Source organism: Spirosoma validum (genome assembly GCF_014699035.1).
GTDB classification, from domain to species: Bacteria; Bacteroidota; Bacteroidia; order Cytophagales; family Spirosomataceae; genus Spirosoma; species Spirosoma validum.
Genome location: NZ_JACXAA010000001.1, coordinates 749,381 through 807,051 on the forward strand (window position 1 = coordinate 749,381; position 57,671 = coordinate 807,051).

Genomic DNA, 57,671 nt, shown 5'->3' on the forward strand with positions numbered 1-57,671 from the left:
CGTATCCAGAATCGCTTTTTCCCGTTCACGTTCCGGATCGACAGGGGCAGCAACCGCCATTTGAGTCGAATCTCTGGCGATTGTGCTATCGGTCCGAACGGCCACCGTTCGAAGAGCTACCTCTTTCAGCGCAACATCGTTACGGGTCAGGTTTGTTGAGTCGTCGTGTGTAGCGAAAGCCAGTCGGGTGATTAAAACCGTCCACTTCGCGCCAACCCGGATAGCCTGCATTTCAGCGACACGCCGGACTGGTTGGTAAGGCTTGTCGATTTTCGTGTGTTTACCACCGAACAGAGCTGTATAGAACACCTTCACATACAAGGTATTACTCTGCTTAAGGTTTGATACAGTAAAATCCGAGAACGCAATCGTGCTCTGCGATGATTTGGCGTAGAGCAAATCAAAATTGGCTAAATATTTCTCGACGGGCATATCCAGCACCGTCGCCGTAGCGGTTCGATCGGGGCTAACGTCGTCCTCAACAATCGTTTCCTTGCTGGCAAATAACTGGTTCACCCCCGGCACATAGCTATCACTGATCAGCGCATTACGTTCGAACTCACCGAGATCGGATAAACTCAGTACGTTCAGCAGATCATTAAGCCCGAGTTCGACTTTTCGACGAGCCAGTAGTTTCACTTCTTCGTTATCACGGGTGGTCAATTCCTGAGCATATAGTCCAGATAACCATCCAGATACTCCGATCAGCAGGCTCATCAACCAGTAACGTATTCGGTATACCATTGCAGGAAAATTTACTTATTGGGTTGCCACAACGCCTATATCACCCAACAGAATAGCCCATTTGATTTTATCTTTCCCGTCGCCACGCTTGTTATACGGCTGCAGCAATACGTCCACGTCTTTCTGAGTTATATCGCCGTATTGCACCTCTCCGTTGGCATTCAGTCCAGAAAACTTCTGTTCCCCCCGAATCTTACCGTAATAATTCCCATCCTCTTTTTGGGTCAGTTCGTCAACGTACTGAATGTTGGCCCATTCGAGCGAAACGTTGGCATACGGCAGTAACTTAAGGCGCCGAAGGTAGTCCTGAATGGAATACGTATTGGCTTGCCCGTCGCGCACCATCGAGCTAACCTGAATCGTAGCGCCAGGCTTAAATAAGGTTAGAATCCGTTTAATGGCTTTATTTTTTGATTCAGCATCGGTACTTTTATCCGCAACGACGCCAATGAGCACTGAGAAATCCTTCACCCGCTCAAGACCCTGAGTGCGATAATCGTCGTATTCTTCAGCGGTCAGTTCAAGCGATTTTTTAGCACCTTCACCTGGAGCAGGCTTCTGGGTAGTCCAATTATCGTCGGTCTTCGCAGTTGGAGCCGGTTCTACTGTTGTCGGCGTTGTGGATGCTGTCGCGACTGGAACTGGGTTGGGTTCATTGCGAAGAAGGGTAGGATTGTCGCACAGGGTTGGGGCGTCGGCAAAAAGTTCGTGCTTACCTGTACTGTAAAATATAGCTACTACGTCGCTTTTGGGTAAACTGGCAGCCGTTCCATCGGCGGTTGTGTAGTTCACTACGTCCCCCTGATCGTAGGAAACTTTTCCGTAAATAGCCTCTGACGGATTACGTCGGATAATGGCATCACTGGCAGGTTGACTTGTGTTCGTCAAAAACTGCTGAATCAGCCGATCGCGTTCGTCACCAGGCAGCGCCAGTACGTATTGCATGCACAAAAACCGACCGCGCTGATTCACAACCGCAACCACTCGGTCGACGCCATACGAGAACTTGATCGTTGCTTCTCCTTTGGGCACACGCAGCGTAACTTTTTCAGACGTGATGTCGGCCAACGTACCAGCCACCTTCGTCTGATCACTGAGATAGACTACATCCTGAGCCCAGCCAAGGCAGGCTGTTAGTCCATAAATAGCGAGCAAAAAACACAGTCGTTTCATAGCAGATAATTCTTTGTAACGCCTATTTAACCTTAATCCAGAATGGTACGTCGAGCGGATCGCCATTGGGGAGGGCTACTTTCATCGTGCTGGTGACGATCTCACCAGTGCGCCAGGTGCCGCTACTCCGAACAATGGTCCATTCTGTCCGGTATACCTGTGCTTTTCCCCGTAGCAGATTACCCAGGGTTCCGAACGACGTAACTAACTGTTCGGCATCTTTCGCATAGAAGAAAGCCCCGCAGGTTTCGGTAGCCATCCGCGAGAGTACAGCTACGTCCACGCCATTCGTCAAACCAATCGTGTATAATGGAATTCCTTTTTGCTGCGCGTTGGCAATGCAGCCATCTAAATCGCCGGAAGCCTGTCCATCCGTAAAAACAATGACGGCTTTGTTAGACGTTGGGCCATTTTGTGCCGCATAGTTAGTTGCCAGTGTAGTTGCTTCGTATAAAGGTGTACCTCCGCCTTCGTTATCAGAAAGGCTATCGAGTGACCGCTTCATCCGGCTTGTTTCGTGAGCGAAACGACTATGCAGCGTGAAATTGTACGTAAAATTTGGTCCAAGCCGACTGCCTGAAAAACTGGATAAAGCAACGACATCATCGCTTCCCATATAATCCATAAATATTTTACTGGCGTCGATACGCAGGTCTTTAGGATCATTATCAATAATACTACCTGACTGATCCAGCAGAATCATAGCCGAATAACCACCGGCTTTATCCGTGAGGGCTGTAGACGTAAGCCGCTGCAGTTGATACGTTCGGCCAGAAGCGGTTGGAATCGTGAAATCGGTTTGCTTTAACCCATTTACCTGACGTCCGTTTTTGTCGACGACGTAAATATCCAGGCGCATGGTCAGGGTAGACGAACCGGGAGCGCCAACAAACATACAGCCTACGGTAGCTGCTGACGGCTTTCCCACAATTTTGGGCAACGCTGGCAAGGGAACTTCTACTTCACGGCGGCAACTCCAGGTCAGTACAAATGTACCGAGCAGTAGGACGGTCAGACGTTGGAAATGGGTTAGCGTTTTCATGGTACAGATAGCGTTATTTTTTGATGGCATTGAAACCAATTCCGAGCCGGATGCTGGCAATATTGACCTGCTCACTCAGGCTTTGATTGAAGGCAGCATAATTGAGATTATTCACATTAAGAAGCTGGTACCGAAGGCTTAGGTCGAACAGCAACGCTTTGGACCGGATTTCATAACCGAGGCTGGCCCCATACGTAATCGGCGTTGACTTTGCCGATTCATCGGCAGGAATAGGATGCATGTCTGACGTCTTTACGGAAGCAAACAGGAAAGTAGCTCCTGCTTCAGGCATGATGTAAAAACCGCCTGCCGGATAAATTTTGACGCCCAATTGCACCGGAATCTGAGTCAGGCGTTTGGTCTCCGTGTATTCATCAACGCCCTCACGGGTATAGCGCCGAACCAACTCCCAACCGAAATACCCGGCGGTGATCGAAATAGCGAGTGGTTTCAGGAGTCGATAATCCACTCGTAAACTGGCCCCAATATTCTGTTTCATTCCGAAACCGGTAGAATCATTGAGCCAGGCCCGATCCTTATTGACCGGGTCGGGATAGTAGGCAAACTCAGGGCCTATTGTTGCCTGTAAACGGCCAAATGCGTTGCTATATCGCGCTGACGCACTCGGTGCCGAATACTCCGTCAGTTGGCTCTTTGGTTCTTTCTCCGTACTGCGATCGGGTTGAGAGGCTGGTGCAGAAGGAGCCGATGAAATGCCTACCGATGGAGTACTACCAACTGCTTTCCGAAAGGTTTCTTCTTTTCCATCAGCATAACGAATATGGTCGAGCCGACTCAGCAGCAATTCATACTGAGGGCCGTCAGGCGTTTCCGGTTTTGTATAATACAGCTTCCGGTCATCACGTCGGCTTACTTTCCCCTGTACTACGGTTTGATCGATCAAGGTAATCTGGTCAACCTTGCTGGTTGTGCTGACTCCATCGGGTAGTGGTGTTAGGACTTCGGTACTACCGTCGCTGAAAACGATTTTCCAGACCTGACTGCGCGCTATTTTTTTTTTCGCTTTCGGCGCCGTTGGCTCGAAATAAATAACCTCCGTATCAGTCAGCTCGTCAATTTTGACATTAACTGTCTGACGATCGAGTTTATGCAGCACGTCGGAGCGTGTAGTCTGTCCTAGGGCCAGCTGGACAGTCAGGAAGAGGATAAAAAAAAGCAGACGTATCTTCATGATTTCTAGTGGTTTGGATAAGATATTATCTTAAGAAGTAACGAATGCGGATAGCGCTGCCGCCGAGAGAGAAGGTTCGGCCGATTGCATAATTGAAGGCTGAATTTTCTACGTCACTCCCGTTTTTCCCACTTGTGTAGTTAACTGAAAGCGCCTGATAGGAACCCAAGTCCACCTGCAATAACCAACGTGGGTTGACCTGATAAAACAATCCAGGTGAGCCGCTTAAGCCAAGTGCAAGGTTGTTTGACGTAGTTTCGGTTGTTGTCGTACTACTCGTTGTTTTCGACGACGTATGCGTATACGATAGCCCGGAACGCCCTGTCAGAACAAAACCGAAATTGGGAACCACAGGCAGGAAGCGCTGAATAAATGGCCCAATTCCCACTGTAAAGGAATTGTTCGTGCGAGTGCTGCTTGCTTTTTGGTTTTCAAAACCAAGTGTCAGATTAAAACCGGAAGCAACATTCTCGCTCCGGAAACGACCAAATTCAGGTTGTAACGTAACGTTAAGATCCGATCCAAATTCAGGCGCTATGGGTGTAGTCACGCCAAAACCTCCACCGATAAACCGGCTTCCAGGTACAAATTGAGCGGACGCCACGGTGACTGACAGCCACAGCAGTGCAGCGTATAAACCTATTGTCAAACGTATCATGGGGTGGATAATTAAAAATAACGGGTGAGGAAAAGCGAGAACGAAGGAATTACACCAGCACCAGTCAACGACAGATCAACAGCCGCCTTGCTTCCCGGTTCTTCGTCTTTGACGCGGTTAAGGGTCAGTCCAAGCAGCGACGCATTAAAATCGATCGACCAGCGCTCATTCAGTAAATAGGCCAGCCCGGCACCCAGTTCAAGCGATAGTTGCTGTTGCGTGGCTTTATCTTCTATGGAGCCGCTTTTATATTTATACCATCGCAAGGCCAGTTCAGCCGAACTGAAGCCATAGAATGCTACGTGGCTGGCAACGGGCAAGTATCGCCGGGTTTGGCCCATAATCGCTATAGACGGGGCGCTTTCTACAGTCTCAGCTGTTGTTGCAGCCGTTGTCGACTTGTTTTTTTCACCCGTAAATCCCAGGGTTAATCCCCCTCCTATCGAAACATTATCGCGGGTAAATTTTTGGTACAGAGCAGATAAACCAATATTGTTTGTTGTGTTCGTCGTCGTTGTTCTACTATTTTTATTCGTCGTTGACGTACCCGATAAAGTCAAACCATATGACAATGCTCTACGGCCAGCGGCAAACGTACCCAAGTCGACCGACTGACTACCGCCAACGCCAATGGGTTGTGATACTCTATTGGCAGGCGGTGGTGCCGGAGTTGAATTGGGTCGAGCACTGGTCGACGTAACGGTTGGCTTAGGAAAGGGCGTTTCCGTCACTGGTTTGGCCACTTTCGGTTCGTTGTATACATCGGACGTACCATCGCCAAATACAACTTTCCAGAGTTCAGCTTTACGAATTTTACGGATGGCAGCTGGTGCGTTGAGATCCGTGTAGAATACCTCTACCTCCGTAATTTCCTTTACCCGAACGTTCTGCGTGGTACGATCGAGTCGGTGCAGCACATCAGGTCCGGTTGTCTGAGCGAACAGCGCCTGGGCACTGATGAGCAGGCAACCAATCAGAATGAATTGGTAAAAAACTTGTTTCATGAGATGGGGTGTGATAGAAGCGGAAAGCGTTGAAATCCCGCAAATTGACTGTTAATTACCTATCTATTCCAGCAAGGCAGCGGGAGGTAACAGATAATCGGGTTCCTATTTTCAATTCATTTTTATACTGGCTTTTCCTTCCTCCACGGCCGCTACGTCAAACTTGGCCGTTGGATTCCTGCTCAGGGCATCGATCAGCTCGTCCGTAGAGCCGAGGTGTTCGATGTGCAACGTACCGTCGGTCCCTTTCAGATTTTTTTGTACTGCCTTAACTTTCGCGTTTTTCTTCAAAAGATCGGCTAAAGCCGTGAGCTTGGCGTAGTTAATATTACCAATGGCAATGTCGGTAATGTTGGCAGCCGGAACCGACGCAACAGGAGCAGCCGCACGTATGGCAGCCGGTTTAGAACCACCAGCAACACTCGCAAACTGCATATTCATAGCACAGAGCCGTTCGAGCAGATACTGCGTCATGTTTTCGGATGCATTCCGAATCGCAATTTTATTGGCAATGGCTTCAGACACATCAATCCCACCTCCTGCCACAGCATTTGTAGCCAGAATTGACCCATCTTCAGTGGCGATAGCCCGAATTTCGAGCCGGGCCCGACACGAAACCATGCCTCCCTGTGAATTCGTACGTTCTGAGATCGTCTGCCCTGTTACAATGATGTTAGCCCCCATTTTTAGCCCCAGAGAGGCCATAGCCGCCAGGTCGGCCGATGAGTCAGCGATTTGACGCATTTTCCCGTAAATTTTGGGGTCAACTACGCGGAAGCCTGCTTCGACAAATTGCCGGATAAGCTCTGTCTCCGTAGCCGATTGCTCAATAACCACCGGTTTAAACACTGCCGATGACGCCGTTTGTCGACTGGCCGACTCTTCTTTTTTCGTTTCTCTATTCCGACCACCGAATATACCTTTCACTACTTCACTAGCCAGTCCTACGTTGGCTTCACGCTCCCGAAGCGCTATCTCGCGTTCTCGACGGTTCAAATCAGTCGTTGTGTTGTCACGAGCTGTTCCCGCCGTAGTCGCTTCTGTTACGAGGATAATGACTTTGGGCGATCCGTTACGTAGCATCTGGCAGTTTTGTGCCGTATAGCGCTTGATCTCCTTTGGCTTCATCGGTTCGGGCATCTCGATCTGATCCTTTGCGTCGGCCATGATTTCAACGGATTTAATGATCGCTTTCTGAACAGCATCCTGTACGGCACGGTTTTCGGTAGAACCACCGATGGCCAAGCCGTTAGCTCCGCCCAGTTTCATCCCCCGAAACCCCGACGAATTTCCTTTCATGTTGATGTCGCGGCTGAAAAGCAATTCGCCGGTTTGCGGATTGAGAAGCTTAAGGGTAAAACCCAACGTAGCAGTATTGCCGCCAAAATTAAATCCTCCTACCTGTGTCGACTTGTTCCCTTCCGAGAAGTCAGTTACCTCACCGGTCACAACCAGTTGTGCGCCGACCATCTTACCCGCTGAAGGACCAGACCCGTCCGTGAAACCATCCTGCGCAAACGCCATTTCGCCGGTGGCATCGCCTACATTGCGGTTCATTTCCATGACCCGGAAACAGTTCGTCTGCTGAATGGCCGAGGTCAGCATGGTGGCCAGCTCATCGCCGAAGGTCGAATTGGCCTGCGCTGATTTGGTCGATACATTAAACCGGGCGACTTTCACCACTACGCGCTTATCACGCGCAAGTCCTTTACATTTTTCAGCAACTTTTTCGAGCGTGACTTCGGGTGTCTTCTGAGCAATCAGCTGTTCAGGCATCGCCAGCAAACTTAGACCAAGCAGAAAATTAGGTAGTAGATAGAGGTAGCGTTTCATAAATAGACAGAAGAAGTAAGAGTACGTATTGCCTTTGCGAATGCCGTTTACCACGGACTCGTATGGCAAAATTGCCAGGTTTGCCTACCCAAAAAAATGGCACCTACCATGATTTTAGTAGCAATTTCACCGATCGAAACCTGGTAAATTTGCTAGTACGCGCTGGCCGATTTATGGGTATAAATCACACCGCCTACTATTTTTCAATAACCGTCCCTACCCGATACTTGCAATGCCTTCAATAAGCTACACCAACCCATACTGTCATGTATCGTCTCATCCGTAAAATTCTGATCATAGGCCACCTTTGGCTTATCGTTAGCATTAGTCATGCGCTGGCTCAGGTTATTTTGACTGACTCATCGACACGCTATACTATTGGAAGACGTATCGACATTCTGGAAGACCCTAACCATCAGTTTCGTACACTCAATCAAGTCATTCGGGAGCCTTATCGCTCTCAATTCATACGGAGTATTCAGGAGACACCGAACCGCGGGTATTCAACATCTGATTATTGGGTTCGCTTCGATCTGGCGGATCAAGCCACGACTGATCGTTCCTGGTTGCTCGAAATTGGGTTCGGCAATTTTTCGGAGATCGACCTGTATTTTGTATCGAAGCAGACGGGTCGCATTATTCATAAGCGAGGGGGAGAATTACTGGGAAGACAGGGGCGGGAAATTTCGTATAATACGTATGTCTTCCATATGCCCATCAAACCGGGTGATCAGCAAACGGTCTTTATTCGGCTGTCATCAACGTTCGGTCAGGCTACTTTTCCGATTTATCTCTGGCGAGCCGATACGTTCGTTCAGTCAGCGCAGGTTTCGGGACTTCTTTGGGGGGTTTATTACGGTATTTTATTATCCGTTTTTCTGTATCATCTGACGTTGCTGCTGTTTATCCGCGAACGAGGTCATATACAGTTGCTGACTCTTTATTTAGGTGCTTACATACTCTGGGAACTATCGCGCGGCTTCTGCCTGGGCGTTCGGTTTTTATGGGTGGGTAATGAATGGCTTACTACGTATTCGCTGCCTACCTTTTTCACCCTGATGATCAGTACGTTTCTGCTGTTTTACAGCTCTGTTCTTGATCTTAAGCGGGTCGCTCCCCGGCTGAATACGATCCTTTACGGGCTGATTGGTTTTAGTGTTGTCGGCTGGGTATTGACTTTGTTGAATATTCAGGGTTTATCAAAAAATCTTATTATTACGTCGGTTGGCCTTGTTGATGGCCTATTCATCATCTTTCTGGGCGCTTATTCCTGGCAACTTGGCTATCGGCCTGCCCGCTATTATTGGGCAGCTGCGGTTTTACTCTTTCTGGGAGGTCTCATCCATTCACTCAACCGGGCGGGTGTAATTCCAGGGGCTGACTTTTTTGTCCATTACACCCTCAATCTTGGTTCGGTACTCGAGTTTATCTTCCTGACGATCGGTTTGGCCGATACACTGCGGTTAGAGAAGAAACAGAAGGCTCAATTACAGCAAGAGATGGACCATAAAGTCGAAGCCGCTGAACTACGGGGTCTTACGGAGGAACGGGAGCGCGTTTCATCGGAGATTCACGACAATGTCGGCAATTCACTACTCACGCTACGTCAGTCGCTTCGGGGATTACAGAGTGAAACGGGAACGGCGCTGAGTTACGAAAAGCTGGAACGAATGGTGCAGGAAACGTATGATGAAGTACGTAAAATTGTAAATAACCTCCTGCCCGATGAATTTCAGCAGAAAGGTATTTCATTAGCCCTACAGGAACTGGTTGATACGCTCAATCGGTCTGGGCAAACCCAATTTTATCTGCTTCTGTCAGGAACAGAAACTAACTTAAAGCCCAGTACTCAGTTTCAACTTTACTTGATTATCGTTGAATTGATTAACAACACCATCAAGCACGCCGATGCCACCGAAGTCAGCATTCGGTTCGTAACAATCAATCGCATTCTGACGGTCAGTATCCGGGATAATGGCGTTGGTCTACCGCTTCTGTCTAAACTGGAGAATGGTCGAGGCTGGACTAATATCCGCAACCGGCTCGAACGTATCGGCGGCAGCATTCATCTTGATGCACTCGTCGAGAAAGGAACGAGTGTTGTGGTGCATGTTCCGCTTATAGAAGGTTACGATCAATCAGGCCGTATTTGAAGGCAAAATGAGTAATGCCCACACTGGAGCGAACGCCTAATTTTTGCATCAGATTTGTCCGATGCGAGTTGATGGTCGATTCACTCAGCGATAGTTGCTCCGCAATCTTCCCAATCGGTATATCATAAGCAATAAGCTTCATTACTTCTAATTCTCGTGGTGTTAAGCTTTTCAAGGCTTCGGGTTGCTCATCCTTTTGCGTAGTTGACGTGGGCATACGTACTAAAATCTGGACCAGTTCAGGGCTATAATAGGTTTTATTGGCTTGAACAGTCCGTATCGCCCGGTAAACCTCGTCTGCATCGTATTTTTTGAGTACGTATCCTTCGGCTCCGGCCAGCACAGCCTCCCGAACTTCGTTACTCTTTTCAATCATCGTATAGAAAATAAGCTTAGTCGCGGGATAATTTTTTTTTATATGTACCAATAAATCGATTCCACTACGTTCACCATCAAGATGCATATCGCTGACGAGCACATCCACCTGTTGCTTTTGCAGTAAGCGTGTTGTTTCAGCCAGGCTGTACGCTTTTCCCACAACATTGATAGTATCTTTATCCTGAAGGTACTGCGCAATACCACTCACAATGAGCGGATGATCATCAAGAAGTAGAACTGTTGTCATAAAGCGGATAGATGGAGTCCAGATCTATTATACTATCTGGACCCTGAAAGTAACATGTTGGTAGAAGCTCACCCTTAAATATGCGTCGCTATGTTACTATTTTTTCAATTACGGACTCATTATCAATTATTCGGTATCGAATCGGGCGTTGTTGGACGCGGTTTTGAGCCAGCCGTAGCTGGTTGTGCTTTTTGATTCAGCACCAGTCGAACGACACGCCCCAGCGCGTTCCATAGCGCGCCGAACCAGGAAGCGTAATAGAGCCAGCCGTATTTCGACTTGCCAAAGAAGTCCAGCTCGCCTTCGTAAAACAGATGATCCAAGACTTCCATTTGCGCGCCAGCCAGCTTTTCTTCCACTGTTCCACCAAGTATGTACTGCCGGCCTGTTCGCAAAGCATCCCATAAACTCATGCTGTAATAAAACTCGCGTTCTCCCGGAGTCCAGTTCATACGTCGGTCGCGGCTTAGCAGTGTGATTTCGGCGAGATTCGCTTCGGCAATACCATGCTGACGTAGTAAATCCGTACGTTTAGCGACGGTCAGTACGCTCAGGTAGCGAAAAGGCGCTTCTGTGTTAACGACATAACTGGCTACCCAATGTTCCGGATCATTTGCGTGAAAGAAAACCCGAATCAGGGCATTGGTCAAATAAGCCCGGTCAACATAGGCTCCACTGTTATCGCGGTTGAATTTGATGAAACGATCGTACGCATCGGGTTGGAGGAGTTTACTTTTCAGCATGGCCGTAAACGGTTTGGTTTACCCGTCCATGCCGCCTTTTGAAAAAACACCCCCAGCCAGTCAAAAAAAGAGCCAGCCCAACCGGACTGGCTTTGTATCGGAACGATACGTCTTAACTCGCTTAAGGCCGGTACGTCCAGAACTGACCAGTACTGGTACCGACGTAAGCACGATTGTTCACGACAAAACTGAATGCGAGCTTACCTTCTCCCAGGAAATTCTGCATTTTTTTCCAACCTCGTTCGGGTTTATACTGCCATACTCCTTTGGGCAAATTGGGCTCTCCACTAATCCCATAGCCTGCATCACGCACAGCAAAACCAGTTTTTGTTGTCGATGTACCGTTGAACGTAGCAATCTCCGTCCAGGGATTAAGTTGGTTCGGGTCAAATAGCCAGCTTTTAATAGTAGCATTAGGCGATATCAGGTAAGCCTGTTGATTTAATACAAACGGAAACGTTTCTCTCAGGCTGTAAAAACCATCCGATTTTCGACCGAGTACTGATGGTTTACTCCACGCATTCTGTATAGGATTGTATTCGCAGACGGCAATCCGCTCTACCCCGCTGCTGTTAAGGTTCATCGATACGAGATATCCCTTGCCGTTTACGGAAAAGCTTCTGCCCGTACTATACCCTAGCTGAGGCTGGTTAGCGATGGCAATCCACTGATCGACAGATTGCCCTATGGATGGTTTATATTGCCAGAAAGCACCGCTTTTTTCTTCTTTCCACTCGTCATTGTATCCATTACCGACAAAAACCAAGCTATCAATGACAAAGGCTAGTCGACCCGGCGAAAACCCGTACTGATCCGCCTGCGTTACAGGGTAAGGCGTTCTTGCCCGCCAGCTATTACTTGCTGGTATAAACTCCCAAAATGCGTTTTTTCCATTACCCGCATTCATCAGAACAAATCCACGGCTTGACGTTGCGACAGACGTTTCCACATCACGTCCATCAAACGGTAAATCAGGCAATCGCGTCCATTGGTCGCAGGGTTGATCGTAAAGTTGCTGCACAGCTCTCACATCGGTCGAATCCAGCGTTATAGCTGTCGTTGTCATCCGGTTCGACATAGCTGATGCGGGGTTCGTTGATGTGGCAAGGCCAAGGGCAGATCCAATCTGAAAAAGTAGCACTCGCTGCAAGGTGCTAATATCCCAGCGGTACGTATCAAGTAAGTAGATTGTATACGTACCATCGGCCTGTTTCGCCAGTTGTGATAAACTAGCAACAGACTGTCGTACCAAACCAGAATCTGTATACGTATTGCCTGCCGTTAAGCTATCTGAAAAGACAAAGTTGATATCGGCCGCAGCATTAGCGCCTACCTGTACAAATTCGATATAGCCGTTGGCCTGTTGCCATTGATCAAAGGGCACTTCAAGCGATTTTTGGCTAGTACGAATGTTGATTGTTTTGGCGTCATTTCGAAAGGCATATCGCAGAACACACTGGTCGAAATTTCGATGAGCCGTCGCATTCTGGTAGCTGCTGATCTGATAACTTAATGAAGCAAAGGGGGTAAGTTCATTTTGACATCCCAAGACAATGAACAGCCCAAAAAGTACACACTTACGCAATGGATACATGGTTACCAGAAACGGAAGGAGAAATCAAGGCTGAATGTATGTAGCCAAGCACTGACATTTTCAGATGGCTCAGTCGCTAAACGCAGCGGTTGCGGCTGGTAGAGCAACCATAAACGAAAATGCCCGTTGCTGTTGCGCCAGTTTGATAGACCATAACCAAGGCCTACAACGCCTGTTATACCTGTATTTTGAGGGACTGCCTTATAATTAGCCGCTACATAGTTGGTGTATTCATAGCGCAACGGAAGGCTAACGGAGGCACCCAAGGTAGCCATTAAGCCACCGGCCCGATAGGCGTATTTAGCCAGTCGATTGATTCGGCTGTACACATAACGGGGCTGGATATACAAATAAGTGGTTCGAAACTGTTCGGTTGTTCGTAATCCATCCGCCAATACGGCCTGAGTGGTAAACGTGCTCCCGGCAACCTTCAGGTCCGTCTCGAACCGGAAAGGCTTATACCAGGGTCCGACACCCAGACGCAAGCCGCCAGTCAGGGTCCGGTTATTCGTGGCGGCTATTACGTTACCATCTCGACTCAGTACTGGAATCTGCGTCATTCCGCCTACAAGAATATCGACAAAAAAGCGTGATCGGCGAGTGAGCGAATCCCGAATAATACGTTCTGCATCATTGAGCTGGGCTTGTTGTTCCGCATTGGCATTGATCAGTTGAAAGGCATAAAACTCTTCCGTATCGCCTTCTAGTGCTTTATAGTTCTCGCCGTCATCAATAGCGGCATACCGTTTAACGAAATCCGGATTTTCGTATTTACTCCAATAGCGTTCAATGAGTTTCCGTCGAATAAATAAGCTCGGATGCGAATTGGTTGTCGTGTGCTCATCAGCGTTACTATACACCGATAAAAGTTGCGGTAAAGCCCTGAAAATTTCCTGTATATCGCTTTGAGTCGCTTTCCGTTTATTCTGCGGGTTAACGATCATCCAGAGCCCGAGCGCATCTGCTTCCAATTCATGCAGATGGCGTTGCGGTATCGTAATGACATAGTCTTTTTTTGTGCCGCTTCTATCTATAGTCCGATATTTTGTCTGGTCAATGGTCGTATTAAGCTGTTTCTGAATAGGGCCTAAACGATAAGCTCGTTCCGTGTGGCCCAGCAAATGGTGGGCTATTTCATGGGCCAGTACAAACCGATCTCCCCATTTAGATTGGTTCAGTAATCGATTGAGAAATGGTTCATCGTAGAAAATGTATTTTTCTTTAGTGGCATCACAAATTGCAGCAAAAATCGCCCGATTGCAGGCGTAAGGCTTGGGGTAAACTTTAGCGGGATGTATGAATAAGCGACAGAACGTATCAACAATCGCCTGGGCTCTTGTTTCCGAATATAGATGCCTTTCCCGGCTTTCTTTTGCGATTCGATCACAACCACAGTCCTGCGCTGACACGTTTATTGTTAAGAAAAAAAGCCCATATAACCAGGCAATCTTACCGATTCTCATTTTGTTGGAGTGGAGTTAAAGTCTGTTGTCCTTTTAGCAATTGATACGTCTGTTTTTCGGTCATGAGTACATAGACGTTTCGCTGGCTGGTTGGTATAATTTGCCAGTTTTTAGTAAGCGACTGCGCCAGTGACGGACTATATATTGCCAATGTATCAGCTTTCCAGATGTACTTATTGCCGAAATCCCAGACGTCTGGAAGTCGATCATACCGTATTACTACTACAGAATGTTCATCACTCGAAAATCCATAGTCTTCAGGATCATCAGTGAGTACAGGAACAGTGCTTACCTGTCGATGTAGCGGTTGATTGTATCTATACACTAAAAAGCCTAAGCCTAAACTAAGTAGTAAGACAGCCGCAATTCCAATCAGCTGGGGCAGATACCGAATCCCTTTATGGCTATCATACCGAGGTTTCCGCTTCCCCGCGTTTATGATAACCGGATCAATCTCCTGGTAGAAATCACGTATCTGTTGTTGATCAGTAAAGTAATTCAGCACCAGCCACTGCGCCATAACCCGTTGTTTAAATTCAGGTTCGGTACTCAGTCGCTCTTCGATCTGCTTGTGAATCGAGGTTGGGAGATTACCTAACAGAAACTGCTCTATAAACCAGGTTTGTTTAAGCTTGTCGGGAACTGGCATAGCGTTGTTTTTCGAGCTGTTTCTTCTGCTTACGAACCTGCGCTTCGTCCAGACGAGTCTGCATCTCCCGGCGTACCGCTTCGACAAACGAATCATCTGGTTCACTAAGAAGAGTCGGTATCACGTTCTGAACCAGCTTACCCAAACAATCAAGGTGTTTTTCGCTAATTTTTTTAGGGTTGATTCCAAGGTCAAGCGCAATATCTTTAAGCTTTCGGGAGTCGCTATCTGGTCCCAGAGCCACGTCAAATAATGCTGCAAACTCGGTTTCTGTCATGGATTCGTTCGACTCAAGAACCTCATCAACAGCATCAATGCGGCTTGAATCAATGCCGTAATGTTGTAAAATAATAGTCAGACATTTATCATCTAATCGACTAAGTTGCTGGGCAACCAAGCGATGTGATTTACGATAAAAGCGAAGCTTCTCATGCAAGACTACGTCCTGGGGATCAGGGTTGGTCTTTGCCGTATCGAACAGCGTATTAGCCGGGATGCGATGCTGTCTTCTGGCAAACGATTTAATTTGGTTGATGGTAATTCCGATCAGATACGTATCGAGACTCGAGGTCAGTACAAATCCGGGGCTTTTTACCTTACGAAAGAAAATGTCAAACGTTTCGCCACAGACCCTTTCCTGACTAAGATTAAGTTCTCCGCCAATACGTTGCCCCAGGTGATTTCGAACGTAGCGCTCTATAGTATTCTGAACTTTATGAAGATCCTCCTCGGTAAATCTATTTTGTTGCCACCGCAAAATCATCGCCTGACTCTGCACCATCCAGCGAATCAAATTAGGTTGCCACCGGTCGAGTCGGACCGTACGAATAGCGGCATTTAACGCCCGCTTAGCCAGAGTTTCTGATTGGTTTTCGGGGATATGGTATTTGTTTAACGCGATATCCTGTGCTTCGCTGAGGTAGGCTTTGATAAACTTTCGTTCGGCGGTAAAACCATTTCGAATTAGATCGACAAGAACAGAGGTATCGGATAGTTTAGGCGGCATATACTTCGTTCAGTAACGTATAAGATGATACAGAAACCTGCTTATCGGTTTCCTTCCAGATATAAATCCCTTATTTGTATTGAACTTTCACATCATAAGCCCCAGTATTATCGGTTAAGTTGTTATCATTTACACCAAACGTCAGATTGACAGACTGAGTGGGTCCCGTCGAAAAACTGCACTCCTTACCGCAGTACCGCCAGTTTGCTTCGTCATTCAGTTTATACATTAATGCGGCATGAAACATCGTTGGTACAATGCTATAATCTGCCAGCGACAAGCCAAGTACACCACCCTCGGTTTTACCTTCGGGGGGGCTAACTCCAACAAAATTACCTACGTTAATCTGGCCCGATGCAGTAACCAAAACCGTTCCCTGCTTATCAAATTTGATGGTTTTGGTTACTGGACCACTTACCTGCAAGGCAATAGGCAGGTAGCCCGCGCAAGGTGATACGTATAATCGGTTAACCGCTATCGAATCGGCTTTTGATGCTCTGGCTATCTGGTTCTGTAATACGGGGGACATCAGCGAATTCATGTCATCTGATGTAGAGACACCCAGTAATAACCCCGCATGATAGGCTACTGCCCTCGTCAATGTGTTTGTGTTCCAGTTAAAACCATTGCTAAGCAGAATTGTATAAGTGCCATTACCACTTGATCTGAGGGCTGACGTTACAGCAGCCTCGCCCGGCAGCAGACCAGTAGTCACCATAACCGGCTTAGTTTGTATTTCTTCTGGGTTAACAAATCGTACGAAGAGTATAGCTCGGTCAGGCGCTGAAAATTCCAGAAAACTGAGGTTTTTGCTAGTCTTTTCCCATACGGCAAAACCTGCCCGAATTGCCTCTAACTGGCTGCTGTTGTCGAGTTGCGTAAACGTGTTCGCAATTTTGTACCGAATCGCACATTCGCTCGACAATCGCTGACTCCCCGTGTTCTGATCAGTGCTCAAATAGGTCTGCTGAGTTGCCAGAGGAGCTACATCCTGGCATTGCCAGAAAAGGCTGATAAGCGAAATAATGACAGGAATTGAAACTTGTGTAGATAGTTTTCGCATAGGCGTTCACCCTTAATAACCATCGAGACTCTATTAGGCAATTTACTAACCGCATTAGTTAATTGGTTGTCGAACAAACCTTAATTTATTAAGCGTAGCTATAACCTGCACAAACATCAGAGATAAGGGCATTTTTTTTGTATCATTGCTTTCGTTCAAACTGACTCCTCCATGCAATCATCTACTGTCTCTGCTCAGGAACCTGCTGTTGCCCAGCCAGCGCCCATTCGTCGTCTACTGTCGCTCGATACGTTACGTGGTTTTGATATGTTCTGGATTATGGGTGGGGAGGAAATTTTTCATGTACTAGCCAAAACGACTGGATGGGCTTGGGCCATTTTCCTGGCAGATCAATTTACCCACGTCGACTGGAATGGCTTTCGGCCCTATGATTGTATTTTCCCTTTATTTCTCTTCCTGGCGGGTGTTTCTACTCCGTATTCACTTGGTAGCCGCTTAGCAAAAGGAGACAGTCGTTCTATGCTGGCTCGCAAAGTCATTACGCGCGGGTTGTTGCTGGTCCTGCTTGGGATTATTTATAACAATGGGCTGTTCAATAAACCAATTGCCGAGATGCGTTTCGGAAGTGTGCTGGGACGTATTGGCCTGGCCGGTATGTTTGCCCAGCTTATTTATCTATATGTGCAGCGTGAGCGGGCGCGTTACGGTATTTTCGCTGGAATTCTATTGCTTTACTGGGCGCTGTTGATGCTTGTACCAGTACCGGGCTATGGGGCGGGCAATTTAACGATGGAAGGCAGTTTAGTAGGCTATGTCGATCGGTTGTTCATGCCCGGTCGATTGTACAAAGTTGTTCATGACCCTGAAGGTTTACTCTCAACATTACCTGCCATTGGAACCGGCTTATTAGGTGTCTTTGCCGGAACAATATTACGTCAGCATGGCGTTCGCGACGCCCAAAAGCTCCGGCAGCTCGTGCTGATGGGGGTAGCTTGTGTTGTGTTAGGCTGGGTTTGGAATGTTGTCTTTCCTGTAAACAAAAATTTGTGGACCAGTTCATTTGTACTGGTGGCAGGAGGCTGGAGTCTGTTAATGTTAAGCTTATTTTACTGGATTATCGACATGCAGAACATCCGCCGATGGACGTTTTTCTTCATCGTTATTGGTATGAACTCCATATTAATCTATCTCGCAGAACGAATAATTGATTTTGAACACACGGCTCATTTTCTATTCAACGGAATACTCCATTTCTTCAGCGAACCTGTTCAGGCCGTGGGGGCCATTGTCGCTTTTTTAGCCGTCAAGTGGGGATTTTTATACTTCCTGTATAAGAAGAACACATTCCTCCGCGTATAATATTACTTTGCACTGATCAGAGACATCAACCAGGCTTTGCACGCTTCTGGCCACGTATTGAGTGAGCCAAACTTTGCGGTACGGAGGCCATATCCATGCCCCCCCATTGGATATAGATGCATTTCTGCCGGAACGCCGTTTTTCAGACAGGCCAGATAGTAGTTAATGCTATTTTCGACGGGAACACCTTTATCATCTTCCGAATGAACTAAAAATGTTGGCGGTGTTTGCTTTGTTACCTGTAGCTCATTGGAGTAATAAGCAACCATCTCCGAAGACCTATTTAATTTCCCCAAAAGTTTATCGCGAGAGCCCGTGTGCGCTTTTTCGCCGAATGTTATTACTGGATAGAGTAGCACAGCAAAATTTGGTTTAGCCATCTCACTGGCTTTCTCCCCCCGATAGTAATGTGTAGAGAGCGTTGCTGCCAGATGTCCTCCCGCCGAAAAGCCCATTACACCAATTTTCTCGGGATTGATCCCATAACGAGTTGCGTTCTGACGAATTAGCGTCATGCCCTGCATAGCATCAATTAGGGGCACCTCCTGCTGATTCGTCATTAACTCTGGATTAGGTAGGCGATATTTGAGTACAAATGCCGCTACGCCTATGCTGTTGAACCAACGTGCTACGTCTGATCCTTCATGGCTTGCTGCCAGAATCGAATAGCCGCCACCAGGACAAATCATGATAGCCGCTCCTGTGGCTTTGTCTTTGGCAGGGAGATAGGCTGTAAGAGTTGGAACCGATACGTTACTGATACGTAAGATACCGTTAGCATCTGTCTCAGATTTTTCCGCTATTTGGCTCCCCGAGATAGAATTGGGAATAGCGCTATCGGGCCAGAGGTTTATAACTTCCTGCGATAAAGCAACTTGGGGAATACTGGCTGCAAACAGCATACTAAATACTAAAAAGCGCATAAAATAGGAGATGAAAATTGCAAAAGTCGATCTAGTATCCGACTTTACTCATATTTCTACTTCGCTATCTCCAGCAGCCATTTTATTGTCTGAACTACCGTGTAGCACCTCAATTAGCTCTTTAATTTGATAAACAGTTGTATTATATCGGTTACTAAGAATAATAATGACGTACTCATCTTTAGGGCTAAACCAAAACATCGTGTTATAGCCTTTCCACCAGCCAGAATGATAAATATATTCAGGCTGATTAAGATCATTAAGCATCATACGGAACCCATACCCGTAATTCTTTGCACCTTTCCGTTCAAAACTACGTGGTACAAACGCTTCGGCCAGACTCTTCTTCTGCAATAGACAGTCGCCATTTAAGGCGCGGTACCACCGAAAAAGATCACCAGTTGTAGAATAAATCCCTTTATCGCCAACAACATCATCGTAATAATCCTTCGGAATACGTCGGTTCCATTGGTAACCCGCCGTTCGATGATAATTTATGGAATCATTCTTGGTCGTAGCAACGAATGTATGATGCATTCCCAGCGGCTCAAAAATATTTTTACGGATATATGTCTCATAGCTCTCTCCAGTCACTTTTTCAATGATCGAGGCCAAGACCATGTAATTCGTATTACTATAGCTGAAGCCGCGCCCCGGGATATTGTATCGCTGAGGAGTAGGTTTTACGGTTGCAAACCAATGCATGATAGTCGCATTGGATGGGTATGGCTTCTCTTTTTTATAGAAATTCACCTTCATACTATCGTCGAAGGCATATTGGTAATTAGGTAAGCCACTTCTGTGGCTTAATAATTCACGAACGGTAATACCGTGATAGGGGAAATCGGGATAGAACTTTTGGATAGTATCTTCAAATTGTAGCTTACCAGCTTCGATCAACTTTAGCGTACCAACTGCCGTAAATGTTTTTGACAATGAGGCCAACTGGAATTTAGAGTCTTCTACCAGCGTATCGCGTTCGCTTCGTTCAAAATGCCCTAAACCGAAACATTTTTTATAGAGAATCAATCCTTTCTGCGCTACCAGCACATTACCATTCAGGCCGCCACGAACTTTTTGGCGAAAGATTTCCTCAATTTTCCGGGATTTCTCTTCAGCATGAATCTGCTGCTGGATGTGTGTTTGTTGTTTGGGAGAGAGTTTTTGCTCGTCGGCACAATTACGCAGGTTTTGCGCCAGTTTTGTTTCGGAGTCTTTACCACACGAAACTCCTACTCCAACTATTATTAAAATACTAAGCCAAACTTTATATACTCGCACCATCCTAACGCACTTATTTCGCATTATTCCACAAACCAATTCTCACAAAAATAGGAATCGTTTTATATCAATAACAGGGTTATTGATATAAATAATACGAAATTTCAAGAATGCTTTTCGTGTTACTGCACGGGGCCAACCACGTACCAGAAAGATTTTCGACAGAAATCACTTGCCACGCCCTTGAGCCATAACCCGGAGTGTCTGCGCAATAATCCACATATCGAATATAAAAGATCGACGTTGTGGGTATAACAAATCATATCGTAAACGCTTTACCATCTCATCAACATTAGCTGCGTATCCGAATTTGACTTGTCCTATAGAAGTAATACCCGGTTTCACTTTTAATAAAGAACGATACTCGGGGGCAATCTCAACAATCTGATCGATAAAGAACTGTCTTTCCGGACGCGGACCAACGACCGACATGTCCCCTCTTAAAACGTTATAAAATTGAGGAAGCTCATCAAGGCGAGTTTGGCGCATAAACCGTCCCCATGGGGTAATACGATTATCAAGTAAGCCGCCAGATAAGGCTGGACCTGCCTTTTCTGCGTCTACGTACATACTACGGAATTTGTATATTTTAAATGGCTTTCCTCCTTGCCCAATACGTTCCTGAGCATAAAACGTTGGCCCCGCTGAAGTAAGTCGCGTTATAGCGGCCACAGCAAGAAATATAGGCATTCCTAGGCCGAGCGCTACTACTGAAAAAAGAATATCAAACGATCGTTTGAATACATTGACCCTAAAGTCGGCTAAAACTTCTGAAGAAAGGTTCAGTACTGGTAAAAAATCATGGTATTCAACAGAGGTACCACGGGCTAAGAACCCTCTGAAGTCTACTAATAATTTTACCTGATAATTGGCAACTTCAGCATGGTCGACAATAGCTTTCAGTTGCTCATTATCCATATACGTCAAACAGCAGTAGACACAGTCGATTCCTTCTCTACCGATATAATTTGATAACTCAGTATATGTACCGGTAAGTATTCCTTTGTTTTCAGCTGTAGACTTATCAAAATAACCATAGAAACGGAATCCCATTTCTGGATGTGTCTCATAAAAACTATGGATTGAAGCCGCAAGTTTGCCGTATCCAACAATTACATAGCGTCGACTATTATATCCACGAGCCCGATATTCCCGAAGAAAAACTAACCCACCAATTCTAAATAGTGCTCCTAAACTTAAGAATAGAGTATATGTGATCAGCAAATGCTCACGAGAATAATAATAGCCTCTAATAGCCACCCAATACATGGAGATGACGGCAATATGAATACCTGTTAGAAAAAGCAGTTTTTTAAGCAAATGGCCCGCTTTGAATAACTGCCGGGGGAACGTATATGGCTTTAGCAGTAAGATCTCTACTAACCAAATTAAGTTAAACAGCAGCCAAAATGACGCATAAGGATGATCTGTAACACCAACAGTCGTTTGAAATTTAAGCAGATACCCTCCGACAAACGCTGCATTAAGACTTAGAAAGTCAATAATTATATGAAGCGGGAAGAAAAGTATAGAGTATCGATGCCTCATATCTATCTAATTTACTGTTTGGAGCATGATCAGCCATTCAGACTGTCCATGAATTCTAAAATAGCGTATCAAGATAAAGATATACACCAATAATATCCAATAATTCGCCAAAATAGGCTGCTAATTTATAACAAAACCGATAAAAATCCCATTAGCCAGAGAGGCAAAAATTATTAAATGGTCTTAAAGCCTCTTTAATCAATTTGCGTTAAATACTTTACGAAGGCTCAAAAAAGTCCCAACGCTATTCTGATAAAGCGTACCGGAGTCGATAGCAATACTTCCTGTAAACTGCAAACCTCCTAGCACAGCTAGAGGTGCCATAATACTAGCATAACCTGAGAATTGCGTACGTGCAGGTAAATAAGGGAAATTATAAGTCCCTAAATTATGACTATAAGATAGCTTTACTTGGTAAGAAACTGCGTTAGTCAATGCTCGTCCATGCAGTGGCAAGTTACCGGATATTCCCGTGTGAAATACATAAACTCGGTTGTTAATGGTAAAGATGCCATAAGGATATTGATCTCTTGGACCAAGAGCCGGGGGGATAAACGGAGTACCGATTGTATGTTGTCGATAGGCCCAACCATCGCGAAATTGTTGATGATTAAAATAATCGTCCTTACCTCGTTTCAGTGGATCATCTATAATAAACTCAGGTCCACCCTGACTAGTCGTATTAAGAAATTCGAACAAAATATCTTTGACAATCGCATTGTCATCATTTTTGCGAATTCGTATGCCGTTTAGCCCATCCGCAATGTTGATTAGATAATACAGTGACCCATCCTCAAAAAGATTTTGTCGATAAATATATAAGGTGTACCTAGCCAGATCAATTTCAGTACCTATATCCACCGAGCCAAGGTGATTACCTATTCGATTCGTCAGGTCGAAATAATTGTATTCTGACGCGTCATCACTCTTCGGATACAATGTTGATACCACATAAAAATAGTTTCGCAGCCCTGTCGGTAGTTCTCCACTACTTTGAACTGTACTAGGAATGTTAGATGGATCAGCAACCCTCCCCCCCCACACGGCTTGATGATTTATTCCAGCGTAAACACGCATAAAGTCCCGTTGACGCCCAAACCGTAAATACAATGATTTCTGATGCAGCATTGTGTTTAGGATATACCCGTTTGCATCGAGATAACCATGCGAAAACGTCCCTTGAACCGCTAGCCAACCTTTAGTGAAGCCAATTGGGGCAAAATTCGGAATCGCAATTTGAATCTTAGGGACTGGCATTGCATTTCCCGACCATGCGTATGAACCGGAAGACAGAGTCGAATCAGCCAGACCAAACTTCTCCCGTCGTCGTCCGACATAGACCTCCCATATTCCTCTCCGGACTTTTACATAGGCTTCGGGCAGTAATACGTTTCGTTCATAGGACAAGCCGTTTTGGGTACCGTTTATTACCATATTAAATCCATAAGCTAGATCAAATTTAGAGTCTCGCCACCGTCCGTTACCGTAACGATTTGTATCATAAGCACTATATAGGCCTGCTCGGAAGGTTGCGACAGGAGACCGATTTGGAACAATACCATATTGATTAGCTCGTAACCAGAAGGGCGTTTCTATTGATGAAGAGAGGTAGGTACCAACCTCTGCGGTATATAGAGTTGGCTTACGAAGAGGCTGTGCTTGCAGATAACAGGAAGTCGCTGTCAGGAGGATTATTATGCGTATAAAACCTGGCTTTGGGTAAATAAGCATTGATTATTGGCTAAAATGAAACGAACTGATTCACAATAATAATGCCTTCACTTGATCTTTAATGCTATAGGAGTCACTTTTCAATATACACACATTGTAAATCGTTATAACTGTTCAGGACAAAACGAATAAAAATAGAGTTGAATAGGTAATAACATCAGAATCAGAATGAATTCATCAGATTTTAAAAGCCGAATAGTTATCAGTAAACTAACAATACAGTTACTACCGAATTCTGAAAACAGGTGCTGCCATTTAATTTAAACCACAGTTCTAAAATAAATTTTTCTGAAACTTTTGTCACATAATGTTTACGTATTACTTATAGATGAAGATAAACAGTTAAAACAAGAAATTATTTTAGTTATATTTTCCACTAATTTAATTAACTATTATACAAAATCCTAAATTTAGAAAATTTTTTAGTATACAAACTTTTCATTTTATTACAAAATCTGATGGCGATCAATGTAAAAGATCCCCAATTTGGGGCTAAAGGTGATGGTACGGTAGATGACTCAGCAGCAATACAGTCAGCGATTACTTACGCTAAGTCCTTGCCTACTCGGGCTACTATCTATTTCCCTCCTGGATATTATTTCATTGGAAGCTCCATTAATTTGACTAACTCGAATGGAATCTGGCTAGTTGGAGATGGAGGCTCTTATTTAAACACAGTCATTGTTGGAAATACAGGCAGTCGCCCCATGTTTGATTTTAGTGGCTCTTCCTACTCAGGTTGTGAGAACTTTACGTTTTTATACTCTAGTGGTAGTTCCGTCTTGACTCCATCTGTAATTGGTGTACAATTTGCCCTTACAAACAATGGTGGTTTAAATTGTGGTATCAAAAAGTGCTATTTTCAGCTTGATGATAATGCATCTGCTAACGGGGGGCTAGGTACTATCGGCCTGATTAATATTCGTAGTGAAGAATTTTTTATCCATGAATGCTTGATAAGAGCAAATACTCCTATTATTCTAAGTTATGCCGCCAATATTGCTGTAACGGGTGTCAATTTTACAGCCTCAAGTGCTTACCAAACGCTCGCTAGCGGAACAGGATCAATGGGAGTGGTTAGCATTAACGGTACATCGTTACAGTGTTTACAGAATCGTCAGCCTGCCATGATTCTAGCAGGTACAAATAGCATAAACTTCCAAGGTTATCTGGCTAGAGTCACAGCCGGTATTGGTACCAACGAAACTGCCGTTTTATGCACTATATCTACTACTAACTTAAAAATTCATGCTACTATAGAATCGTTTTCTCGAATGGTACAAATTGGCGAGAATAGTGGCTTCGAAAACTGTGAATTAGATATTATAGCCTCTAACGCAACAGCTCCAACTACAGAATTAATCAATGTAACTAACAGTATTGTTGTAGGCTTAAGAGCTCGTATAGCTCAACCTATCCCGTCGGAACGTAATCGTTTTGTGATTTATCATTCTCCTTCAGCCGGAGGAACTCAACAAGCATCAGGTTACGTCATGAATAGCGAGATAACTTGTTTTACTACCCCTAATAATCAGTTTATTATATCTCAAAATTTACTCCGTCGCTCAACCAATGTAATATTTAATACGCCAACGCCATTCGAAAAACGTAATGGAAGGATAAAGTTATTAACTAACAATACCATTTTTGCTGGCGTTGTTGGATCTTTATCATCCATTAATATTTTTCGTTTTAAAGAGGCTTTACAGCCAGCTTCGGCAATCAGTAGTGGATTTTATCGTATATTATTCAATGGCATTATTAGAGCAGGAGGATACGGTTCGGGAAAGGCTGCGACGCTGTCTTTTGAGGCCCAAATCGTTACAAATCAATACTATAGCGGCAGTTCGGACCCTATTTCTACTACTGTAGTTGTTTTAGATCAAAACGTTGGTGATCCATCTTATTTAAATATAAATGGCATTCTACTTGGCCTTACGTTTAACAGTGGCGTTGGCAGCGTAACCCTCACTCCTCGCGTTACTGGAAGTGGCATAGGCGAACCTGTATACTATGAAGGCTTCGTAGAACTTCAGAGCGATTTTTTCATAAATGATCCTATTCCATTAGAATAAACCAAATTATTTCCAGAAGGAACGATGCATACTTAATAGTTTGTTAAATCGTTTTGGAAAAATATGGTAAAACCAACCAGTACGATAACCGACGTATTTTGCAATAGTACGCACATACTGAACAGGTAATAGCCAACTAACGCCTAACTTTATCAAATATTTGCTTTCATCTAGTACGTAGCGTAAACCTTCAGACTCAGCTTTTGTAAAGGGATGTAATACCTTTTGCTGTTGACGATGAAACACACCAATATCAAAATATCGCCGAAATTCTTCACCAAGCGAATAATTATGCGAATGATAAACTTGCGCTTCTGCGCAATAAGCCAAGGAATAACCTCTCAAAATAAAGTGAGCAGCTACAGTAACATCTTCGCCTAAAATTGTGTCTTCAGGAAAACCACCTATTTCTTTGAGTAATGGCTTGTGATATGCTGCAAATGAATTAGAGCATGAACACGTTTTAATGCCCATTTTAGAAATCATCGTTTGATCTTTGATCAAACTTTGCGAAGGGTAATTAGCATATCGAGCAAACTGTCCAAATATATCAGTATCAGGATAAGGTAATTGACGTCCATAAGCCATTGCTATTTGATTGCTAGAAGAAAGGCGATCGACTAATCTCTCAAGCGTGTCATCAGTTGCAGGCAATGCATCTTGGGTCATGAATATGACAATATCATATTTTGACATTTCAAGACCTATATTACGTGTTCCACCGTGATTGAAATTTCCTTTATTTATCGAAACAAATGAAATACCAGCTTTATTTAATAACAATCTTGTGTCATCTTTTGATTCCGAATCTAGCACAATTAGCTCATGTGAAAGAGTTTGTCTACTTAATGCTAAAATTAATTTTGGCAAATAACCAGATGCATTGTAAGTAGGAATAACAACTGATACCATTCAATATTAATTAAGATTTGCAGATGATAATAAACTTCTTAAAATAAGTTTTAATGATACATACTTCCAAATTTTCAATAACAACATGATTTAATAAGTTTCAGTTTGACCAAGCGGGTACGCCAGATACCATTTTCAGGAATTGCCCATCGTTACCTTTTGGAATACGTATAATTTTCCCATCGTCATAATACAATAAATCACCTCTTCTAAGATCTGTTACATCTGGTATAACTTGTCCATTAGCTGGACGATTATACAAATTGTCTTTTAAATGGAAATTTGTAAATATGTTTTTATCAATTATATTGTTAGTTGTTCGGTGATCTGGCATATCAATTCCTAAATTTGTCACAGTATCTGAATAGAATGTGTTTCCCATTATTATCGAACTTTGTAAACCACAACCAGGGCCAAATATAGGTGCATTTTTCCAAGCTCCTTTTGACATGGCGACGTTACCAGTTATAGATAATCCATATATAATTCCTCCTCCTGTCAGATACAAAAAAGCCCCCCCAGTATCTTTACCAACATTTCCTGATAATACAACTCCTGATGATGTGGTTTCAAGTAAGGCAAAATTTGGAATGTTATAATACTCATTTCCTATAATAGTTAATCCATAAATTTTTGTTGCACCTACTCCATTAATAATTGTCGCTGTCTTGATTGTTGTACCTACATTATAGAACCTGTTATTGGCGATTACAATCCCTAATGTATTTTCTAACTTAATATGATTAAGACTGACATTAAAAAAAGTATTATTACTGATTGTACAATTTTGTACCTGTCCACTATCGACTGATCCTAATCGAACTGCATGCATAGGACATACGTCAAAAGTACACCCTGAAATCTGGATATCATCGCCTTGAGTAAGCCAGATAGCATAAGTTTCTGGAGTCTGAAACCAGCAATTTCGTATATATATGCTGTTACTTTGAATACGTGCACCAGCCACTGTTTTGATCTGTGCAACATCCTTAGCCGAGGTGGGTGAACCAGACCTGAAGCAAATATTCTCAATAACAGTACTATTACTTTGACCATCAACATCGGGACCCAATAATAGCATTGCGCTTCCAGGGCTTTTCTGTAAAAAGAAACTTCCTGCGTAAGTCCCCCCTCCTTGACCAACGATTCGAATTGAGCCATTGACTTTTACAGTAGAAATTCTGAAAGTCCCCACTGGTACTAACAATGTGCCAGCAGCCCCTGTTTTAGCATAAACAGGTAACATGTTAACTGCAGGAGCAGCGGAAAGTGCGTCATCGATTGCGTTCTGGACCGCTCGTGTGTCGTCCGTATTACCGTCACCCTTAGCCCCGTACCAAGCAAGTTCAATCAGCCCTCCATGGATAATCCTTTTATATCTAAGCCCCGACGCAGTAACTATTACTCTACCAGTATTATCGAGAGAAACCTTATCTTTAATGTCCAAAAGAAACGTACCAGCTAAATTCTTATCGGTAATATTGATCACTCCAGGGGCATTAACTAAACTATTCTTGGAAGCCCTGAGAGAAGCCAAGTTCTGAAATGCTGTGCGAGTATTTATTTTACTTGCAAGTTGGCTCATACCTATGACCTGTGACGAATCTATTTTAATTTTAACTTCAGGACCTGTTACCTGTGTTTCATACAAAAAGCCGTCTGGTTTTCGCAAAACATTAACTGTTTTTTGTTCTTTTTGAGTGCGCAGGTTACCTGTGGACTGTGCGCTAACTTTTGCACTAGCTAAAAAGATAAAAGTATATAGTATTAAATATTTCATATTTCAACGTTTTTGTTCAAATTATACGTAATCAAAAAATTTGTTTAATACAATTATGATCCACGAACTGATACGTCTTTTGATTTTCTGAAAATAGTTTCTGTATCAATAATAATCGTTAGTTTCCTTATCGGGTAGATGAACAAGTAGTATATAAATAAACAGGCGCATAGAATTAACACAAAAAATTCGATATCTAAGGGAATTTGAAATGTCAAAAGTCCCAGAACAAAAGATAAAGGTTGACTCTTTATGTACTTCCTAGAAAATTTATTTCCCCTCAAAAAGGCAGTAAAAAAAGTTATTAATAGTGTATATGGTATGACAAAAATCCTCCCAAACATAATTACTTGAAGTGGTAATATGAAATTAGGTCCAACGGAAATAGGGGATATTCTACCCTTTTCTAGTTCATAAAGTTGCCAACCCATAGACTGAGTTTCAACGTCAATAAAACGCTTTATAAATATTCCGAAAGTAGCCTTGCTATATTCACTGGGACCAAGTTTTATATGTTCAGAAGCATTATTACTTAAATACATTTCTAATCCATCTCCAGCGGCTAATAATCTGTTAGCCATTCGAGAAACACTATCTTCAATTCGCTCTTCTGTGTTGTAAAAAGACGTAACTAACACGCTATTCAATATGGCGAGAGCGAGAAAAACGCCACCATAGACATTTATATATCTGATTGATTTTTTCTGAAAAATAGGATAAAAATAAAAGATATAGTACCCATACGCGGCTGCTAGGCCTAACAGTGAGGATCTTCCACCTGCAATTATATCCAGTATACTATTGAAAATTAGTATGAGTATTAAAGGATAACGCCAGTTCTTTTTAGCCTTTAATAATACAAATAGGTAATATATAAAGAAGGGCCTAGCACCTAACTCAAGAATGTACTGAAATAAGCTACGCCCTTCCCACTGCTTAAACCTGTACAGAAACCAACTTTCTATCGATGGATTCGTCAATGCATAAGTTATAAACTCATATCGACTTGCTAAGTTTAAAATACAACATATTGCAAATAATAAAACATTTTTTTTATTATAAATTCCATCATTCAATGATTTAATATCGCGACTAGAATTATCTAAAAAATAGCGAAGACCAGCAATATATATCACATATGCTAAAACAAAAACAAAACCATCTGTCGTTACTCCCTTTTCAAAAAAGTAACCTATTAACAAAGATAAACCACTTGCGCACCAAAGCACATTAGATAATAGCGGATCTATAACTGACGTAATCTTACTTCTTAGACAAAAATATATCAGAGTTACGAATACCATTAAAGCTATTAACATTATTGTAACGTCATATTTTTCATAATAAAATGTTGTTGATTGCATAAATAGATATGTTAAAAACTATAGTTTATTCTCAAAATCTAGCAAGTCAATTAACTAGCTATATCTGTGCGAATTCTTTTTAATAAATCTATAAAGAGTCATAACGATAAATTTAGTGCCTAGTAGCAAACGAGATGATAACTCCAAGTATCCTTTTAAATATTTCTGTCTAATAATATTAGTTTCTTTGTAAGATAATTTAGGATTACGGCTACGACCGTCTTTTGAACATGTGGCCACTGTTACATTAATTCTTTGATACTTAGATTTATTAAGATATATGATTAAATTAAGTTCGTAGTCAGAAATAATCCTCATTTTAATATCGTAAGCAAAATTGTCAAATAATGAACGATTATAGAAAGCTGCTTGGTGATGTATAGTATTCTGAATATAAGTGATAAAACTATAGTGAGATTTAAAAAAACCTCCATTGGTATACTTTATATCTCCATAAACTAAAGCGCATTTACTATCGATTAGAATAGGTTGAATCCTATTTATTACGTCTGGATTCAGTACATCATCTGCTCCTAAAAAATATATCCATTTACCATTCGAATTTTTCACCCCTTTATTCATCGCATCATAAATTCCATTATCAGGTTCGCTTACCCAGAAATCTATCTCATTTTCATAATCTTTAATTACATCGACTGTACCATCAGTTGAGCCGCCGTCAATAATTACTAACTCGAAACTGCCTACTTGATCTATAACGCTTTGTATTGCCTGCGTAATAGTTGACTTAGCATTATAAACAACGATTATTATGCTAACTGTTATATTATTTTTAGAATTATTGCTAAATGCTTGCATCAAAATTTCTAGGTATCTTATACTCGCTATAAATTCTCATTTAATTCTCATTATCAGGTAAATAAAGTCAGCATATTTTTTAAAAAGCCAACTATTTGTTTAATTGCACAAAAGAGTATTTTGTTTTTACAGAATTTATAAATAATTTTCAAATCTAATAAGTATACACTCATAAGAAGCAATTGATAAAACGAGCATTAAAATACAATATACATGCAAAGTATCTCGCCAAAGGTTTCAATAATAACTGCGGTATATAACGCCGAAAAATATATAAATGGATGTATAACAAGTGTGTTAGGACAAAATTACGAAAATTTTGAATACATAATCATTGATGGTGGCTCAACTGATAATACAATTTCAATAATTGAACAATACAAAGATAAACTTTCCTATTGGATCAGTGAGCCTGATCGAGGCATTTATGATGCATGGAACAAAGGCTTAGCTGCTTCAAAGGGCGAGTGGATTGCTTTCCTCGGTTCTGATGACCTTCTATACCCAGACGCTATCCAGACATACGTAAACCATATTATACAACATCCTAAACAACATGAATTAGAGTTCGTTTCTTCTCGCATTGAATTAGTGAAACAAGACTTAACTTCAATTCGAATTGTAGGAGAAGCTTGGGATTGGGAACGATTTAAGTATAAAATGATTACTTGGCATGTTGGATGTTTTCATGCCAAGCATCTTTTTACAAAGTATGGGTATTTTGATCCGGCTTATAAAGTATCTGGCGACTATGAGTTACTTTTACGTCCTACAGACAAATTGGTTGCTTCCTTTGTAGATCGAACAACCGTTAAAATGCGAATGGGGGGTGTCAGTGATATTAAACTTATTGAAGCTCATGACGAAACTTTCCGAGCTAAAATAAAGAATGGCGCTATACCAGCTTGGAGAGGAGAACTTCTAAAAATATTGTATCACGTATATCTGACTGTTAAGTTTACTATAAAGCGCTGACTGACAGTTTAGTGAAGCTTATTGTACAAATCTAATGTACTATTAACAGTTTTTTGCCAGGAAAATAGGGAGAGTTGCTCGCGGCCAAGTTGTATTAATTTTGCTCGTAATGCGCTATCTAACAGAATCTTTTCAACCGAAGCTTCCATCGAATCCTTGTTATCAGGATCAAAGTAAAGTGCTGCATCACCAGCCACTTCAGGTAACGAACTAATATTACTTAGGACACAAGGACAATTACACGAAAATGCTTCTAATACTGGGATGCCAAAACCTTCATATAGTGATGGAAATACAAAAGCTATTGCTCCCTTATAGAGACCTTGTAAAATTTTATCATTGACATCCTTGTATTCTATTAAATTGTTTAAATTCCAAGATTTGATGACTTCTATTTCTTTAGGTGAAAATTCACCACCTCCGGCACAAACTAACTTCACCCTATACTTAATCAATATTTGCGCAACTGCGCGCAAAAAGGGTATAAAATTTTTATAACTAGATCGATTACCTACATATAACAAATAAGGAGATGCATTTGGAGCACTATTTTCATTCTTATTCGTAGCATCATGCTGCACAAATGGACTACCTAAATGAATGACTGTTATTTTTTCAGGTAGCACATCAAGCATTTCGATCATATCTAGTTTTGTACTTTCTGATATTGCAATTAAATGCGATGCTTTCTGTACTACTTTTTGTTTTTGAGCGAATATCGTTTTATCAGCTGATAGTTCAGCAAATCTATTTGATAGACGCTCGTAGGTCATATCATAAAAAGTTGTGACAAAAGGTTTTTGGCCAATTGAAGAAACTAAAAAATCGTCAAAATAGGTAGCATGATATATATCATAGCTTTTGATCTTATTATCAATACAATTAAATAAAGTATTAGATTTATAATATAGCCTGCGTTTTTTAGAAAAAGGATATGGTATCACAGGAATATTATATTCTTTTAAATGAACATTATTAGACCATAGCAAAGAAAGATGAGCGTTATTATCATCAGTGTTGTTAATCCCTTTAATTAATTCACAAAAGTACCTGGATATTCCGCCATAGTTTTGAAGTGTAAATGTCTGGTGATCAAAAAAGATATTCATTGAACAAAATTAATGCTTTTATAAAGGCAAATGCCCTAAACTTTCTCTTAGACATTTCTGAACATAAACAAAATCCTTTTTTAATAATGACTCTCGTTTACCTATGAATTTATTGTACCAACGACTCCAGCGTGGATCTGTAATTGTTTTAAATAAATTATTACTAATTGATTTTTTGCTAAATAAATGAATGTCGTAGTTATTCCAATTATAATTTAAATTAAATCGATCAGCTAGCGCTTGTAGAGACTTACGGTGATACAAACCAATATGCTGGCCAGTTTCTGGCGTGAAGTACCACCATGACTCTGGAGTAACTTTATCGAAAGGTTGTACTTCTGTGGAAAACAATATAGTGTCACTGAGGGTTAGCATTTTTTCAAGTTCTGTAACAGGATTAATAAGGTGTTCAAATACCTCAAAAGCTGTCAGCAATTCGCCTTTAAAGAAATTTGTATCTGTAATATCAAATAAATCAGCATATAAATTAGGACAGTAAATATCTTGGCGATAATAATCAAACCCTCGGTCACGCAGCATGCGTACTAACATACCATACCCTCCCCCGTAATCTATAAATTGCGCATCTGGATTACACCATTTATTAATGACACTTTGAACTATAGGTAATACAAATTCATTACGATTAATCAGACCAATATCTAATTTAGTAATTGCCGAGTTATATGCTTCGTCTAACCAAAAAGGATTTTCCGTAAAAATAAAATTACAATGGTTACAACGAAAATACTGTATATTATACTTCCCAAGTACTTTCGCAGTGCAATACGCAGAAACTGAAGATTCACAAATTGGGCAGTCCATAGTAATGAGAAGTTTTACGATACTACTGATTCCAAATTCCATTGGCTGTGCCAGATAGCAGCTTTTTAGACTGCAAACCTCCAAACAAGGAACAAACCAGCAATGATATCGAAGTGGCTAAAATCACCCCTGTACTACCCATATGTAGGTTTTTACCCAGTAATATAGCTAATGGAATATTAATGAGAGCTGAAAATAAGGAGAAATACAGCTGTAGGCGAATTTTGCTAAGTCCATTAATAACAACCGCTATTATACTATTCCAACAACTCACAATAGTAAACACTCCCATACAAATATTTAGTTCCAATGGTACTGATACTCGGCTACCTATCCAAAACTTATATACTACGCTAGAGAGCAAAATCATTAAAAATATTATTATAACTAATCCAATCCATAACTTTTGCAAGTATTGATATGAACTTCGCATCCATTTTATGTCTGCTTTTACAGCTGCCTCTGTAAAAGCAGACCAATATGGCGTTATTGCAATAGCAAATAGAGTATTAATCGAATTGAAATATCGGAAACAAATATTATATGTTGTTACTTCTGCAGGCCCAAATAATTGATTAATAATTATGTTATCTGTATAGAAAAGTATAATTACTGATATTTGAATAAAGAAAAATTTATACCCTAAAGACAATAAACTTCGTGCTTGTTTAAAATCAGTGAGATCAAATGATGGTCGATAGTCCTTCAATTGATTTCTATAAAGTACAAATCCACTAATTAGCAAAACAAATACGGGACAAAACACAGTCAAAGCTGCTAGATAAATCAGATTCCCTTTACTAAAGAGCGATAACATGTAAGTTCCAACTAACACCAGTAAATTGGCGAGTAAATTTATCAAACTTACTCGACTAGACTCTTGAAGGGCTAATAAAACATAAGTAAGAATATCAAGTACCAATTTAATTGTTATTGCGACAACTGTAATTAAAAGAATAGTTTGAAGTTGCCGTAAATCAATATTTGTATTAAAAATTCTTTGCCAAGGAAGATGAGGAAGAAGTAGTAGAAACAGTAAGATTATAACCAATTGAATAAGCCCAAAAATTAAGTAAGCTGTACTGACATATGCTCTGGCTAATAATGTATCATGCTTAGCAACAGCTTCTGAAAATTTATTACGTAAACCATTACCAATTCCAATGTCTAGAAATGCTAGCATTGTAACAATTGAACTTATAGTTAACCAAGTACCATAAGTATCTTTAGCTAAGTAATCAATTGTTAAAGGAACTAATAATAGCGATATCAGCATCCCACCTCCCTTAATAGCCAATCCTAAAATAGTATTAAGTTGAGCTTTTCGGGTGCGTGGGTGGGCATTTTGAACACGCTTGAGCACATATTCGAGCGATTTAATTTTTATCATAAATTTTTTCGCATTTGTACGCAAGCCTCCACCATCCTTGCCCCTACACTTTCCATTGAAGTACTTGCCCGCCAACCTAATTGTTTTAAAGCTTTACTCGGATTAGCGTAACCTTCAGCAATATCGGTTGGTCGAAAAAACAACGAATCAATGCGGATATAATCTTGCCAATTAAGTTCGACAGTTTCAAATACTATACGAATAAAATCGCTTAACTTACAAGTTCTTCCTGTTGCAATTACATAATCATCAGCCTTCGTCTGTTGAAGCATAAGCCACATTGCTTCAACATAATCGGGCGCCCAGCCCCAATCGCGGGCAATGTCAATATTACCTAATGTCAGAATTTCTTTACTTCCGTTAGCAATTCGGCAAGCGGCAGCCACAATTTTTTGCGTAACAAATCGTTCGGGACGTAATGGAGACTCATGATTGAAAAGTATACCCGTACTAGTATGAAGTTGATACGCTTCTCGATAGTTAGCTACTTGCCAAAATGCTGCTGCTTTAGCAACGCCATAAGGGCTACGCGGTCTAAAAGGTGTGTTTTCATCCGCGGCTAACTTTCCAGTATCACCGAAACATTCACTTGAGCCAGCATTGTAAAACTTAATTGGCAAATTAGTGAATCGAATTGCTTCCAGAAGGTTTAACGTACCAATACTAATGCTTTCCAACGTCTCCACTGGTTGTTCAAATGATAACCCTACAGAACTCTGGCCAGCTAAGTTATATACTTCATCAGGTTTAATCTTCAATAATGTTTGTAATACACTTCTAAAATCGCTAATACTAATCGATACAGTTTGAACAAAGTTTTGTATACCTAGTCTTGCCAAATTGCTAAAAGAAGCCATCTGCGCATCACGAGATCCCCCATATACTTGATAGCCTTTATCAAGTAAAAGTTTAGCTAAATAAGCTCCGTCTTGACCCGAAACACCACAAATTAGAGCTTTTTTCATACCAATCGACGTCCTGAAATCATACGCCGGGCGAAGATTATTATTATTGAAACAATAATGCCAATAACAGCGAAGCCAATCATTATAAAAGTACGCTTTGGGCCACTCTTGTGTAAAGGCACTATCGGTGGGTCGAGCATTTTGAATGTCGGCGTTTCTTCTTCAACTTTTATTTTAGCTTGCTCCAATTGTTTTGCTAAATCATTATATACTGATTGTTCAAGTAAATAATCAGCCTGAAGTCTCTGTTCATCAAGTTTAGCTGTATTCAGATATAAACTTCTATTACGATCTCTGTAATTGGAAAGCGCATATTCTGCATTCTGGTAGCGTAGTTTTACTTCCTGAACTTGTTTTTTTAAAAAATCAACTCGGCTACGAGCCTTATCTGTTCTATAAGCTGTTATATAGTTTGTAAGATAATTTAATGAGAGTTGTGCTACAGTAGCAGCTACTATTGGTTCTAGCTCAGTGGCTTTTATAGATAAAATACCTGTTTTCTTATCATATATGGACGTTACACTGCCTAATACGGCTTTTATTAAACCATCCTGTTCCTTGGTTATTTCAATGGCTAAATTCGCTCTTTTCAACCCAAGTTTATCCTCGATATTATCATCGTTTTGTCTCCTAAAGGGAGCCAATAGATTGTCTAATAAGCCTGGTTCACCTATTTTGTTTATATAATCTTGTAGACTAACTTTCGCATTTAGTTTTTTAGAATATACCGCTTGCTTTAATATGTTTAATGCAAATGGTACACTTTGTAGAACATTAGGATATAAATCGGGACGGATAGATGGCTCATTAGAACTTGACATATCTGATCCTAAACCTAACAAATCAGATGTCAAGCTATTTAGCCCTCCTCCTCCTTTACCTCTAAATTCAGGCATGACATTTACTTGTACTGTATACACATTAGGCAAAGACCAAGCGTATAGTATGCCTATGACAAGTCCGGCAACGCCACCAAGCAGTATTTTCCAGCGATTTATTTTAAAGAAATATACAACTTCGCTCAGTCGAATTTCGATTCCGTCCTGATCAATGTGTTTTACTTTATCTTCATTTATAACTTCCATCTTATCAATACAAAGGGTATTTAATTACGCAATACGTTGGTCAACGCAAACGCTAGCGTGGCAAGTAAAGAAAGTATAGAAATTCTCTCGCCTGTACTCAATTTATTATTATTAAATGGTTTAAATGGAACAATAACTGTTGAGCCCGGCTCCATAATTGGGCGGGTTTTAATAAACAAAAAGCGATGTGTACGGGCTTTACGCCCATTTGGATAAATCACATAGGCTTTACGATCGCGGGCGTCTTCGAGAAATCCACCTGCTTCACTAACGTAATCATCGAAACTATAATTAGATCTATAGCTAACTAATGCCGGGTTTAACACAGCTCCTTGTATAGAAACTATTTCAGGCCGTCGTGGAACAAATATTGTATCATTTGGGCTAAGCAAAAGATTATCCTCAGTATTCGGATTATCCAATATTCGTCTAAGATCTGTACCGATGAGTTGTCCCTGACGCTGAAATTGAGCTGCCGGTAGATAGGCTTCTGGCCTTAAGCCTCCAGCACGCTTAATAACATCGGCAATACGTTCCTGCCGATTGAAGATTGCGTATGAACCCGGTTGCATAACTTCGCCACCTATGTATACTTGACGCTGTGGCTCATAAGTAGGAGACGTTCGGACATAAACTATATCAAAAGGTTGTAGGCGAAAAGGAGAATTTGAACCTACTGTACTTGATTCTACAGGGCTAATTTGTAAATCCCGATCAATAGAAAATCTAAATATTTTTAAAACTGGATCTCCAGTCTTAGCCGAATCCTCCCGAATACGTCTTGCTACTTCAATTAGATTCGGTTTTGCATTTTCACGAAATCCCCCTGCATTAACAATCAAGTCAGCGATACTCATGTTACTAACAAAGGGTATCGCTGCAGGTTTATTAACCGCTCCTTCAACTGTAATAAAATACTCCTCACGCAGATCCCGTATGGAAAGAACTGTCAGTATGTCTTGTTGTATGAGCGGAATATCAGCTATCTCGCCCCGCATTAGTTTTCCTAAATCAAAAGTCAAGTTCTCTTTGTCAAGGTTGGGTAATTCACGAATGATAGTAGCTCGGTTCAGAAAGGCGTCTTTTCGTAATCCTTCAGCCCTGTTTATAAGATGACGAACGGTCTCTGTGCCAGGTTCGAGAGCAAAATCGCCTGGTCGCATAACAGCGCCAGCAATCTGAACTCGATTTTCGTAACGTTCAAGTATTTTACCGACAAAATAAGTATCTCCTGACTGTGGCACGAAATCATCGATCTGTTTTTCTGTGATTGTCCTAATTTGCCGTTCTCGGTCCGTGTTCCGACGCAGTGTAATACTAGCTCGATAAGCATCATCAGCAAAACCGCCAGCAAAACTCAGTAATGTCTTAAGTGTCTCGCCGGGTAATACCTCAAAGATAGCTGGCCTGCGTACCTGACCTGTCATTTCGATATGCGATTGATAATCAGCAACTCGGATCACATCTTGATCCATCAAACGGATATTATCTCGTTGATCAGCCCGCAAGATATAATCATATAAATCGATGGTACGAACAACCCGATTGCCTCGAATGACGTTAATCTTCCGGAATGATCCTGTTGCAGGGTTTGGACCACCTGCTAAATACAAAGCGTTAAAAGCAGAACCAAGTGATGAAATCGTATACGTACCTGGCCTAACAACTTCCCCAACAAGAGTCACACGGATACTTCGAATATTCGTTAGGGTCACATTGGCATACGTACCACTGCCAGGAACACCTAATCCCTGATATCCACTTTTACGTAAGCGATCTATTATACGAGCCTGTGCTTGCTCAATGGTAAGACCGCTCACGTAAATCGGAGGTAGATTAGGAACTTTAACTTCACCTTCCGGTGAAACTTTAAGTTTTAGATTGTCAGAAGAAGCTCCCGAGATGTCAATGCCTATTTCGTCATCCGGTCCTACTATGTAATTACGTGGTGTAGCAATACGTAGATTTGGTTCAAACGTTAGGCTGGCGTTAGCAAATAGAGATGCTCCAAATACGGCTAACCCACCACTTACTTCGCGTCGGGTGGTAGTAGGTAATGAATCTATACTTGTACGTGTTGATACATCGGAGGGCAATGTACGAGCATTGCTGGAAGAGGTAGTAACTTTATCTTTTGCTTGTGCTGTGCCTTGTGATCGAATCTCAGCAATCCGCCGACGCATAGTTGTGATATCGGTTAACGTATATCCCTGCGACATAGCAGCTTGCTCAATCTGGGGTTCGCTTAATCCACGGCTCTGTGCCTGACGATAGAAATCAATTATTTGTTCATCGCTTAACTGATTTGCCCGTGAACCAGCCTGTTGAGCAGTTGTTATACTATTTCCTGTCAGTATAAATAACAGGAGAACAAATACAAATTGATAATTACGGCGGATAAAATGTGACAATTTGTCGTTAAGAAGCATAAACAATGGCTAATGGGCCAAAATTTGAATTGCAAAATTAATAGAAACATTCATAAAATAGCATTTGTCTACTAATGACGTATGCATACTGACCCATATCCTACGTTGAAGTAACACCATAATGCACTAAATTTGCAGGAAAACGGCTAATAGTTATTAGATAAACAGTGTTATATTTTCAATAAACCAGTGCCTATTAACCGACGATTTTTGATTCAAGAAATATGATTAATCTCATAGCTAAACTTTTCGGTACTAAGTCACAACGAGACATTAAGGACCTATTTCCGTATGTCGACAAGGTAAATGCCGAGTTTATCCAATTAAAAGCTCTCTCCAATGACGAGTTACGTCAGATGTCAGATGAGCTCAAAGCGTATATTACGGATGAGTTAAGCGGTATTGACAATCAACTCGCTGAACTTAACGAACATGCTGCCCAAACTGATGTAGATGTTAATGAAAAAGAACAACTCTTCAATCAGATTGATAAACTCGAGGCTGATCGCAATACGGAATTAGAACGTGTTTTATTAGACATTCTGCCTCGTGCTTTTGCTGTTATTAAGGAAACTGCCCGTCGGTTTACTGAAAACGAGGAGTTAATCGTGACAGCTACCGATTTCGATCGCGAAATAGCTTCCCGTAAGAAAAATGTGATAATCAATGGGGAGCAGGCTCATTGGGCTAATCGTTGGGATGCTGCCGGTACGCCGATCAAGTGGGATATGGTTCACTATGATGTTCAAATCATCGGGGGTGTCGTATTGCATCAGGGGAAAATTGCTGAAATGGCTACTGGTGAAGGAAAAACCCTTGTGGCTACGTTTCCGGCATTCCTAAATGGTCTGGCTGGCCGGGGCGTACATATTGTAACGGTTAACGATTACCTCGCCAAACGTGACTCGGAATGGATGGCTCCTCTCTTTGAGTTTCACGGCCTGCGTGTGGACTGTATTGATAAGCATCAGCCAAACTCAGAGCAACGCAAACATGCCTATTTGGCCGATATTACCTATGGCACAAATAACGAATTTGGTTTCGATTACCTGCGCGACAATATGGCTCGCGAAACGGGTGAACTGGTCCAGCGAAAACACCACTACGCAATGGTGGATGAGGTTGACTCGGTATTGATTGATGATGCCCGAACACCATTGATTATTAGCGGTCCGGTTCCTCGTGGTGATGAGCAGGAATACATTGAATTAAAACCTCGTGTGTCTCGCGTTGTTGAAGCGCAGCGTAAGTTGGTCTATGATTTTCTGAACGATGCAAAGAGAAAAATAGCTGCGGGTGATGAAAAAGAAGGGGGTTTGTCATTATTTCGGGCGCACCGTGGCCTGCCAAAGCATAAGCCGTTAATCAAATTTCTGAGTGAAACAGGCAATAAGGCCCTACTCCAGAAAACGGAAGCAATTTATCTGGCCGAAAACCAGAAATTGATGCCCGAAGCGGATGCTCCCCTGTATTTCACCATTGATGAGCGGCATAATAGCATTGATCTGACTGAGAAAGGGATTGACTTTATCACCGGAACGGGTGAAGATCACAATTTCTTCATTCTGCCCGATCTTTCGATTGATCTGAATACTATTGACAAGGACGATGATTTCTCGGAACAGGAGAAAATACTTCACAAAGAAGCGGTTATTCGGGATTATGCGGTTAAAACACAGCGTATCAATACCGTTAACCAGTTATTGAAAGCTTATACTCTGTTCGAGAAAGACACTGAATACGTCATTATGGACGGAAAGGTGAAGATTGTGGATGAACAGACGGGCCGGATTATGGAGGGACGTCGCTGGTCGGATGGATTACACCAGGCCGTTGAAGCGAAGGAAAACGTGAAGGTTGAAGATGCTACGCAAACGTACGCGACCGTTACACTCCAGAATTACTTCCGCATGTATCATAAGCGGGCAGGTATGACCGGTACGGCTGAGACGGAAGCTTCTGAATTCTGGCAGATCTATAAAATGGACGTAGTGGTTATTCCAACGAACCGATCCATCAGCCGTAAGGACGAAGAAGACAAAGTATATCGATCAGTGCGGGAGAAATACAATGCCGTCGTCGAAGAAATTATGGCACTTGTCGAGAAAGGTCGCCCAGTGCTGGTCGGTACTACGTCGGTTGAGAATTCTGAATTGCTGAGTCGATTACTGACATTGCGTAAAATTCAGCACCAGGTTCTGAACGCCAAATATCACCAGCGCGAAGCTGAAATTGTGGCTACCGCAGGCTTACCCGGTAACGTAACAATTGCTACTAACATGGCCGGACGGGGTACAGATATTAAACTGACTCCTGAATCGAGGTCGGCCGGCGGTCTGGCCATCATTGGTACAGAACGGCATGAGTCGCGTCGGGTCGATCGTCAGTTGCGAGGACGTTCGGGTCGTCAGGGGGATCCGGGTACGTCGCAGTTCTTTGTCTCGCTCGAAGATAGCCTGATGCGTTTGTTCGGCTCGGAACGTATTGCTAAAGTGATGGACCGAATGGGACTGGAAGAGGGCGAAGTTATTCAGCATTCGATGATTACTAAATCCATCGAACGGGCGCAGAAGAAGGTGGAAGAAAACAACTTCGGAATCCGGAAACGTCTGCTGGAATATGACGACGTAATGAATTATCAGCGCGAAGCCATTTACAAACGTCGTCGGAATGCCTTGTTCGGAGATCGTTTGCCCTTGGACATTGCCAATACGATGTACGACGTAGTAGAAGAGACCGTTAACAATGCCGAAGGAAACTACGAAGAAATAAAACTTCAACTCCTGACCACACTCGGTTTCTCGCCCGAATTGACAGATGCTGACTTTAATCGACTAAAAAAACCAGACCAAATTCGGCGGCTGTATGATGAAGTCGAAGCCCATTATCAGGACAAGAATCAGGCTATTGCCGAAAAGGCATTGCCTATTCTGACGCAAGTTCTGAATGAGCAGGGGCATCAGATCAAGAACATTGTGGTGCCCTTCTCAGATGGTATGCACGAATTAACGGTTGTTTCGGACCTGCGGAAAGCCGTTGACACCGGTGCTCGTGATATCGTAACCGAGATGGAAAAAGCTGTGACGCTGTCAGTAATCGACCAGGAATGGAAAGAGCATTTGCGCGAAATGGACGACCTGAAGCAGTCCGTGCAAAATGCGGTCTTTGAGCAGAAAGATCCGCTTCTTGTTTATAAATTCGAGTCGGTAGAGTTGTTCAAACGTTTCCTCAGTAAGGTTAATTTTGATACGATCAATTTCCTGACCAAAGCCGATATTCCGGCGCAGGAACCGGAAGAAGTGCAACAGGAAATTCGCCAGGCTCCAGAGCAACGCCGTCCGCAGCCTCAACCAAAGCTGCACACCAATGTAGAAGATTTTGACGATGATCATCTGGCAACTGGTCCTGAGGAATATGCCCGACGGATGGCCGAAAATGACGCAATGGGTGCTGGTGCACCGCCCATGCCTCCTCAACGACAAGCGCCTGTACGTGTAGCCAAGTTAGACCGGAATGCTCGGGTTAATGTACAATACGCTGACGGTTCAGTGAAGCGCGATGTTAAATTCAAAACCGTTGAGAATGATGTTGTTAGCGGCAAAGCTATGCTGATCGAGTAAGAACGTAACGAAAGCTTATATGACGTCCTCCAGACTACTTGTCTGGAGGACGTTTTTTGTTATTAACATCTGCGTTAAAGACACTTTTCCGCAAAGCAAGCCGTTATCAAGTCAGCATGAATACCGCTATTTTTCCGCTGTTTCTGTACGGGCTGTTTTCACTATGGTCCCTGACCGAACCGATCCGGCTGCGTTCTGAATCGTTACCTTTTACGCCGAAAGAATTTTACATCGCTACCGTAACCGACCAACGCTCCGAACGTGGTCCTGTAGCCCGGCTGGCCTTAACGTTGAACCAGGGAACTCAGCCTGTTGATCTGGACCGAGGAGTCGCCAGCAGTTTTCAGCAATTTATTAACCAGGGGATGAAGCAGAATAAATCGCTACGTCCCATTGCCATGCGAGTCCGCCAGTGCCGAATAAGCGAAACGGCCAATGGTAACCGCGTTACTGGTCAATTTACATTTTCGGTTGCTTTTGACTTGCTGGGGAAAGATGACGCTGGCGATGAAACCAGTACTCGACTGACCGAATATAAGGGCAGTGCGAACTATACGCGGCCGCTGAGCCAGACGACGGTTGTTGAATCAACCCTGCGCCAGACGTTAGTTTCTTCGTTACGTAGTTTAAATGACTACATGAACCGCGAAAGCGGCCGTAATGAGAAGCTGGCCAAGAGTTTAAAAATCAATTTTATAGATGATACTAGAATTACAGACGATGATACAGTTCACTACAATCCTGACCGTAAATTAATCTGGGCCGACTTTAAGGCTGAACCACGTCGGGGTAGTCATTACGCGGCTGAAGTATTTACCAGCTTTGCCTACGAAGGCAAGAGTATCGTTAAGGATGGGGTCATTATTCTTAATTTGACTGCCAAAGCCTACATGCTGAAAAACTCATCATGGGGTCGTTCCGACGCTCGCAATGCCTATGCATTGAATCATGAGCAACGCCATTTTGATATCGTAAAGATTGTATCGGAGCGATTCAAGCGGAAAATTCAGGATAATATTCTAACGCTGGAGGACTACAACAGCCAAATGCAATATGAGTTTATTGAGTCATACCGGGACATGAACCGAATGCAGACTCAATACGACGACGAAACGAATCATAGCCTGAATCAGGCCGCTCAGGAACGTTGGAACCAAAAAATTGACGCAGAACTACGTAGTTTTGGGGCGATAAAATAAGCGTCTTTTTTGAAAAAACTCCGCATTCTGCACGTTAGTACGGCTCATCAGCCTCAAGATCCGCGCATTGTCTTTAAGCAATGTCAAACCTTAGCTGGCTCGTACGATGTATTTTGCGCCTTACCGAATGCAGATCCAACTATAGCGTCTGGTATTCACTTTATCCGTTTGCCTTATTACCAACGCGTCATTTGGCGAACGCTGCTTACCTGCCCTCTCGTTTTATTACGTTGTTTATGGCTTCGTCCAGCCCTTGTGCATGTTTATGTACCGGAGTTTTTACCATTCGCCTACGTTTTTCGATGGCTGGGTGCAAAAGTGATTTATGAGGTTCAGGAAAACCTCCATAAAAAAATGCATCTTAAGACGTATAACCGGGGATACGTATCAGAAACGGTTTTTCGTTGGTTTGATCGTCTTGCCCGACGGCATTTTTATTTTATTTTCACAGAACACGGCTACTTAGATACATATATCCGATTGTCTAAGCCTTATGAAGTTATCTACAATTATCCTCTTTTATCACTTTTGGAACCGTTTCGACGGCCATATCAGCCTAATCTAGAGAAACCAGTCTTTTTTTACATCGGTTGGCTTAGTTTTGAGCGGGCATTCGATACACTTGTGGAAAGTTTAGCACGCTTAAAGTCAACCTATCCTACTTTTCAAGTGCATCTGTTTGGCCAACGAACGTTTACTGATGCTGATCTGGACAGGCTTCCTGCTTTTGAGAAAATACGTACTAATCTAATTTTTCATGGCTATAAAGATCAGCGTGAAGCTTTTTCGTATACTGTTCATGCAACGGTAGGATTAGCGTTGTTAAAACCCGTTGGCGACTATCCCGACTCGTACACAACTAAATTATTTGAGTATATGGCATTAAGTTTGCCAGTTGTTACGTCCGATTTTTTGCTTTACAAAGATGTTGTCGAACGTCACAAGTGTGGTTTTTGCGTATCTCCCAATGATCCAGCACAGATTTCTGCCGCCATTGCTTATTTGATTGAACACCCTAACGAGGCTTGTGCTATGGGCCAGCGGGGGCGAATGGCTGTAGAGAAAGAATATAACTGGAGTACAGAAGCGCAGAAATTACTCAATTTTTATACGCATATACTTTATGGGGCAGATTGAGAACTTTGTCTCCTTAAAACTAGATATTACCAACACATTATGGTATTGTTCCAATGTTCAATACCATGTTTTCACGGCAGGATTTAACTTTAACTATTAATTCAGGTTATACCTGCGTTAGACCTCTATTTTTTGGCCTGATGTACATACATGCAGTAAGTCACTACTTGCCTACGCAGGTAGTTGGTAACGAACATTTCACGCAGCTCAATGGACTTTCCAGCGACTGGATTATCGAGCGCACTGGCATTCTGGAGCGCCGAAAAGCCGCACCCGGTGAGAATACAAATACAATGACCATCGAAGTCGTTAAACGACTCATGGAAAAGACGGACCTAACAACGGTCGATCTAATTGTTGGTGGAACGTATACTCCCTACGATACCATTGTTTCAATCGCCCATGAAGCCCAACATTTTCTGGGCATTGCCGATATTCCGACTATTTCGATCTCAACGGCCTGTTCATCGCTGCTGAACGCCATTGAAGTAGTTGAGGGCTATTTTGCGCTTAACAAAGCCACCAGAGCACTAGTCATCGTGTCTGAGCATAATACGCTCTATTATAACGAGAAAGACACGATTTCAGGGCACTTATGGGGCGACGGTGCGGCAGCACTACTTATCACCAAAGAACGTCAGAACGAAAAGGATTTCGATGTAAAAGCTCTGATAACGGGAGGAGCGGCTCATACATCTAAAGCAACTACAGGCGTAATGATGAAACCAGCCGATGGGGGGGTTACTATGCCGCATGGTCGCGACGTGTTTATTAATGCCTGTCAGTACATGCCCAAAGCTAGCTTACAGGTTCTCGAACAATGCGGACTTACACTGGCTGACGTCGACTACGTATTACCGCATCAGGCGAATCTGCGCATCTCACGTAACGTAATGAATACGCTTGGTTTGCCAGAAGAGAAGTTGATTTCTAATATCCAGTATTATGGTAACACGGGTTGTGCTGGCTGTGCCATTGCTCTTTCCGAAAAGTGGGACACCTTCAAGAAAGGCGAGCACATTGTTATCACTGTGTTTGGAGGTGGTTATTCTTACGGAGCGATGCTGGTAGAAGTATAGGATAAAATAAAAGGAGAAGGGTAACGAACTACCCTTCTCCTTTTATTTTATCCTATACTTCTATTGTGCTTCCGCCCGCCAGACGTTGTTTTTCCCGTTAATGTCTGGTAGTTTCTGGTCAGGATCGACAACGACCGTTTTCAAGGTCGAGGTAGAGTTATAGTTGAATGTCCAGGTTCCTCCGCGTTGCCAGACTTCTATCGGCAGATTGATCCGACCTTTTTTCCCGTTACTTTCTGTAACTTCAACAGTTACTGGCATTGCCATCTTTTCGAGGTTTTCGATGGAAATTAACGACCCCTTATCCGGCGAACCATCCACGTATTTCACTTCTTTTACGCTCTGATCAAGTTTCCAGGTTTCGTAGAAATAGCCACGCCAGAACCAACCTAAATCTTCACCAGCGCCATCTTCCATAGATCGGAAGAAGTCATAAGGCGTAGGATGTTTGAAGGCCCATCGCTGTACGTAGTTCTTGAAGGCGAAATCAAAGCGATCGGGACCAAGAATTACCTCACGAAGAAGTTTTAAACCGTAACCTGGTTTATAATAAGCCAGAATACCCAGCATACGAGCCTGCTGAACATCAGGAATCGTCATGATGGGTTCATTAGGCATAGCAAGCGCCGGAGCTAAATCGTGCATCGTACCACGCTCACGATTGTATTCGCCTTTGTTGAAACTGGCCGTCGACAAGAAGTTGATGAACGTATTAAAACCTTCGTCCATCCAGGGAAATTTGCGCTCATTGTTGCCTACGATCATCGGGAACCAATTGTGCCCGAACTCATGGTCAGTTACCCCCCAGAGGCCATCTTTCTTGTCTTTATGATTACAGAAGATTATACCAGGATATTCCATTCCCCCAACAATACCTGCTACGTTCGTCGCCACAGGATAACTGTATTCATACAGGTACTTCGAATAAAATTCGACACATCCTTTCACATATTCTGTCGAGCGATTCCAGGAGTCGTTTGTAGCACTTTCAACTGGATACACTGATTGGGCAAGTGCCGTTTTTCCATTGGAAAGGTTAATTTTAGCAGCATCCCACACGAACGCTCGTGAGGAAGCCCAGGCTACATCGCGGCTGTTCTGGCAACGAAACTTCCAGGTTAACGTACCGGATTTTTTAGGGCGTGTAGCCGCATTCGTTACTTCATCTTTACCACGAATGATAACCGTCTGATCGCTGTTACGTGCCTGTGCCAGTCGTTTTACCTGATCAGCTGTCAACACATCATTAGGATTCAGTAACTCTCCCGAACCAACAACAATATGGTCCCATGGGGCAGTAATGCTATACTCGTAATCACCATAGTCAAGATAAAACTCGCCCGCGCCCAGATAAGGCAGTACGTTCCAGCCTTCAATGTCGTCATACACACACATACGTGGGTACCATTGAGCAATTTCGTAGATGATCCCGTCTTTACGTTTCAATTGGCCCATGCGGTCTGAGGCATATTCAGGAATTTTGAACGAATAGGCCACTTTTACCTTCACTACGTCCCCGTTCGGTTTCACCGGTTCCGTTAGGCGAACCTGCATTCGTGTATCCGTTATTACGTAGGGCATTGTCGTAAACTTTCCCTGAGCATGATCAATGGTTACGCTTGAGATTGTGAATCCGCCCGCAAAGCCCTGATTACCAAACCGTCCACCGGAAACGGGTGTAGTTTTAGTAGCGCGCGACGTATCACTAAAGGCATTCTGGTCTAACTGTAACCACAGATAAGGCAACGTTTCGGGCGAGTTATTTTTATACGTTATCACCACTTCGCCCGTAATCGTATTCTGTTGATCATCGATCGCTACGTTGATTTGATAATCAGATTTGTTCTGCCAATAGCGCGGTCCGGGTGCACCGCTGCCCGTGCGGTAGTCGTTGCCGGGCTGCATGTTAAACAGTGGATGAAATAAGGCGAGAGGATCGTATTTTGAAGCCGACGTAGAAGACGGTGCTGTTTGGGCAAATGAAGCCAGACTAAAGGCCCAAAACCCTGCCCAGAGAGCAATTTTTTTCATGAATAAATTGAGAGTAACAATGAGGTTATTTTACACAAAGAACGCTATAAACCCTCAAAAGCAGATAGTTTTTATAAAGACAGATGTAAATCAAGGCCGTGATGAATGAGCAGAAAGACAAACAGGCCAATCCAAAGAATATCGACAAAATGCCAGTATAGGGTAATCAATCTGATTTTAAGGCGATTCGGCGGGTTCACGCTATAAACAAACGAATCGATATAAGGCCGACGTCGTAGAGCCTCAGCCAGCATGATGATCAGAAAAATGATGCCAATCAGAATATGTATTAAGTGAATTCCTGATATAATATAAATGAACCCCCCGGCTGGATTATCTTCTAACGTAACGCCTGCCCGAATCATCTGACGCCACCCCCACCCCTGAAGTAGCATAAACAACGTACCTAGCACAAGCGTGGTGCCCAGATTCGTGCGATAGTTGTTGAAGCGTTCGTGATGAAAAGCCTGGATAGCGTTGTTCAGTGTGAAGCTGCTCAATAGAATGACAACTGTGCTAACCAAAAAGACACCCGGCAACTTTACATCTCGCCAACCGGAGCCCGTTTGACGGATAATATAGGCAATTAAAAGCATCGTGAAAATCATCACGCTGCTCGCAATACCCAGCCAGACCATAAAGCGGAACGGCTCCCGCCGTTTGGTCACAAAGTTGCTCATGTTAGTTACCAGTGGTTAATCAATAGTAGTTAGTGGTTAGTTACTCTGCCATTCACTACTGACCACTAATCGTTTGCTAACCACTATAACTTTCCTTGCCAAACGCTGTAATTTAGAAATTGGTTTGGGAGAACTACAGGAGCCTGGAAAATTCCGTATATCGTTGAGCCAGAACCGCTCATGCTGGCGTAAACGGCACCGGCTTCATAAAGTTGCTCTTTGATTTGAGCCAACACCGGGTACTGTGGAAACAGACTATCTTCGAAATCATTGTGAATAGTCTCACACCAGGCATCGATGGGCGCTTGTAATTGATTGAATAAGGACGTTTCAGGCTGCTGTGGTCTTACTCCAGCATAAGCCTCAGCTGTTGAGATGGCTAGATTCGGGTAAACCAGCAGAATATGATATCCGCTCAAATCAATAGTAATGTCCTGAAACACGTCCCCTTTTTCAAGACAATACAATGGACGATTCTGAATGAAAAAAGCGCAGTCACTACCCAGCAATCGAGCATATTCTTCAAGCTGAGCAATGCTTAGTCCCAGCTTAAACTGATCATTCAACAAACGTAACGTAAAGGCAGCATCAGCCGAACCACCACCCAAACCTGCCCCAATCGGCACAAGTTTATGGAGATGTAGCTGAACCGGCGGCAGATCAAAGTCGGCCTTCAACAAATCATACGCCCGAACGCAAAGGTTAGTCCTCAGTTCGCCTGGAATAGATAATCCACTACTACTGAACGCAAACGTCTTTGACGGAATGGCCTCCAGTATATCACCCCAACCAACCGGATAAAAGCAGGACTGTAGATTGTGAAAACCATCGGAACGTTTCTCCGTAATACGTAGTCCAAGGTTGATTTTACAATTCGAAAAGACAAGCACGTATTGAATTATAAATGATGAATAATAAGCTAGCGCCTGGCATCGAGATCAAAAATCTGGTCGATCGTATCAGGCAGTTCGTGCTGATTGTGTGAAATGAACAGGATGGTTTTATCAGATAAACTGTCAATTAATCGCCGGGCCAGCTCTATATGACGTGCATCGATAACCTGGAAAGGTTCATCCAGTAACAATACAGGAGGATTTTTAAGCAAGGCGCGAACTAACAAAACCAGCCGCTGTTCACCGGCGGATAAGGTCCCGAATGATCGGTTCTGCGTATCAGTCAGGCCAAAATAGCCTAGCAGTTGATTTAGATCGGCTTCGGTTTCGGGCGCGACACGCTTTGGTGGCGTAAGCGTATCAGTAAGACCCGTAAGAGCTACCTGACGTACTAACAGATGCTGTGGGAAATAAAGATGCAGTTCAGGTGACACGAAGCCAATCCTTCGTTTAACATCCCAGATGCTCTCACCTGATTTCCCACGCCGATACCCAAAAACGCTCACGTCATTAGCGTATGCCTGCGGGTGATCACCATATAGCAGACTAAGCAGCACTGATTTTCCCGCACCGTTTCGACCCAGCAACGCCCATCGCTCCCCCGCCTGAATCGCCCAGTTGATATTATTTAGAATTACCGTGTCCCCATAACGTACCGTAACGTTCCGTAATCGAAAGGCATCCGAAAAATCAGGAAGTTGTGGTTTCGTCTGGAGTATCGGAAGTATAGATTCTGATACGTTCTCTATAACGGGAACATAGTTCTTTTTATCGCCCTGCCACTGTAGGCTACTTTTATCTAGTGCCATAACGTGGGTAACGAAAGGCGGAATATCGTCAGCTTCAGTCACTAATACGAGCGTTAAACCGTGAGCGATCAACTCTCCTAGCCAGCTTGTCAATTCCGTCCGAAACGTTTTATCCAGCCCGACAAATGGATTATCCAGGAGCAATACGGAGGGATGACGTAGCAACGCTTTCCCGATTCGGGCTTTGCGAGTCTGGCCGTTCGATAGTTTCAGAAACGATCGTTCCAGCAGAGGTTCTAGCCCTAACCGTTTAATCAGCGCGTTATTTTCCGGTGATTCTGTGTATTGTAAAAATTTACGTAACGTCGGAATGGAATGATAAGCATCGTCTTCTCCTTCTGGCTTATCACCCATTGTCGCCTGATAACGCTGCTGATAGAAATAGCCACTATACGAAAATTGACTGGACTCTTCTTTAAACGACACAAACTCAGGAGATGTCTTACGAAAAGCCGTACCAGGTGGCGCAGGAAACTGGCCAGCAAGTGCTTGCAAAAAGGCTGTCTTTCCACTACCAGTAGAACCAACGACCGCCCAGCACTGGCCCTGGTTAAGGGTAAATGTTATATTGGATAAGATCGTCTGCCCACTTCGGCGAGCAACAAAGTACATCAGCGAGATTAGTGGCGTTTCATCTGGCATAAAAAAGGTCAGGGTGTACTTTTGCAAAAGTACACCCTGACCTTTTTTATGCTGTTATACTTAACCCACTTTCTTTAGGGCTTGCTTGGCGTCGTAGTCGATGAGCCAGTTCTCGTACGGCGACTGCCGTTAGTCGTTGTGCCCGTGTTTGTCCGATCAGTGGTCCCCATTGAGTTCAACGTGCTATTCGATGGCTCCGTACCCGTATTCATCGTACCAGGTTTTGTGCTGTACGTGCTGTTGGGGGTAGTTACCGTAGACGGTGTGTTCGTAGTACCCGTAGTTGGATTAACGGTTCCCGTCTGCGCCGGAGTCGTCATTGTTCCGTTGGTCGTTGACGGCTGGTTTTGATACGTATTGGTACTCGTTGGTGGAGTAGCCTGATTTACACCTGTTGGCGCCTGTGGCTGATTGATGCCCGTATTGACCGGAGCAGGTGTTTGACTCATACCTGAATTCGTTCCAGGCTGCGTCTGATACGTACCTGAATTGGTTCCCGTATTCGATGGGTTTGCATATGTCCCCGTCGTTCCGGTTGTCCCTGAATTGGTCGTTGAATTCGTATTTTGTGCGTTTGCATTAAGGGCTATGCCGGCTACCAGCATGCAACCCATCATTACTATTTTTTTCATTAGTTGAGTATGTTTAAAGCGTTTTAACGCGATATTCTATAGTATAACTACGCTAATCCAGAGTTGTTTAATATTTTTTTAATAAATACCTGTAATACTTCTTCCGAGTCCAGTTTTTATGAAAGAAAAAGCCATAAGCAGATCTGCTTATGGCTTTTTTAAACTACAATGATATAGCTTATAACGTACCTTTTTTCATTTCCTTAACAGCAAAGTCAGCCGCACGAGCCGTCAGTGCCATGTAAGTCAGTGATGGATTCACACAGGAAGCTGACGTCATGCAGGCGCCATCCGTGTTGAATACGTTTTTAACCGTATGAAGCTGGTTATGCGCATTCAGTATTGATGTTTTTGGATCGCGGCCCATACGAGCGGTACCCATCTCGTGGATACCAATACCTGGATTTTTAGTCGTATCGTTATAGGGCGTTACGTTCTTGATACCGGCTGCTTCGAGCATTTCGGCGGCATCATTCATCATATCGATCCGCATTTTTTTCTCATTTTCACCATAAGCAGCATCGAACACGATGATTGGTAAGCCCCACTTATCTTTCTGATCAGGCGAAAGCGTCATGCGGTTGTTGGGATCAGCGATCATTTCGCCGAAACCACCAAGGCTCATTGTCCAGCCGCCTGGTTTGGTTAAGCTTTCTTTGAAATCAGCACCGAAACCTTCCATGCCATTCCCCCGGTTCCAGCCACCCCGACCGGCACCACCCTGATAACCAAAGCCGCGTACGTAATCCCGTTTATCTTTACCCCAGTTACGGTAGCGAGGAATGTACACGCCGTTCGCCCGACGCCCATAATAATATTGATCTTCCATCCCATCAAACGTACCAGCAGCACCTGCAGCCAGATGGTGGTCCATGATGTTACGTCCGAGTTGGTCAGAATCGTTACCCATTCCGTTCGGGAACCGGTGCGACTTCGAATTCATCAGAATCGACGTACTGGCGAAAGCGGATGCATTCAGGAAGATGACTTTGGCGTAGTACTCACGCACCTCTTTCGTATTCTGGTCAATAACCCGAACGCCAGTTGCTTTTCCTTTCTTTTCGTCGTAAAGCACTTCCGAAACAATCGAATCAGGACGTAACGTCAGGCGACCCGTTTTCACAGCGGCTGGTAACGTAGCCGATTGTGTACTGAAATAAGCACCGTAGGGACAGCCACGCATACACTGGTTTCGGAACTGGCAGGCAGCCCGACCCAGATCGTAGTGAAGCTGTTTCGGTGCCGTCAGGTGAGCCGTACGGCCCATCGTAACGGTACGCCCAGCAAAGGCTTTTTCAATCTTCTTTTTTGCTTCCTTTTCCAGACAGTTCATCTGCATAGGTGGCAGGTAATTACCATCAGGCAGTACGTCCAAACCATCTTTGTTACCCGAAATCCCGGCAAAGGTTTCCACATAGGTATACCAGGGTGCCAGATCTTCATAGCGGATTGGCCAGTCAACACCAATGCCTTCTTTGCCGTTTGCCATGAAGTCTTCTTTATTCCAGCGGTAACTCTGACGGCCCCACATCAGTGAACGACCACCTACGTGATACCCACGAATCCAGTCTACTTTGCGATTTGGCTTTTCGAGGTAAGGATTTTCTTTATCGTTCTCGAAAAAGTGACGCCATTCTTCGTTAGCGGTATAGCCGGTACGCATGTTGGCCCAGTACTCTTCAGCCGCCATCGTCGTGATACGTCCCCGGTGTGGAAAATCCCAGGGGTTATTGGTAGCCGTTGGATAGCCTTCAATGTGTTTCACATCGCGACCACGCTCCAGCATCAGCACTTTCAATCCTTTTTGGGTAAGTTCTTTAGCAGCCCAGCCACCCGAAATACCCGACCCAACGACAATAGCGTCGTAGGTCATATCTTTTTTAGCGTCTATATTAAGGTTCATTCTGTGAGAAGAGTGTTTGTAGCTATAGAGTTGTGTGATGATAGAGTAGCCAAGCTCTCAGGTAAGAAGCTTTACAACTTTATGATCTTTACAACTGTACAACCTTTTTAGATTGCCCAGGCTTTCTGACCAGGTTTAAGCGTAACACAACCATCGTATCGGCCCGGAACCGCTACGTATTCAAGAGCTTGTGTTGCTCCGATTTCGGAGGTAAAGTAGCCCGTCAGCGTTAGGTCTTTCAGCATGGTAAAGAAAGGCGTATACCGCTTTTTCGCTTCTGGCATTTGTAGATCAGCTTGCGAATTTTCTACTTTGGCCGCGCTTTTGGCTGGAGCCATTTGGGCTTTACGTTCTTTGTCGTCGGCTTCGAGTTTTTTAACAATCTCGATACGTTGCGCTGGGTCCAGTTGTACGAATGCTTTTCCGTACGCATCCTGACTTAACTTGTTGGTTTGCGTCAGCCCATCAAGGAAGCGTTGCTGATCGTCTGGCTTGTAGCAATCTTTTACGATAACATCGATGATTTCATTCACCTTAGCAGCTTTGGCACCAGGCGTGCTCGTCGTGGGAATAATCGTATCGGCCAATTCAGCGACGGTTGCGTCCTGATCAGCCGTAAAGAAAAGTGGCTTACCCGTCAGGGTACGTCGAGCGGCCGAGGCTTCGAGCGTATCGGCCAACGCAGGCAACGATATGGTTGCGCCGGCCAGCGCGGCCACCCGCATAAGGGCGTCTCTTCTGTTCATAGGTTTATAGTAATTAGGCTTTCAAGTAGAACGTTTTAAGCAATTACAAATGTATAACAATCGGGGAATGGATTGTGATTTTTGACGATACACTTTTTGTGAAACTGGCCTAATTAGAATCTTACTAATCATCTTTTAATAACAAAAAAACCGACTATCGATATGCAGTCGGTTTTCTCGCAAAAACGTTCTTGTTCGTCGTTAAACTGTTTGCAATTCCCGTACCGCCAGCCAGCTCATCAGGCCAGCGCCAGTTTCTAAAGCAGCTTCGTCGATGTCGAAGGTTGGGGTATGAACGCCCGATACGATTCCTCGCTCTTCGTTACGTGTGCCTAATCGGTAAAAACACGAATCGACCACCTGCGAGTAAAAAGCGAAATCTTCGCCCGCCATCCATAGATCGAGGTCTACTACGTTTTCCTGTCCCATGTATTCGACGGCCTGCGCCCGTACACGTCGGGTTAGTTCGGGATGGTTTTTCAGGAATGGGTAGCCGTGGACAATCTCGAACTCGCAGGAGCCGCCCATCGCTTCGGCAATGCCTTCGGCTAATTTGACCATGCGTTTTTTGCCCTCTGCGCGCCATTCTTCGTTCATGCATCGGAACGTACCCTGAATGGTAACCTCGTTCGGTATTACGTTCGTTACGCCATCAGCAATGAACCGACCAAATGATAAGACCGATGGACTGGCGGGTGGACGGTTCCGGCTAATGATCTGTTGCAGAGCGACAATGATATGAGAGGCAATCAGCACTGGATCGACCAAATTATCTGGCATGGCAGCATGGCCCCCTTTGCCACGTACGGTCATATAGATTTCGTCGGTACTAGCCATATACATGCCTTCGCGGAAACCAATCTTCCCAACCGGAATATTCGGCGCTACGTGTTGACCCAGCATACTGATGGGTGCCGGGTTTTCCAGAACGCCTTCTTTAATCATCAGCGAGGCTCCTCCCGGCGCTTTTTCTTCGCCCGGCTGGAAAACCAGTTTTACGGTTCCGTCAAACTGATCGCGTAGTACGTGCAGAATGCGGGCGACACCCAGTAGACTAGCTGTATGCGCATCGTGTCCACACGCATGCATGACCCCTTCCACGGTTGATTTATACGGAACGTCATTTGCTTCGTGAATGGGCAATGCATCCATATCAGCCCGTAGACCGACAACTTTTGATGAGCCCGGGGAGCCAGCGTTACGTCCTTCAATGATGGCGACCAGACCCGTATCAGCCACGCCTTCCTGTGGTGTAATACCAATGGCTTTCAGTTGATCGGCCACAAAGCGAGCGGTATCTCGTTCGTGAAACGAAAGTTCGGGGTGCGCATGCAGGTGTCGACGGGTCTGCACAATATCGGCCGCATATTGCCGGGCGAGAGTTTTAATGGAATCGAGCATAGGGGTAGCCTGGACGGCCACGTCCGGGTGAAACAAGTACGGTATTACCCCCGGACGTGGCCGTCCAGGCTACTGTTGTATCATTATAAACTCATAATCGCGGATAACCGTTTCCAGAAACGCCCGGTTCGGCAAATTGCTTTGAATACCGGTTACCGTTTTGATCTTATCGGCAGTACGTATCAAAGCCCCTTCGTCGCTACGGCGAAGGATTTCGCGAACAATGGTAATGTCGCGATCAGACAGCAATCGAACATCCGGGAACTGGATGGTATAATTCTCCGAAGCGGGCTGAATCAGGATTTCGTCTAACGTAACGGCAGGTTTGAGTTTAACGACCGTTGTACCAGCGGCAATGTCGCCCAGGCGTTGTCCTCTGCCATTGGCCGCTACGGTAAGTATGGGAACAATGCCCCCTAAAAAGGCAGCTGACTCGACAATGCGAAAGAGCCATCGAATGAGGTACGCCCCCAGCGTTGGTTGCGACCCATTGAGCATGACAACCCGAATATCCATGGCTAATTTGCCGATGTTACGGCCATTGAGCAGCCACTCGCAAAGCAGATCATAAAACACAATGGGCATCAGGATCAGTACAACGTAGAAATCTGACCGCCCGATCCCCAGCCGCGCTGGTAGAGCAATCGTCAGCATAAACCACCCGAAAAACACGGCATAATCAATCAACGTTGCCAGAATGCGATCACCAACACTAGCAGGGTCGTATTCCAGCACAACGTTTTGGGAAGTACGGATGGCAACAGACATTCAGGAAATTTAAATCGGAACGGAGAAGCCCGTGCGGTCAAAATTCGGAAGTAAGCTTGTCTCGTCAAAAACTTTTTTAGAAAACTAATTCGCAACTTGGCTACCTTCGGGAACTTAGCTAATTTGACCTCCAACGACTATTGACCGCACGGGCGTTCCCGGATCAACTTACATGCGCGAAGCTCTTTTCATCAAACGTAACGCCGACAAGTGGCGCGACATGGAACAGAATCCTACGCGTAACCCCGACGAATTGACCGACCGCTTTGTAGAGCTGACCGATGACCTGTCGTACGCCCGGACCTTCTATCCTGATGCCAAGGTAACGCGCTACCTCAACGGCAGGGCTGCCCAGATGCACCGGGGCCTGATGCAGAATCGGCAGGATGAGCGCAGCCGATTCATTACGTTCTGGAAATATGAGTTACCCCTTTTATTCCGGGAATCGCATCGACTGTTAGCCTTATCAGCCGGTATATTTCTGGTAGCCTGTATTTTGGGTTGGGTTTCGGCAGCTCATGACAATACGTTCGTGCGCTTGATTCTGGGCGATCAGTACGTTAACATGACCCTCGAAAACATCAAGAAGGGCGATCCATTAGGTGTGTATAACAGCCGCGATCAGGCGTCTATGTTTGTCCAGATTACCTTGAACAAC

Annotated in this window: 46 protein-coding genes (2 of these 46 running past the window's edge); 9 read left to right on the forward strand and 37 right to left on the reverse strand. The window is 43.6% G+C overall.

The window, feature by feature from the left end:
- The 7 genes from IC230_RS02990 to IC230_RS03020 form a co-directional block, all read right to left on the reverse strand.
- On the reverse strand, window positions 1-744 hold the start of the coding sequence (locus IC230_RS02990) for a tetratricopeptide repeat protein (protein ID WP_191037468.1). 2,142 nt of this gene lie to the left of the window's left edge; the window shows 744 of its 2,886 coding nt (coding positions 1-744); the start codon lies at window positions 742-744; its stop codon lies off the left edge, out of view.
- A gap of 15 nt (window positions 745-759) precedes the next feature.
- The gene (locus IC230_RS02995; RefSeq protein ID WP_191037469.1) at window positions 760-1,917 is read right to left on the reverse strand and encodes a hypothetical protein; all 1,158 of its coding nucleotides are present in this window, start codon (window positions 1,915-1,917) and stop codon (window positions 760-762) included.
- 22 nt (window positions 1,918-1,939) lie between these two features.
- The gene (locus tag IC230_RS03000; RefSeq protein WP_191037470.1) at window positions 1,940-2,959 is read right to left on the reverse strand and encodes a vWA domain-containing protein; all 1,020 of its coding nucleotides are present in this window, start codon (window positions 2,957-2,959) and stop codon (window positions 1,940-1,942) included.
- Window positions 2,960-2,972: 13 nt separating this feature from the next.
- Window positions 2,973-4,151, reverse strand: a complete 1,179-nt coding sequence (locus tag IC230_RS03005) for a porin family protein (protein WP_191037471.1) — start codon at window positions 4,149-4,151, stop codon at window positions 2,973-2,975.
- 25 nt (window positions 4,152-4,176) lie between these two features.
- Complete coding sequence (locus tag IC230_RS03010; RefSeq protein ID WP_191037472.1) at window positions 4,177-4,809, reverse strand: hypothetical protein; 633 nt, start codon at window positions 4,807-4,809, stop codon at window positions 4,177-4,179.
- An 11-nt stretch (window positions 4,810-4,820) separates the two neighbouring features.
- Entirely contained in the window at window positions 4,821-5,813 is a 993-nt protein-coding gene (locus IC230_RS03015) for an outer membrane beta-barrel protein (protein WP_191037473.1), read from the reverse strand.
- Between the two features lie 111 nt (window positions 5,814-5,924).
- Window positions 5,925-7,646: a CsgG/HfaB family protein gene (locus IC230_RS03020; protein WP_191037474.1), complete on the reverse strand. Its 1,722-nt coding sequence runs from the start codon at window positions 7,644-7,646 to the stop codon at window positions 5,925-5,927.
- Between the two features lie 266 nt (window positions 7,647-7,912).
- On the opposite strand from IC230_RS03020, the gene IC230_RS03025 reads away from it, so the two are divergent.
- Window positions 7,913-9,799 carry a sensor histidine kinase gene (locus tag IC230_RS03025; RefSeq protein ID WP_191037475.1) on the forward strand — a complete coding sequence of 629 codons (1,887 nt, stop codon included), beginning with the start codon at window positions 7,913-7,915 and terminating at the stop codon, window positions 9,797-9,799.
- Here the strand turns inward: IC230_RS03025 and IC230_RS03030 are convergent.
- The 7 genes from IC230_RS03030 to IC230_RS03060 form a co-directional block, all read right to left on the reverse strand.
- Window positions 9,765-10,424 carry a response regulator gene (locus IC230_RS03030; protein WP_191037476.1) on the reverse strand — a complete coding sequence of 220 codons (660 nt, stop codon included), beginning with the start codon at window positions 10,422-10,424 and terminating at the stop codon, window positions 9,765-9,767. The two genes, IC230_RS03025 and IC230_RS03030, sit on opposite strands and share 35 nt — an antisense overlap.
- Before the next feature lie 122 nt (window positions 10,425-10,546).
- Entirely contained in the window at window positions 10,547-11,167 is a 621-nt protein-coding gene (locus IC230_RS03035; protein ID WP_191037477.1) for a Clp protease/crotonase-like domain-containing protein, read from the reverse strand.
- A 121-nt stretch (window positions 11,168-11,288) separates the two neighbouring features.
- A complete protein-coding gene (locus IC230_RS03040; protein WP_191037478.1) occupies window positions 11,289-12,761 on the reverse strand; it encodes a matrixin family metalloprotease in 1,473 nt (490 codons plus the stop codon).
- A 2-nt stretch (window positions 12,762-12,763) separates the two neighbouring features.
- Window positions 12,764-14,224: a M48 family metalloprotease gene (locus IC230_RS03045; protein ID WP_191037479.1), complete on the reverse strand. Its 1,461-nt coding sequence runs from the start codon at window positions 14,222-14,224 to the stop codon at window positions 12,764-12,766.
- Window positions 14,211-14,873, reverse strand: coding sequence for a hypothetical protein (locus tag IC230_RS03050; RefSeq protein WP_191037480.1), 663 nt, complete (start codon window positions 14,871-14,873; stop codon window positions 14,211-14,213). Before IC230_RS03050 ends, IC230_RS03045 begins: the two co-directional genes overlap by 14 nt.
- On the reverse strand, window positions 14,851-15,879 hold the full coding sequence (locus tag IC230_RS03055; protein ID WP_191037481.1) for an RNA polymerase sigma factor: 1,029 nt from the start codon (window positions 15,877-15,879) through the stop codon (window positions 14,851-14,853). Before IC230_RS03055 ends, IC230_RS03050 begins: the two co-directional genes overlap by 23 nt.
- A 70-nt stretch (window positions 15,880-15,949) precedes the next feature.
- Window positions 15,950-16,942 (reverse strand): matrixin family metalloprotease, encoded by a 993-nt coding sequence (locus IC230_RS03060; protein WP_191037482.1) that lies wholly within the window; start codon window positions 16,940-16,942, stop codon window positions 15,950-15,952.
- A 171-nt stretch (window positions 16,943-17,113) separates the two neighbouring features.
- Between IC230_RS03060 and IC230_RS03065 the strand changes: the two genes are divergently transcribed.
- Window positions 17,114-18,262 (forward strand): acyltransferase family protein, encoded by a 1,149-nt coding sequence (locus tag IC230_RS03065; RefSeq protein WP_191037483.1) that lies wholly within the window; start codon window positions 17,114-17,116, stop codon window positions 18,260-18,262.
- Window positions 18,263-18,264: 2 nt separating this feature from the next.
- On the opposite strand, the gene IC230_RS03070 is transcribed toward IC230_RS03065, so the two are convergent.
- The 4 genes from IC230_RS03070 to IC230_RS03085 form a co-directional block, all read right to left on the reverse strand.
- On the reverse strand, window positions 18,265-19,185 hold the full coding sequence (locus IC230_RS03070) for an alpha/beta hydrolase (RefSeq protein ID WP_191037484.1): 921 nt from the start codon (window positions 19,183-19,185) through the stop codon (window positions 18,265-18,267).
- 48 nt (window positions 19,186-19,233) lie between these two features.
- Entirely contained in the window at window positions 19,234-20,469 is a 1,236-nt protein-coding gene (locus IC230_RS03075) for a serine hydrolase domain-containing protein (RefSeq protein WP_191037485.1), read from the reverse strand.
- 165 nt (window positions 20,470-20,634) lie between these two features.
- Window positions 20,635-22,014, reverse strand: coding sequence for a sugar transferase (locus IC230_RS03080; protein WP_191037486.1), 1,380 nt, complete (start codon window positions 22,012-22,014; stop codon window positions 20,635-20,637).
- Between the two features lie 198 nt (window positions 22,015-22,212).
- Entirely contained in the window at window positions 22,213-23,745 is a 1,533-nt protein-coding gene (locus tag IC230_RS03085; protein WP_191037487.1) for a capsule assembly Wzi family protein, read from the reverse strand.
- Window positions 23,746-24,203: 458 nt separating this feature from the next.
- On the opposite strand from IC230_RS03085, the gene IC230_RS03090 reads away from it, so the two are divergent.
- Complete coding sequence (locus IC230_RS03090) at window positions 24,204-25,820, forward strand: glycosyl hydrolase family 28-related protein (protein ID WP_191037488.1); 1,617 nt, start codon at window positions 24,204-24,206, stop codon at window positions 25,818-25,820.
- 6 nt (window positions 25,821-25,826) lie between these two features.
- On the opposite strand, the gene IC230_RS03095 is transcribed toward IC230_RS03090, so the two are convergent.
- From IC230_RS03095 to IC230_RS03110, 4 genes are all read right to left on the reverse strand, one after another.
- The gene (locus IC230_RS03095) at window positions 25,827-26,732 is read right to left on the reverse strand and encodes a glycosyltransferase family 2 protein (RefSeq protein ID WP_191037489.1); all 906 of its coding nucleotides are present in this window, start codon (window positions 26,730-26,732) and stop codon (window positions 25,827-25,829) included.
- Between the two features lie 100 nt (window positions 26,733-26,832).
- On the reverse strand, window positions 26,833-28,512 hold the full coding sequence (locus tag IC230_RS03100; protein WP_191037490.1) for a glycosyl hydrolase family 28-related protein: 1,680 nt from the start codon (window positions 28,510-28,512) through the stop codon (window positions 26,833-26,835).
- A 53-nt stretch (window positions 28,513-28,565) separates the two neighbouring features.
- On the reverse strand, window positions 28,566-29,876 hold the full coding sequence (locus tag IC230_RS03105; RefSeq protein ID WP_191037491.1) for a hypothetical protein: 1,311 nt from the start codon (window positions 29,874-29,876) through the stop codon (window positions 28,566-28,568).
- Between the two features lie 54 nt (window positions 29,877-29,930).
- Window positions 29,931-30,695: a glycosyltransferase family 2 protein gene (locus IC230_RS03110; RefSeq protein ID WP_191037492.1), complete on the reverse strand. Its 765-nt coding sequence runs from the start codon at window positions 30,693-30,695 to the stop codon at window positions 29,931-29,933.
- A gap of 213 nt (window positions 30,696-30,908) precedes the next feature.
- Here IC230_RS03110 and IC230_RS03115 point away from each other — a divergent pair, with 213 nt between their 5' ends.
- The gene (locus tag IC230_RS03115) at window positions 30,909-31,670 is read left to right on the forward strand and encodes a glycosyltransferase family 2 protein (protein WP_191037493.1); all 762 of its coding nucleotides are present in this window, start codon (window positions 30,909-30,911) and stop codon (window positions 31,668-31,670) included.
- A gap of 8 nt (window positions 31,671-31,678) precedes the next feature.
- On the opposite strand, the gene IC230_RS03120 is transcribed toward IC230_RS03115, so the two are convergent.
- Genes IC230_RS03120 through IC230_RS03145 form a run of 6 tightly spaced genes read right to left on the reverse strand, consistent with a single transcriptional unit; the run spans window position 31,679 to window position 39,473 of the window.
- On the reverse strand, window positions 31,679-32,779 hold the full coding sequence (locus IC230_RS03120) for a glycosyltransferase family 4 protein (protein ID WP_191037494.1): 1,101 nt from the start codon (window positions 32,777-32,779) through the stop codon (window positions 31,679-31,681).
- 18 nt (window positions 32,780-32,797) lie between these two features.
- Window positions 32,798-33,646: a class I SAM-dependent methyltransferase gene (locus IC230_RS03125; RefSeq protein ID WP_191037495.1), complete on the reverse strand. Its 849-nt coding sequence runs from the start codon at window positions 33,644-33,646 to the stop codon at window positions 32,798-32,800.
- Entirely contained in the window at window positions 33,627-34,994 is a 1,368-nt protein-coding gene (locus IC230_RS03130) for a lipopolysaccharide biosynthesis protein (protein WP_191037496.1), read from the reverse strand. The genes IC230_RS03125 and IC230_RS03130 overlap by 20 nt, the downstream gene beginning before the upstream one ends.
- Window positions 34,991-35,959 carry a GDP-mannose 4,6-dehydratase gene (locus tag IC230_RS03135; protein ID WP_191037497.1) on the reverse strand — a complete coding sequence of 323 codons (969 nt, stop codon included), beginning with the start codon at window positions 35,957-35,959 and terminating at the stop codon, window positions 34,991-34,993. Before IC230_RS03135 ends, IC230_RS03130 begins: the two co-directional genes overlap by 4 nt.
- On the reverse strand, window positions 35,956-37,044 hold the full coding sequence (locus IC230_RS03140) for a GNVR domain-containing protein (RefSeq protein ID WP_191037498.1): 1,089 nt from the start codon (window positions 37,042-37,044) through the stop codon (window positions 35,956-35,958). Before IC230_RS03140 ends, IC230_RS03135 begins: the two co-directional genes overlap by 4 nt.
- Before the next feature lie 20 nt (window positions 37,045-37,064).
- The gene (locus tag IC230_RS03145) at window positions 37,065-39,473 is read right to left on the reverse strand and encodes an SLBB domain-containing protein (RefSeq protein ID WP_191037499.1); all 2,409 of its coding nucleotides are present in this window, start codon (window positions 39,471-39,473) and stop codon (window positions 37,065-37,067) included.
- Window positions 39,474-39,697: 224 nt separating this feature from the next.
- Here IC230_RS03145 and secA point away from each other — a divergent pair, with 224 nt between their 5' ends.
- From secA to IC230_RS03165, 4 genes are all read left to right on the forward strand, one after another.
- Window positions 39,698-43,093, forward strand: coding sequence for a preprotein translocase subunit SecA (gene secA, locus IC230_RS03150; protein WP_191037500.1), 3,396 nt, complete (start codon window positions 39,698-39,700; stop codon window positions 43,091-43,093).
- Window positions 43,094-43,209: 116 nt separating this feature from the next.
- Entirely contained in the window at window positions 43,210-44,292 is a 1,083-nt protein-coding gene (locus IC230_RS03155) for a hypothetical protein (protein ID WP_191037501.1), read from the forward strand.
- 9 nt (window positions 44,293-44,301) lie between these two features.
- Window positions 44,302-45,429 carry a glycosyltransferase gene (locus tag IC230_RS03160; protein ID WP_191037502.1) on the forward strand — a complete coding sequence of 376 codons (1,128 nt, stop codon included), beginning with the start codon at window positions 44,302-44,304 and terminating at the stop codon, window positions 45,427-45,429.
- A 140-nt stretch (window positions 45,430-45,569) separates the two neighbouring features.
- Window positions 45,570-46,508: a 3-oxoacyl-ACP synthase III family protein gene (locus tag IC230_RS03165; protein ID WP_191037503.1), complete on the forward strand. Its 939-nt coding sequence runs from the start codon at window positions 45,570-45,572 to the stop codon at window positions 46,506-46,508.
- Window positions 46,509-46,568: 60 nt separating this feature from the next.
- Here IC230_RS03165 and IC230_RS03170 read toward each other — a convergent pair whose 3' ends face one another.
- From IC230_RS03170 to IC230_RS03210, 9 genes are all read right to left on the reverse strand, one after another.
- Complete coding sequence (locus IC230_RS03170; RefSeq protein ID WP_191037504.1) at window positions 46,569-48,539, reverse strand: M1 family metallopeptidase; 1,971 nt, start codon at window positions 48,537-48,539, stop codon at window positions 46,569-46,571.
- 71 nt (window positions 48,540-48,610) lie between these two features.
- Complete coding sequence (locus IC230_RS03175; RefSeq protein WP_191037505.1) at window positions 48,611-49,219, reverse strand: cytochrome c oxidase subunit 3; 609 nt, start codon at window positions 49,217-49,219, stop codon at window positions 48,611-48,613.
- An 83-nt stretch (window positions 49,220-49,302) separates the two neighbouring features.
- The gene (gene ispE, locus IC230_RS03180) at window positions 49,303-50,109 is read right to left on the reverse strand and encodes a 4-(cytidine 5'-diphospho)-2-C-methyl-D-erythritol kinase (RefSeq protein WP_191037506.1); all 807 of its coding nucleotides are present in this window, start codon (window positions 50,107-50,109) and stop codon (window positions 49,303-49,305) included.
- Window positions 50,110-50,138: 29 nt separating this feature from the next.
- On the reverse strand, window positions 50,139-51,563 hold the full coding sequence (locus IC230_RS03185; protein ID WP_191037507.1) for an ATP-binding cassette domain-containing protein: 1,425 nt from the start codon (window positions 51,561-51,563) through the stop codon (window positions 50,139-50,141).
- 74 nt (window positions 51,564-51,637) lie between these two features.
- On the reverse strand, window positions 51,638-52,195 hold the full coding sequence (locus IC230_RS03190; protein WP_191037508.1) for a hypothetical protein: 558 nt from the start codon (window positions 52,193-52,195) through the stop codon (window positions 51,638-51,640).
- A gap of 178 nt (window positions 52,196-52,373) precedes the next feature.
- Window positions 52,374-54,098, reverse strand: a complete 1,725-nt coding sequence (locus tag IC230_RS03195; protein ID WP_191037509.1) for a GMC oxidoreductase — start codon at window positions 54,096-54,098, stop codon at window positions 52,374-52,376.
- A gap of 107 nt (window positions 54,099-54,205) precedes the next feature.
- Entirely contained in the window at window positions 54,206-54,844 is a 639-nt protein-coding gene (locus IC230_RS03200; RefSeq protein ID WP_223860223.1) for a gluconate 2-dehydrogenase subunit 3 family protein, read from the reverse strand.
- A gap of 201 nt (window positions 54,845-55,045) precedes the next feature.
- Window positions 55,046-56,245, reverse strand: coding sequence for a M20 metallopeptidase family protein (locus IC230_RS03205; protein ID WP_191037510.1), 1,200 nt, complete (start codon window positions 56,243-56,245; stop codon window positions 55,046-55,048).
- A gap of 69 nt (window positions 56,246-56,314) precedes the next feature.
- Window positions 56,315-57,013, reverse strand: a complete 699-nt coding sequence (locus IC230_RS03210; protein WP_191037511.1) for an RDD family protein — start codon at window positions 57,011-57,013, stop codon at window positions 56,315-56,317.
- A gap of 172 nt (window positions 57,014-57,185) precedes the next feature.
- Between IC230_RS03210 and IC230_RS03215 the strand changes: the two genes are divergently transcribed.
- Window positions 57,186-57,671 carry the 5' portion of a stage II sporulation protein M gene (locus tag IC230_RS03215; protein WP_191037512.1) on the forward strand. Its footprint extends 459 nt past the window's final position, so the window shows 486 of its 945 coding nt (coding positions 1-486); it begins with the start codon at window positions 57,186-57,188; its stop codon lies beyond the right edge, outside the window.

Coding starts and splice junctions, on each gene's coding strand:
- IC230_RS02995 (WP_191037469.1), bottom strand. CDS start 1,917: ATGAAACGACTGTGTTTTTTGCTCGCTATTTATGGACTAACAGCCTGC.
- IC230_RS03000 (WP_191037470.1), bottom strand. CDS start 2,959: ATGAAAACGCTAACCCATTTCCAACGTCTGACCGTCCTACTGCTCGGT.
- IC230_RS03005 (WP_191037471.1), bottom strand. CDS start 4,151: ATGAAGATACGTCTGCTTTTTTTTATCCTCTTCCTGACTGTCCAGCTG.
- IC230_RS03010 (WP_191037472.1), bottom strand. CDS start 4,809: ATGATACGTTTGACAATAGGTTTATACGCTGCACTGCTGTGGCTGTCA.
- IC230_RS03015 (WP_191037473.1), bottom strand. CDS start 5,813: ATGAAACAAGTTTTTTACCAATTCATTCTGATTGGTTGCCTGCTCATC.
- IC230_RS03020 (WP_191037474.1), bottom strand. CDS start 7,646: ATGAAACGCTACCTCTATCTACTACCTAATTTTCTGCTTGGTCTAAGT.
- IC230_RS03025 (WP_191037475.1), top strand. CDS start 7,913: ATGTATCGTCTCATCCGTAAAATTCTGATCATAGGCCACCTTTGGCTT.
- IC230_RS03030 (WP_191037476.1), bottom strand. CDS start 10,424: ATGACAACAGTTCTACTTCTTGATGATCATCCGCTCATTGTGAGTGGT.
- IC230_RS03035 (WP_191037477.1), bottom strand. CDS start 11,167: ATGCTGAAAAGTAAACTCCTCCAACCCGATGCGTACGATCGTTTCATC.
- IC230_RS03040 (WP_191037478.1), bottom strand. CDS start 12,761: ATGTATCCATTGCGTAAGTGTGTACTTTTTGGGCTGTTCATTGTCTTG.
- IC230_RS03045 (WP_191037479.1), bottom strand. CDS start 14,224: ATGAGAATCGGTAAGATTGCCTGGTTATATGGGCTTTTTTTCTTAACA.
- IC230_RS03050 (WP_191037480.1), bottom strand. CDS start 14,873: ATGCCAGTTCCCGACAAGCTTAAACAAACCTGGTTTATAGAGCAGTTT.
- IC230_RS03055 (WP_191037481.1), bottom strand. CDS start 15,879: ATGCCGCCTAAACTATCCGATACCTCTGTTCTTGTCGATCTAATTCGA.
- IC230_RS03060 (WP_191037482.1), bottom strand. CDS start 16,942: ATGCGAAAACTATCTACACAAGTTTCAATTCCTGTCATTATTTCGCTT.
- IC230_RS03065 (WP_191037483.1), top strand. CDS start 17,114: ATGCAATCATCTACTGTCTCTGCTCAGGAACCTGCTGTTGCCCAGCCA.
- IC230_RS03070 (WP_191037484.1), bottom strand. CDS start 19,185: ATGCGCTTTTTAGTATTTAGTATGCTGTTTGCAGCCAGTATTCCCCAA.
- IC230_RS03075 (WP_191037485.1), bottom strand. CDS start 20,469: ATGGTGCGAGTATATAAAGTTTGGCTTAGTATTTTAATAATAGTTGGA.
- IC230_RS03080 (WP_191037486.1), bottom strand. CDS start 22,014: ATGAGGCATCGATACTCTATACTTTTCTTCCCGCTTCATATAATTATT.
- IC230_RS03085 (WP_191037487.1), bottom strand. CDS start 23,745: ATGCTTATTTACCCAAAGCCAGGTTTTATACGCATAATAATCCTCCTG.
- IC230_RS03090 (WP_191037488.1), top strand. CDS start 24,204: ATGGCGATCAATGTAAAAGATCCCCAATTTGGGGCTAAAGGTGATGGT.
- IC230_RS03095 (WP_191037489.1), bottom strand. CDS start 26,732: ATGGTATCAGTTGTTATTCCTACTTACAATGCATCTGGTTATTTGCCA.
- IC230_RS03100 (WP_191037490.1), bottom strand. CDS start 28,512: ATGAAATATTTAATACTATATACTTTTATCTTTTTAGCTAGTGCAAAA.
- IC230_RS03105 (WP_191037491.1), bottom strand. CDS start 29,876: ATGCAATCAACAACATTTTATTATGAAAAATATGACGTTACAATAATG.
- IC230_RS03110 (WP_191037492.1), bottom strand. CDS start 30,695: ATGCAAGCATTTAGCAATAATTCTAAAAATAATATAACAGTTAGCATA.
- IC230_RS03115 (WP_191037493.1), top strand. CDS start 30,909: ATGCAAAGTATCTCGCCAAAGGTTTCAATAATAACTGCGGTATATAAC.
- IC230_RS03120 (WP_191037494.1), bottom strand. CDS start 32,779: ATGAATATCTTTTTTGATCACCAGACATTTACACTTCAAAACTATGGC.
- IC230_RS03125 (WP_191037495.1), bottom strand. CDS start 33,646: ATGGAATTTGGAATCAGTAGTATCGTAAAACTTCTCATTACTATGGAC.
- IC230_RS03130 (WP_191037496.1), bottom strand. CDS start 34,994: ATGATAAAAATTAAATCGCTCGAATATGTGCTCAAGCGTGTTCAAAAT.
- IC230_RS03135 (WP_191037497.1), bottom strand. CDS start 35,959: ATGAAAAAAGCTCTAATTTGTGGTGTTTCGGGTCAAGACGGAGCTTAT.
- IC230_RS03140 (WP_191037498.1), bottom strand. CDS start 37,044: ATGGAAGTTATAAATGAAGATAAAGTAAAACACATTGATCAGGACGGA.
- IC230_RS03145 (WP_191037499.1), bottom strand. CDS start 39,473: ATGCTTCTTAACGACAAATTGTCACATTTTATCCGCCGTAATTATCAA.
- secA (WP_191037500.1), top strand. CDS start 39,698: ATGATTAATCTCATAGCTAAACTTTTCGGTACTAAGTCACAACGAGAC.
- IC230_RS03155 (WP_191037501.1), top strand. CDS start 43,210: ATGAATACCGCTATTTTTCCGCTGTTTCTGTACGGGCTGTTTTCACTA.
- IC230_RS03165 (WP_191037503.1), top strand. CDS start 45,570: ATGTACATACATGCAGTAAGTCACTACTTGCCTACGCAGGTAGTTGGT.
- IC230_RS03170 (WP_191037504.1), bottom strand. CDS start 48,539: ATGAAAAAAATTGCTCTCTGGGCAGGGTTTTGGGCCTTTAGTCTGGCT.
- IC230_RS03175 (WP_191037505.1), bottom strand. CDS start 49,219: ATGAGCAACTTTGTGACCAAACGGCGGGAGCCGTTCCGCTTTATGGTC.
- IC230_RS03185 (WP_191037507.1), bottom strand. CDS start 51,563: ATGCCAGATGAAACGCCACTAATCTCGCTGATGTACTTTGTTGCTCGC.
- IC230_RS03190 (WP_191037508.1), bottom strand. CDS start 52,195: ATGAAAAAAATAGTAATGATGGGTTGCATGCTGGTAGCCGGCATAGCC.
- IC230_RS03195 (WP_191037509.1), bottom strand. CDS start 54,098: ATGAACCTTAATATAGACGCTAAAAAAGATATGACCTACGACGCTATT.
- IC230_RS03200 (WP_223860223.1), bottom strand. CDS start 54,844: ATGAACAGAAGAGACGCCCTTATGCGGGTGGCCGCGCTGGCCGGCGCA.
- IC230_RS03205 (WP_191037510.1), bottom strand. CDS start 56,245: ATGCTCGATTCCATTAAAACTCTCGCCCGGCAATATGCGGCCGATATT.
- IC230_RS03210 (WP_191037511.1), bottom strand. CDS start 57,013: ATGTCTGTTGCCATCCGTACTTCCCAAAACGTTGTGCTGGAATACGAC.